This is a genomic window from Rhodococcus sp. P-2 (genome assembly GCF_016598535.1).
Classification (GTDB): Bacteria; Actinomycetota; Actinomycetes; order Mycobacteriales; family Mycobacteriaceae; genus Rhodococcus_F; species Rhodococcus_F baikonurensis.
The window spans coordinates 6,287,128-6,340,135 of record NZ_CP066779.1; the positions used below are offsets into that span (position 1 = coordinate 6,287,128).

The following is a 53,008-nucleotide window of genomic DNA, read 5'->3' on the forward strand; positions in this document are numbered from 1 at the left end:
TGATCATGGTGCTGGGCGCCGAGATCACCGGGGCCTCTGCGATCGTGAACGACTGGGTGCCGTCGATCCCGCAATGGGTCGTCGCCCTGGTCTTCGTGGTGTTCTTCGCCGTGGTGAACCTGGCGAAGGTCAGCAATTTCGGCGAGTTCGAGTTCTGGTTCGCAGCAATCAAAGTCACCGTCATCATCGCCTTCCTCGTCATCGGCGTCCTGCTGGTGTTCGGCATCCTCCCCGATACCGATCCGGTCGGTACGAGCAATCTGTTCGGGCAGGGCGGCTTCATGCCCAACGGGTTGTCCGGCATCGCCGCAGGGCTTCTCGTCGTGGCGTTCGCTTTCGGTGGGATCGAGATCGTCACCATCGCCGCCGCCGAATCCGAGAATCCGGAACGCTCCATCGCCGTCGCTGTCCGAAGCGTCGTGTGGCGCATCAGTGTCTTCTACATCGGCGCCATCTCGATCATGGTTCTGGTGCTGCCCTGGAACGATCCCGAACTCGAGAGCGGACCGTTCGTGGCCGTCTTGAACAAGGCGAACATTCCGGGCGTTGCCGGGTTCATGGAACTCGTCGTCGTGGTGGCCTTGCTTTCCGCGTTCAACGCCAACATCTACGGCACCTCACGGATGGCGTTCTCACTGTCGCGCCGCGGCGACGGACCCGCTTTCATGGCGAAACTGTCGAGCGCCGGAGTTCCGACCAATGCCGTTCTGCTGTCGGTGTTCTTCGGCTTCGTCAGCGTCCTGCTCAACTGGCTGCTCCCCGACGACCTGCTCGGCATCCTGCTCAACGCAGTCGGCGCTGCGCTGCTGGTCATCTGGATCTTCATCGTCGTCTCGCATCTGCGACTGCGTAAACAACTCGAAGCGTCGGGCAAGCTGACAGTTCGTATGTGGCTGTTCCCGTATCTGAGCTACGCGACACTCGCGATGCTCGGCGTCTTCGTCGTCCTCATGCTCTTCGACGCCGATGCCCGTGCACAGTTGATCTCGACCACAGTGTTGTTCCTCGTGATCGCGGCATTGGGTTTCCTGAACGCTCGCTGGCGTAAGCAGAATCAGCCCGCGTGATCTTCGCGCCTATGCATCTCGTCGGTTCACGACGAGGATGCTGAGACCGAAGACGACGAGCACGAAGAGGGCGAAGTAGATCAGGCTGCCCCAGGGTCCCCAGTGGAAGTCGACGCTACCGCCGGAACCGAGAAAGTTATTGGCGTTCATGAACGGCAGGAACGGCATGATCTTCTCGCCGATACTGCCGAACAGGTTGAACAGATTCTCGATGAGCAAGGGCCACAACAGTAGTAGCGCGATCGCACCGGCAGACTGCCGCAGCAACGCTCCCACTCCTACAGCTAGAACTACGCAGAAGAACGCGTAGATCGGCGTTCCGTAGACGATCCGCCAGTTCTCGTCGCCGGACAGAGTGAGGAATCTTCCCGCGTCACCTGACGTCGCCTTCGTGAGAGCGAAGGCGCCGAACGACAATACGAGAGTCAGTACAGCTCCGAACCCGCCGATGAGACCTGCTTTGGCGATCAGAACCGAGGCGCGGTTCGGAACTGCCTGGAATGTGGTTCGGATTGTCCCGAAGCGATACTCGCTGGTGATCGCGAGGGCAGCCATGATCATCAGTACCAACACACCGAAGCCGGTGACTCCACTGAGCGCCCCCGACACGGTCGGCATCATTACACCGTCCGGTCTGTTGAGCGACGACTTGGCGCTCAGTCCGAAAACGGTGGCGAGCCCCAACCCGAGCACGATAATGATGACCGTGCACCACAGCGGGGACTTGGTCGTGGTGATCTTGATACGTTCAGCACTGAGAACAGCCATTACAGTGCACCTCCCATAGCCTGCTGTGTGTTTGCGTGGTGGACTCCGGCACCCGGATCGACACCGGATGCGTGGTACTGGACATCGTCTCCGGTCAACTTCATGAACGCATCCTCGAGCGATCCCTGCTGGGAAGCCAACTCGTACAACACGATTCCCTGCGAACCAGCCAGACCACCGATCACATCAGTGGTCGAATCAACGACCACCAACACCGGCTCCGATCCTGAATGCTCCTCGCGGACAGTCAGTCCGTGGGCAGTCAATGCGGCATGGAGAGCGTCCAATTGTGGGCTGCGCACCCGCACCGTCGACTCCGACGAACGATCCACGAACTCCGCCACCGTCGAATCCGAGATCAACCGACCCCGACCGATCACCACCAACTGCTCCGCCGTCAACGCCATCTCCGACAGGAGGTGACTCGACACCAACACCGTGCGGCCCTCGGCCGCCAACCGCTGCATGAACTTACGAATCCAGACGATGCCCTCCGGATCGAGACCGTTGACCGGCTCGTCGAACAACAACACCTTCGGATCCCCCAACAACGCACCCGCCAACCCGAGACGCTGCGACATACCCAACGAGAACCCGCCGGCCTTCTTGCCCGCCACCTCGGACAACCCGACCAACCCGAGCACCTCGTCCACCCGAGACTTCGAGGACGTGGCGGTCGACGCAGTTGTAGGCGACGTTGAGTTTTCCGCCGACGAACCACTTGGCGACGGGGGCGTCGGTCCAGTCGAGGACGTCGGTCCATTTCTCGTGCCAGTGAAGGCGCTGCGCCTGATTCGCCCAGAAAGCGAGGCGGTCGGTATCTGCGGCAGCCTGCAACTCCGGTCCCGCGTTGGCGGACGCAGCGAACTCCGCGCTCGGCGGATAAGAATTGGGGAGTGAGTCGCAGACTCTCAATTCGGTCGTGTCTCCTTCTGTGCGCATGTTCATCGTGTCCGGGTGACGGTTCGATCGACGCCGAGCGCTCGACCCAGAACTGTCAACGCTTCCTGGAATTCCCGTTGACTGATCGCTGCGTCCTTCGCCAGTCCCGATCCGTGGAAAGTGCCGGGAAACAGGTGTACCTCTACGGATACTCCAGCATCGAGAAGCGCTTGAACGTACGCAATATTCTCGTCGCGTAGAGGATCGTATTGCATGACCGAAATGTAGGTCGGCGGCAAACCTGACAGCTCGGATGCTCGCGCGGGTGCTGCGTAGGCGGAGACGGCGTCAGTGCCGCGAACGCCGGCGCCGAGGTAGGCGTCCCAGCTCTGTTCGGCGGCCTGCCGATTCCAGAGCGGTGTGTCGGTGAATGCCAGCATGCTTTTCGTGACGAGCCTGTCGTCGATCTCGGGTACGCCGAGAAACTGGAATACGGGGACGGGGCCACCTCGGTCTCGTGTCAGCAGGGCAAGCGCTGCGCAGAGCCCGCCTCCTGCGCTATCACCTTGGATCACAATGTTTTCGGGGTCGATTCCCAGAACGTCAGCGTTTTTCGCTACCCACAGCAGTCCGGCGTAGCAGTCTTCCAGGCCTGATGGGAACGGATCCTCCGGTGCAAGTCGGTATTCGACAGACACCACGACGACACCGAGTTCTCGGGCCACGACGACATTGGCGTCGTCGCGCATCGAAGCAAAGCCCACAGTGAACCCGCCGCCGTGAATGTAGTACACAGCGCCGGTGCCCTTGCGCGTATGGGGAGTAATGACCCTCAGTGCGATGTCCGGAGAGTCCGGCGGGCCTGGCACACATTGGTCATGGATCCACACACCTGAGGTGTCGATTTCTCCACCGTGTGCCGAATGATCGGCGAGTTGCTCGCGAATCTCTGAAACGGACAACGCTGGTGAACTCTGATCTGGCAGCGCGGCGAGCATCGGAACAAGTTCAGGATCGAATTCGTAAGTCATGCAGGCAATCCTGCGTGAGTGGTGCGGACGGTGCACCCGCCGGATGTCGGAAAAGACAGACTTACCTCCGACAACTGTGCGTGTACACAACCTCGATCAAACGGTCACCAGCGTCGCAGTGATGGGAGACAGCGGCGGAGGAGAAATCGCGGCAGGCACCGCATTTCTTGCCCGCGATCTGAAATGCAGTTCTCGGAGACGACCTGGGTGGGGACTCGGTCTCGCCGGCGTGCGCCTCGGGGTCGGCTGACCGACTTCGCAGGGTTGCCCGGCACGGACATCGAAGTAGGAGAACTCGATATCGTCCGTGACGAGAGTGTCACGTTCGTTCAGTGCCGCGTCAAGGCCGGGGTTTCCTGTGAGCTGCATATTCTTCCTGGCGTCATGCACGGCCACGACAGAATGGCTATCGGCATCGGCATCGGCGTCGGCATCGGGGTCTCTCGGCGAACTCTCGTGACCCGTTGCAGAATCATCATTGACCTGTAGTTCACAACGGCCCCGCCGCCCGTCGGACAATTTGCCCCTATGTTCCTACACGCTGCCGATGACGCAGATCACAATCAAGGACATGATTGGTCCATGCCACAATTTCCTACGCTCGATCCAGAGCTTGCAGCTGCCGTCACCATGCTTCCCGAAGGTGACTTTTCCGATCTGGCCACGTCGCGGTCCACGTTGAACGGCATGGTCGACACGTTGTTGGCGGGCCTGTCATTCGACGGAGTTCGTTTGCAAGAGTTGACGGTACCCGGGTCCGGCGGCGATCCGGACATTGATCTTCGGCTCTTCACTCCGATGGATGCGGAAGGTCTCCTCCCGGTTCTGCTCTGGATTCACGGTGGTGGGTTCGCGGTGGGTACAGCCGAATCGTGTGATCCCTACTGCATCGACGTGGTACGAGCTCTCGGATTTGCCGTCGTGAGCGTCGACTATCGACTCGCTCCCGAAACTCCGTTCCCGGGCCCACTCGATGATTGTTATGCCGCACTGATCTATATCCATTCCCATGCAGATGAATTGGGAATCGATCGTGATCGCATCGCAGTCGGTGGACAGAGTGCCGGAGGAGGGCTGGCAGCAGGCACCACGCTCAAGGCGCGAGACGAAGGGGTTGTTCCAGTCGCATTTCAGTTGCTCGAAATCCCAGAGCTCGACGACAGGCTCAACACAGTTTCCATGACCGAATTCACCGACACGCCACTGTGGAATCGACCGAATGCGATCATGTCGTGGCGGTACTACCTTGGTGAGACCTACGCCGGCCCAGAGGATCCGGATGTTTCCATCTACGCCGCGCCCTCGCGGGCAGTTGATCTGACGAACCTACCGCCGACATATCTCTGCACCATGGAGCTCGATCCGCTCCGTGACGAGGGAATCGAGTACGCGCTCCGGCTGCTTCAAGCGGGGGTCAGCGTCGAACTCCATTCGTTCCCCGGCACGTTTCACGGATCGGGGATGGTTGCGACGGCCGAGGTCAGCAAGCGCTGCGTCACGGAATCACTCAACGCGTTGAAGAGGGGTCTTCGTGTTCTTGCTCCGACTTTGTAGCGAAAATCGATGCAGGGGTTGATGTACCGGCTTGCCGAATTGGATGCGGACTCGGCGGGCTTGGTACGAGTCATCGACTATTTCGACACCCTGGTTCGGCACGGGGCAGACATTGCGTCTTTGCTCCGCGCGAGTGCCACCCTTGCGGATTGTGTGGTCGGTATCGAGACATCCGGAAAATTCGGAAGCCGTGACACCCGTCGCTACGACCCGCGTGGACAGTGGTCGCCATGGCCTCAACGAACTCGAACCACCGCCAAGGAGATCGTGATCGGTGATGTCGTCGCCGGACGAGTCTGGATCGAACGTCTCGGTGATCGAGTTCCTCTCGACGAAATGCTGGTCGACCGAATGGCTCTCACTGCCGCATCGATTCTTCAGCCGCGCCGTCCCTTGACTGACGCCGAGCATTCTCGGAATCTGCTTCTGCCCATGGACGAGTTCGCGGTACTCACTGCGTGCACAGCGCTGCGGATCGATCCGTCGACGTGCGTGCGCGTGGTTGTCACCAAGTCAGGTGCTGACCCGCGTCTCTCCGTTTTCGCAGACGCGACGCCCGGCCGTGCGACCGGCGTCGAGATCGACGGGGACTCCTTGCGTCTCATCTTGGATCCCGGACCATCGAGGCCGATATCGTCCGACGGCAATACCGCTCGACTGACCTACGCGGGGATATCTTTGGCTTCGAAGGCATCGGAAGCGCATTTGGTGATCGGCACTGCGCGATTCGCCCGAGATCAGGCGTCGAAGTGCACTCCGGTGGTGAACGCCGACGATCTCGGAGCGCTGGTACTTCTTGCGCCTGGCCCCAAGGTCGAACACGTACGCGTCAAAGACATGACTAATGCCTTGGGCTTGCAGACATCCGAAACCGGCGTGCAACTGCTGGCGACGCTGAGAGTGTACCTACGATGCGGCACGTTGCGAGCAACCGCGGATTCGATGCATCTTCACCACAGCAGTGTTGCGCACCGACTGACGAAGTTGTCGGATCATTTCGGATTCGGTGTCGATGCACTCGAGAACCGCGCCCGCGCGACTGCCATGATCATGTTGTTGGAGAGTGCCTAGGCTCGGTCTGCGCGTTCCGATTGTTCCGAAAAGTTCGGAGGTTCCGGCGACGCCTCGATCAACGTCCGGCGGTTTGCCAGGTGTGGGTTTGTTGGGCGGCGATGTCGACCAGACGATCGAGTCCGAAGTTGAGGTCGAGTAGGTGGGTGTCGAACAGCGGTAGTTCGTTGATCGGTTGAGGAACGGTCATCTCGATTCGGTATCGGTGGAATCCGTTGGTGTCGACGCATTCTCCGCCTCCTCGCCCTTTGCTGGTGGTCCAGGACGAAGTGGAGGTGGGAAGTGGCTCGGGCAACGTCGTGTAGTCCATGAGGACCGAGATGATGCCGAAGGAGTAGGGCGCACTCGGAATGGTCACTCCCACGGGTTGCGGGTCACCACTCAAGAACGCTGGGTCTGTGCATGCGACTTGGAATCCGGGTCCGTTGGGTAGACCCATCCGGGTCGACAGGAGGTCGTACGAGCTGTTGCCGAACAATGACGGGAGTCCGATGAGTTCGGTGGAATAGGCGGTGATGCAACTGGTCTCACCCTGCTGAGTGCACAGTGGGATGTTCGCGAAGTCGCCGCCGGTGGTCTTCCCGGCTGCAGTGGTCACGTTTCCGCCCATGAGAAAGGCGCCGACCAGTTGTGTACGTAGTTGCGGGTTCGGATCGATCTGCTCTCGAATGAGTTTGCGTGCCATCATCGTTCCTTGGGAATGGCTGACGAAGATCACCCCGCGACCGTTGTTGTCGTTCTCCAGGTAGTCGTTCCAGGCGGCGAGCACGTCGCCGTACGCGAGTTCTAGTGGGCCGTCCAGACCGGCGAGCGCGGCGGGCAACCCGAGCAAGGGAACCTGTCGGTAGACGGGTGCGAACACCCTACAGACGTCGGAGAATCGGGCTGCTTGGAATCGCGCGATCGACTGCACTTCCGGTGATGCGGCAGGGTCGGCATTGAGCGCAACCTGGTTGCTGACTGTCGGATAGAGGTAGAAGCAGTCGACGGGCTTGTCGGTGGCACTGTCTGCCTTCGGTGGTTGGACTTCACCGGTCAGGAGATCGGTGGTGTCGGAGGGGAGATCGCACGGGTCGGAAGTGAGGTCGGGCGTGCAGAGCCACTGTGTGCCGGAGTTCGGTTCTGCGGTTGCCGGTGGCGTCGCGCTGACAGCAAAGGCCGGCGCCACGAGGATTGTTGCCAGAGCGATAAAGAGTGATCGACGTGCACGAACGTGGGATTTTCTGGTGCGCAAACAGTTCGACGTTGCTTGTCCGGTCTTCATGCATCCTCCGTCATGTTTGCTTCACACAGGTCGTCTACTGTGAGGTAGACCATACAAATGATTCGCACTGCTGACTATAGGTACTGCGAAGCAAATCGTGCGAGCTCGCGGGATCTCGCCGGGAGGAGCTGTGTCGATGGAACCGTTGGTGCCGGATTCGGTGGCCGTTCATCCGGGGTGTTTGCTGGTCAAGCTCGGTCAGGTGGCGTTTCGATTGACCGAGAATCGGTTGGCTCCATTGGGTATGCGGACCCGGCACTACACACTGCTCAAGGTCCTTGTCGCCGAGGGACCGCTGTCGCAGTCGGAGCTCGGTCGACGGAGCCGGATAGATCCGACGACTGTGGTGGCGGTCATCGACGATTTGGAAGCGAAGGAGTTCGCAACCCGGACGCGTGACGCTACTGATCGTCGGCGCAGCTTGGTGGTTGCCACCGATGCTGGGCGACTGGCAGCGGCAGAGGCTGACGCTCTGCTCGACGGACTGGGCGCAGAGATGTTCGCGGACTTGACCGACGATCAAACCCGGGACCTGGCGGGCATTCTCGGCGCGATCAATGCTGGTGCGGCTCTGTCACAGGCTGCGGAGAACCTTCGCGTCTGAGCGATGTGACAGTTCATGCTGGTGCGTCACCCCTCGCGGGTGATGCACGGTTGCGAAGCCGGTACCTTTCGCGGGGTTGCGGGTCAACTGCGTCCTTGCGCGAAAGTTGAAGCAGGAGAGCAGAGTTCGGGCGATGGTTGGGGTACGTGTCGCTGACTGACGAGCAGGTCGGCTTCGTTGCGTGCAGGATAGTCGACGCTAGGTAGGTGCAGTGTTGTCGCCCGACATTCAGGCAGCTGTCGCTGTCACCCCTCAGCGTCAGCGGCCCAGCGTCCGAGCGCGACGATTGCCCCGCGTAGGGCATGCCCACGGTCGGTGAGTGCGTACGCCCGTGTGTTGTGCCGCAGGGGCAGACGGGTCAGTACGCCGGCCGTTTCGAGCTCGCGTAGGCGGGTCGCGAGCATGTTGGTTGGCACTCCGAGATCGCGCTGCAGATCGCCATAGCGCTGCGGCCCGTCGAGCAGCCGCTCCACGATCAGCAGCGCCCACCGTGCTCCTACGACTTCGAGGGCCGCTGCGAGGTCGCTCACGCGGTCGTATCGGTGTCCGGCTTCATCCAGAACGGCGAGTAGTGGTAGCCGTCGGGGTCGTCGAACTGGCGCTGGTACATGAAGGGGTAGTCGTCTGTGTCGCCGATGCGCCCACCGGCGGCGCCGGCGCGGGCGACGAGTTCGTCGACCGCCTCGCGGCTGCCGAGGTCGAACGAGACCGTCACCTTCGACGGGGTGCGGGGTCCGCCGACCAGCTCCTCGACGCCGCCGACGCTGGCGTACATTTCGCGGCTGCCGAGCATGACGTACTGCTCGGGCGCGATCGCGAAGCACGACACATTGTGATCGGACATCTCGGTGTTGAGGGTCCAGCCCAGGGCGGTGTAAAAGGTGGTCGCGCGCTCGACGCTCTCGACCGGGCATGTGATGAACAGGCTCATGTGATCCACACTTGCAAAATGCAAGTACGCTGTCAAGGGTCAGGTTGTGCGCTCTGGCTGAGTCGAACTGTGGGGCGCTGGCGAGTGCCACGATCACGCCGAGAGCTGTCACCAGCGGCCATGCGCGTATCCACCATGTCCCTCGGTGATCGCGTCGCAGGGCGATGATCGTGGAGGTTGCCCAGATGCCAAGGGGGTAGTCGAGTTTCCCTGTAGACCGATGGATTGGTGAATACCAGACCTCTGGTGGCGGCACGATCGCGGCGTTCGGTCTCGAGTAACGGTGGCGATACATCACACGCCGCCGATGATCTGAAAACAGCGGGTGGGTAGGCGCAGGATGTCTCCCCGCGATCGTTAGGGGAGGCTCCAGAACTGAGTGGTCACGAGATAGAAGACGACTACCCAGAACAAGGTCACCGCGGCGACGATTGCCACTCCTTGCGCGTTGGTTTTTGCGACAGGAATCCCCGAAGGTGGACGCAGCCAGCGGTGCAGGAGTCGATTCACGTAGTACGGCATCGTGAAGAAACTCATGATGAAACTCGACAACAGGTTGCCGATCAACAATCCCAGCCAGAGTGGCAGCTTCAGCGGTGACAGCGCCAAAGTAAGCAAGACGACAGTCGGGTAGAGGCCGACCCAGACGGCGATCGAGGTTTTTGTCTCCGACGGTGGAGGGGCCTCGTTTCCGTTCTCGTCGAAGGCAAACCAACTGCCGAACGAATTGTCGACAGTGCGCAGTTCGAAGTCGTGGAACTTGCGGCCCTCGGCGAGGAGTTGTTGTCGCTCAGGAGAAGTCAGCCACGTGTCGAGATGGGCCGCATTGTCGAAGCGATACAGCAGCGTCCATTCGTCCTGCACGCCGTCGACGGGGCGGAACAGTTCGGTGCCGCGAAACCCTTCGAACGCGCTTTCCACCTCGCGAAGACGGTCTTGCCAGGCAAGGAACTCGTCGATGCTGTCGTCGCCGACTCGGTGCGTCACGACCACGGTCAGCAGCGGGTCCGGGGGCTTGATCCCGCCGCTCACCACTTGCTGTGTGGCCGGTCCGTCGAAGTACTGCCGGCCGTCCTCGAGGTAGTCCTGCCGTGTCGCGCTGTTGATCCACGCCTGAACATGAGCGATGGAGTCGAAGCGGTACACGATCACCCAATCAGGTTGGGTGGTCGTCGGAGCTGCGATTTCCGCCCCGAGGAAGCCGGCGTAGTCTGCGGCCGCACGGTTGAGGTCCTTCTGCCAGACCTCGAATTCCTTCTCCAGCCCAGGACGCACTCGCTGGCCGATGATGACCGTCGCGGCGCTGTCCGCCGACGTGTTCGCGGTCATCGGTTCAGCCCTGTGTAGATGCGCTCAGGTGTGAGCGGTAACGACCGGAATCGCGACCCGGTGGCGTCCTGCAGTGCGTTCGCGAGCGCAGGGGCAACCGGATTGATACAGCACTCTGCCATGCCTTTGGAGCGGAGTGGGCCGACGGAGTCGGATGACTCGACGAGGATCACTTCGGTGCGAGGGACATCCGCGTACGTCGGGATCCGGTAGTTACGCAGGTTCGGGTTCATCATCGCGCCGTGTTCGTCCACGTGAAAGTTCTCGGTGAGGGCAAAGCCGATGCCCTGGGCGACGCCCCCTTCGATCTGCCCCCGCACCTGCGCCGGATTGATGATCACTCCGGCGTCGGTTGCCTGGACACTGTAGAGGATGCGGATCTCACCGGTGACGCGGTGGACGGCGATCCGGAAGCCGTGAGTATTGGACACCACGCTGCGCGGAGATCCGTAAGCCTTCCGTGCCTCGGTGAAGCGGATCCCGCGCGGACGTGCAGCCTCGAGTATCTCCTGAAGAGTCACACGGTTACTGCCGCACACGATCTTGTCGTCGTCCATCGAGCACTGGTCAATCGACACACCGGTGTGGTGCGCGGCGAAGGCCAGTAATCGATCACGGAGCGCATTCGACGCGCGAAGTACCGCGTTCCCCGCTACAAACAGGCCTGCGCTGGCGAAAGCGCCTGTGTCGAAACCGGTTCGGTCGGTGTCCGACTGAATGATTCGTACGCGTGACGGTGTTGTGCCCAGCTGATTCGCGGCGATCTGTACGTGGGCGGTAGACGTTCCCTCGCCGAATTCGACTGTGCCGACGGCAAGTTCGTATACACAGTCTTCGCCGAGGGTGAGCCAGGCCTCGGAAATGTGTTCGGTGGGTGGCGCGGTCTCATGTAGTGAACTGGCAGTACCGGTCCCGATGAGCCACTCGTCTCCGAGCGAGGGAATCGGATTGCGCTTCAACGCGGCATCGATCAGATCGATGCATTGCCCCAGGCCGTCTTCGGTGAAGATCACGTCGTCGGGGCCGTCTTCGAGTGCGACGAGTGAATCGCCCGGTCGGACGATATTGCGTCGACGCAGTTCGAGCGGATCCATGTTCAGCGCGTTGGCCAATTCGGTCATCGCCGATTCCACGGCAAAGGCCGGTTGAGTCATCCCGTACCCACGCAGAGCGCCGCTCGGAACATTGTTGGTGTAGACGGAATACGCATCGAATTTCTTGTTCGCGCAGCGATAGAGCGAGACTGCCGCGCCGCCGGCAAAGAGTGTCTCTCCGCCGTGATTTCCGTATGCACCGGTGTTCGAGACGTTTCGGTAGTGAAAGGCGGTGAGAGTCCCGTCCGACTTCGCTCCGAGCTTGATCGTCAGTTTCATCGGATGACGCGGCGACGCGGTGGTGAACTCTTCTTCTCGGGTGAACTCGAGACAGACGGGACGGCCGGTATCCAGGGTGGCGAGCGCCACCAGATCTTCGCTGATCACTTCCTGTTTGCCGCCGAACCCGCCGCCCACGCGTCTGCAGAACACGCGCAGCTGATCCGGGCGGAGGTCGAAGAGATGGGCGAGTTTGACCTTGGCGATGGAGGGGGACTGTGAACTTGTGCGAACGTGAAGGCGTCCGTCTTCCATCCACGAGATCGAACCGTGCGTCTCGAGATGCGCATGCTGAACCCGCGGCGAGAAATAGGTGCCTTCGTGGATGACGTCGGCCTCGGCGAACCCGGCCTCGACGTCGCCCACATGACCGTGAAGTTCGAGCAGGATGTTGTGCTCGGGATCTCGAACAAAGGGATCGTCGGATCCGTGCAGGGCTGGAGCGCCGTCGGCCATCGCCTTTTCCGGATCGAACACCGAAGGCAGGATCTCGTAATCGACCTTCACCTTCCGACGGCCTTCTTCCGCAGCGACGACGGAATCGGCGAGGACGGCCACTACACGCTGACCCACGAACCGCACGACGTTGTCGAGGATGTACGTGTCGTCCGGATCAACAAGGTGGTCGGTATGAATTGCCGTTGTGAAGAGCTTGCGCGGCACGTCTTTCCAGGTGTAGACGCGGTGGACGCCAGGGACGGCGAGTGCCTCGCTGGTGTCGATGGAGGTGATGCGTGCATGGGCGTGAGGCGAGTGCAGGACCTTCAGGTGCAGCATGCCGTCGATCGCGGTGTCCATCGTGTACTCGGCGCGTCCGGTGACCACTTCGGTTGCCGCCGGCGCGCCTACGCTTGTTCCGACTGCTTGTCCGGGAAGGGCGACCTCGATTGCGCTGACACCGTTGACCGCGTCTTCGATGGATCGGTAACCGGTGCAGCGGCACAGGTTTCCCTTGAGTGCACGCGGCAAGTCTTCTTTCTGCGCGTCGGTGAGCGCGGCCGAGGTCATGATCATTCCGGCGGTGCAGAATCCACACTGGAAGCCAGGTGCGTCCCGGAACTGCTGCTGAATCGGGTGGAGATCTTCGGGCGTGCCGAGCCCCTCGATGGTGGTCACGTCGCGACCGTCGGCGCGAAACGCGGGTGTGATGCAACTGTGGATCGGTGCGCCGTCGAGCCATACGGTGCACGCCCCGCAGTCACCGCCGTCGCACCCCTTCTTCACTCCGTGGTGTCCGAGGTGCCGAAGAAATGTGCGCAAACACTGACCGGGGAACGGTTCCTCGTCGAACGTCCGTTCGTTCACCGTGTAGCTCATGACCGGCTCCCCGTCAGTTCGATTCGGAGCTCGTCGGCGTAGTGACGGGCCAGATGGAGGCGGTGGTCGGGGGTTCCGTTGGGATCGCTGAACCAGTTGTCGGCCGGGATGGCGTCGACGGCCCGTCGCAGCGACTCTTCGTCCGGCATCGTGTCGAACGTCAGCCGGATCGGATGGGTCGTTCCCGCGGTGATGGTCAAGTGAAAGTCGTGGAGGCCGGGAGTCTGCGTCGCGATCATGAAGATCGTTGACCGCCCGAGGTGAGTGAGACTGAATCGGCGGTGGGCGTGCTGTTTGGTGAGCGCGTGCACCGGGAACTCGATGCTCCGAAGAACTTCGCCCGGCTCCAGGACGTTCTGGTGGTCACCGGTCACGAAGTCGCACGCGTCGACGGTCCTCGCTGTACCGTCGGCAGCCCACAGTGTGAACGTCGCCTCGAGGGCAACCGCCAGTGTGATCATCGGCCCGGCGGGAAGTGACATACAGATGTTGCCACCTACCGTGGCCGCATTCCACACCTTGAACGAGGAGAGGAAGTATTCGCAACTGACGCGGATCAGTGGACTTGCGTGCCAATTATCCGGCGGCACAAACGCATACAGCTCGGCGACGGTGCACGTAGCTCCGACACTGAAGTGACTCGTGCCGACTTCCAGTGGTGCCCAGCCGAGTGCTGTGAGGTCGACGAGTCGACGTGTGTCGGGTTGTTCCGCTGAGAACAGCCAGGTTCCGCCGGCCAGCCAGGCATCGCCGGGGCGCCACACGTCCCCTGGGCGATCCGGTGGTCGGCGTATCACTTCGGTAATGGTGGTGATGTCCATGCGCCTGCTCCCCTCGGGGGATGTGTCGTCTAGGAGAGGGACATTACCGAGGTGGCGGGGCACATTCACACTTTTAGTGCATTTCGGGCAGTCGATCGGAACGGACATACGCATCTGCGGCATCGACCAGTCGGCCGGTGCATGCGCCGACCGATTCTGGGTACGACTCCTTGAGAGGCGCGATCAGCCTCTTGCTCTCGCGCTGTTGGATTCGGACGCGGCTTCGCACTCGGCGGCCGCGGAGACCGTGCGGGGCGGGGCATTGTGAAACCCTTCGAGGTCGAACGAACAGACTCTTCCGAGATGCGATTTCCGCTCTCGGCCGCGCAACGGGCAACGTGGTTCGCACAACAACTCGACCCCGAAGTCCCCATTCTGATAGCGCACTACGTCGAGTTGCGCGGCGAACTCGACGTCGAACTACTGGGTCGTGAAACGCGAGCAGTTGCCCACGAGTTTCAATCTCCGTTGCTGAAAGTAATCGAGGTCGACGGTCAACCGATGCAGTACGTGGACGAGACATTTGAGATCACCGTCCGTCTTGTCGACCTTCGTCGGTCCTCCGATCCTCTCGCGGATGCGGTCGAGTGGATGCGTCGAGATTGCCGGACGCAGCTCGACCTGGCAGTCGACGGAATCGTCGAGACCGCTGTGCTGCGCGTGGGCGACGCGCACTATCTGTGGTACAGCCGCATTCATCATGTCGCGCTCGACGGTTTCGGCGCCATGACCATGATGAACCGCATTGCGCATCGGTACTCGGCCTCGGCGGCGCGAGAAGATCCGCAGCCGAGTCGTGCCGCGACACTGCGCACGCTGTACGACATCGACGAGCGGTACAGAATGTCGGATCGATTCGCCGCAGACCGGGAGTACTGGGCTGAGCGCAATACCACCGTCGCCGGATCCAGCCTGGCGGAGGCTTCTGGGCCCGCGCAAACCGAGAGCCGACTCGAAAGCACACTGATGTCGGACCGGAGCTGTGCCCTTCTCTACGAATCCGAGAACCACGCTGCAACGGTCATCGCTGCGCTCGCGTTGTACCTCTCGCGGATGACGGCGAAAGAGACTGTCCAGATTCATGTTCCGATGTCCGGACGGACCACGGCGGTGTTGCGGGACTCGGGCGGCATGATGGTGAACGTCGCGCCGTTGCTCATCAGAGTCGCAGCCGTCGACACCGTCGGTGAACTCCTCGCCCAGGTTCAGCATGAGCTCATGGGTGCATTGCGACACCAGCGCTGCAGCCTCGACGACATCCGTCGGGACGCCGGCGTGACGAGCGGTCTGGATGGCGAAGCCTCGTATTCCGGGCCCATGGTCAACGTCATGATGTTTCGGCAGGAGGTGCAGTTGGGCGAGGCGGTTGGGGAGTATCACATCGTCACCTCCGGTCCGGTGGAAGACCTTCTGGTCAACCTGTATCCGAGCGGCGACAGACTGCGTGTCGACTTCCGGGCAAACCCGGTCCGCTACGAGGAGGCGGGTTTACGCGAGCACCACCGGAATTTTGTCGGCTTGCTGGAAGAGTTGATCGCGTCTGATTCCGGTGCCGAACTCGCAGAAATTCACAGCCCGACGGCCCGGGAGGGCGAGCGACGACAACGCGAAATCCGGCAGCTCGAATATTGGAGACTTCAGCTCACCGGGGCGCCCGAACTGTTGCAACTTCCCTTCGATCGAACTAGGCCTGCAACGCAATCGTTGGACAGTGGACAGGTTGAGGTCGTGATCTCCGCCGACACTCACACGCGGATTACAGAAATGGCACGTGATCTCGGGACGGACACTTGCGCGGTCCTGCACACAGGCTTTGCGCTTGTGGTGAGCCGATTGTCCGGTGCTTCGGACGTGGTAATCGGTACTCCCGCGGGATCCGACGCGAACATCGTCGCCGTCCGGAGTCATATCGATCTGGAGACGCCGTTCACGGCGCTCCTGGGCAGCGTCGTCGAGGTCCACAGTAATGCGCAGGCGCACAGAGAGATACGGCTCGAGCAGGTGGTGCAGTCGCTTGCGGTAGAAGATGTACCTGCGTATGCGCCGGTTGTACAGGTGACGTTCGAGTTGGTCGCCAGCGCTGACGAGCACCCTCCCGACATCGGCCGCTTCGATCTCGGAGTGTCTGCTGTCGAAACCTTCGACGAGGCGGATACACCGTCCGGAATTACGGTGACGCTCGCGTTTGCCACCGACCTGTTCGACGCCGAGACGATACGCGGCCTCGGTTTGCGATTCGCGCGCGTCCTGGAATCCGTCACAACAGATCCGGCAATGATCGTCGGCGACATCGACATCTTGTCCGACGACGAGCGATCCGCGATGAGGCCTGTCCGCGGTGACCTTCGCGCTTCGCCTCGCACCTTGGCCGAGTTGTTCGACGGTGCGGCACGCACAAACCCCGACGGCGTGGCTCTCGCGTTTCTCGAAGACGAGTTGACCTATCGCGACCTCGACGAGCGTTCCTCGAAGTTGGCCCGAGTCTTGATCGACCGCGGTATCGGTCCGGAAAGCAGTGTGGCGCTGGGTTTGACGCGGTCGATCGAATCGGTTGTCGCGATGTTGGCGGTGACCAAAGCCGGCGCGGCATTCGTGCCGGTGGATCCGACCTATCCGAGTGAACGTGTTCGCTTCATGCTGACCGATTCCGGCGCCGTACTGGGGTTGACGGTCGTTGCGAAACTTCATCGTTTGCCGGATTCGATTTCCTGGTTGGCGATCGACGACGCTGAGTTCCGTGGCCGACTTGCGCGGTTGTCGGTGCGCTCGGGCTCCGATGGCGATCGGGTGCACCCGATCCGGCCCGACAATCCCGCATACGTGATCTACACTTCGGGTTCGACCGGACTCCCCAAGGGGGTGACGGTCTCGCATCGTGGACTGGAAGCGCTTGCTGCCGAACAGCGTTCGAGGTTCGGCGCGACTCGGGAAGCGCGAACGCTGCATTTCTCGACCCCGAGTTTCGACGCCTCGATTTTCGAGTATCTTCTGGCTTTCGGTGCCGGAGCGACCATGGTGATTGCACCGAGCACGATCTACGGCGGTGACGAGCTGTCTCGCTTCCTTGAATCCCAGCGTGTCACGCACGGTTTCATCACTACTGCGGCGCTCGGAACAGCGTCGCCCGAGGGCCTTTCGGGCTTCGGTGATGTGGTGGTCGGTGGTGAGGCCTGTCCACCGGATCTTGTGCAGCGGTGGGCTCCCGGCCGACGGCTGTGCAACGCCTATGGGCCGACCGAGACCACCGTCATGTCGAACATCGGCGAGCCTATGGTGCCGTCGGAGAACATCACAGTGGGCGGTCCGCTCCGCGGATTCGACGAGGTCGTGCTCGATCAGCGATTGCACCCCGTCCCCGACGGTGTCGTTGGCGAGCTGTACATCTCGGGAGACGCGCTCGCACGCGGATACCACCGGAAGTATGCGTTGACGGCCGAACGATTCGTGGCCGACCCGTTCGGTCTCCCAGGCCGGCGGATGTATCGAACGGGCGACTTGGTGCGCCGGCGCCGCGGCCGTGCACTCGAGTACGTCGGTCGTAGCGACTTCCAGGTGAAAGTTCGCGGATTCCGTATCGAACTCGGGGAAATCGACAAAGTCGTGCAGTCGTGTCCGCAGGTCGAGAATGCAGTCACCGTGGCGCGTGCGGGTCCCTCCGGGACAACGATGATCACCACGTACGTCGTACCTGCCGGCGGAAGTGCGCTCTCGACGGCCGATCTGACGCAGTACGCCGCGAGTCGTGTGCCGTCGTACTTGGTTCCCGCGGCCTTTGTTCTTCTCGACGAGTTGCCGGTGACTCCATCGGGAAAGGTCGATCGCGCTGCCTTACCGGCACCTCTGTTCGATGCTCGGTCGGACAACTTTCGGCCGCCCGAGGGCGCCGAGGAACTGTTGCTGGCCGAGATTTTTGCCGACGTCCTAGGCGCCGAGACGGTGGGTGCGGGTGACGACTTCTTCGAGCTGGGTGGGAACTCACTCATTGCCACAAAGCTGATCGCACGAGTCAACGCCGCTGAAGCAGTCGATTTCGGGGTGCGGACTTTGTTCGAAGCACCGACGGTCGAATCATTGGCCCTCCAGGTGCGTGGCGCGAAGTCCTCCGGCGTTGATCCCTCGCGTTCGAAGCGTCCAATCCTGCAGGCACATTCGCACAGGGACAAGATTCCGGTGTCTCCGGCGCAACGACGCCTGTGGTTCGTCAATCAGTTCGACACGTCGTCCCCGGCCTACAACATTCCGATGGTGGTCCGACTGTCAGGGGGGTTGGATGTGGCTGCGCTGCAGCTCGCGATGGGTGATGTTTTCGATCGACACGAATCGCTTCGTACCGTCTACCCGGCGTCGGTCGACGGCCCACATCAGGTGGTAGTTCCTTCGGAACGCGTGACGTCGAAGATGGCGTGGGAAGTATCCGTGGACGAGGAAGTCTTGGACAGGCGCATCGCCGATCTGGCTCGCGAAGGGTTCGACGTGAGCGCGAACGTGCCCCTGCGCGGGTCTCTTTTCAGAATCACTCCGGCCGATCACGTCCTCGCGTTGGTGGTTCACCATATTTCAGCGGATGGAGCATCGCTCGAGCCGCTGGCCCGCGACCTGACCCGCGCCTACGCCGCGCGAGCAGCGAAGCGGACACCGGACTGGCCGCCTTTGCCTGTGCAGTACGCCGACTACAGCCAATGGCAGATCGAACTGCTCGGCAGTGACGACGATCCGGACAATCTCGAGGCGAAGCAGTTGGACTATTGGACGTCCACCCTGTCCGGTCTACCTGCCGTGATCGACCTTCCGCTGGATCGACCGAGGCCCGCGGCACGATCCATGCTCGGTGAATCGGCCCGATTCTCGGTGCCCGCAGACGTGCACAGTGACCTCCTCGAACTCGCTCGGAGCCACAACACGACCCCGTTCATGGTGATGCACGCAGTGCTGGCGATCCTGTTGGCACGGCTGAGCGCCTCGCCGGATGTCGCGATCGGCACTCCGGTAGGAGGGCGCACCGAGCGAGTCCTCGACGATCTGGTCGGGATGTTCGCCAACACGGTCGTCCTGCGAACCGTCGTTGATCCTGCCGCGACTTTCGAAGAGATCCTTTCACGAACTCGCGACGTTGATCTGGCAGCGTTCGGGCAAACCGAGGTGCCGTTCGAGCGCGTCGTCGATGCTGTTGCGCCGGAGCGTTCGTCGTCTCATTCCCCGCTCTTCCAGGTTCTGTTGGAATTCCAGAACACCGCAGATCCTCACCTCGAACTACCCGGACTCGGTGTCGATGTTGTTTCAGTCGACATCGGTGTCGCCAAATTCGACGTGCAATTGTCGCTCTCCGAGCAGCGTGGCAAGGACGGCAGCCCCTTGGGTTTCGACGCCGCTTTCACCTATGCCACCGATATCTTCGAGCGCACCACAGTTACCGAGTTCGGGGAGCGTTTCGTCCGCTTACTCCGGTCGTGTGTCTCGAATCCAACTGCCCCAGTAGGTGATACGGAGATTCTGGGCGCTTCCGAGCGTGGGTTGGTGGTGGGTGGTTGGGATGGTGTGGGGGTGGCTGTGGGGTTTGACGTTGGTGGATGTGTTGGATGGTCGGTTTGCTGGTGTGGGTGGTGGGGGGTGGTGGCTGCTGCTTTTGCGGTGGTTTTGGGGTGTGAGTCGCGGGTTGGTGTGGATGACGATTTCTTCGTGTTGGGTGGTAATTCGCTTAATGCGACTCGGCTCATCAGCCGCATCAACCAACATGCCGGTACCGCGTTGCCGCTTCGCGCGTTGTTCGATCATCCTTCAGTGGTGGAACTTGCTGCGGCACTGGATAATGCAGAGCGGGCCGCTCGGCCCGCCCTCCTTGCACGCACACGCCCGGAACGGATTCCGCTCTCGCTTGCGCAGAACCGGATGTGGTTCCTCAATCAGTACGACGTCACGTCCGCGGCGTACAACATTCCGTTGGTCATCCGCCTCTCGGGTGCCGTCGACGTTTCTGCGCTTCGCTGGGCGGTGGGTGACGTCCTGGCACGTCACGAGTCGCTGCGAACGATGTTCCCCGACAACGGTGACGGCCCAGTCCAGGTCATCTTGACGCCTGAGGAGGTGGAGTTCGACGTGAGCCCGATCGAGGTCGACCGTGGCGACCTCGATACGCGCATACTCGCTGTCCTCTCCGAAGGCTTCGACGTCACAGCTTCGGTACCGATTCGGGTCAAGCTGTTTCGTATAGAAGAATCCGAGCATGTGCTCGTGATGTCGGTGCATCACATCAGTGCGGACGGCGTATCCATGACGCCGTTGGCTCGGGACGTGATGATTGCCTACTCGGCGCGACTGACCGGCCAGGAGCCCTTCTGGTCGCCGCTGGAGATCCAGTATGCCGACTTTGCACTGTGGCAACGGGCGCTCCTCGGCGACGAGGCGGACCCGAACAGCATCGCATCGACTCAGATCGACTACTGGAAGACAGCGTTGGACGGGATCCCGGACGCACTCGAACTTCCGACCGATCGACCACGGCCGGCGGTGGCCACCCAGAACGGTGCGATGATCCGCTTCGACATCGCGCCCGACGTCATGGAACGCGTTCGTGCGATTGCCGATCACCACCATGCAAGTGTGTTCATGGTGGTCCACGCGGTGTACGCAGCGTTGCTGGCGAGATTGTCGGCCACCTCCGACATCGTCGTCGGCACGCCGGTGTCCGGTCGAGGTGAGGCGTCCGTCGATGATTTGATCGGAATGTTCGTCGGCACGGTCGTTCTGCGAACAGATGTCGATTCCGAGCAGACGTTCTCGTCGTTGATCGATCAGGTACGTGACCGAGACTTGAGTGCATTCGGCCACGTCGATGTGCCCTTCGAGAGGCTTGTCGACGTTCTCAACCCCGTTCGTTCACAGTCTCACTCGCCGCTGTTCCAGGTTGCGTTGGCCTACGAGTACGTCGAGGACACTGCCTTCGAGCTTCCCGATCTTCGGGTGTCGGCTCTCGAATTCGACGTCACTCCAGCACAATTCGATCTTGCATTGACGCTGTTCGAGAGTGCGGACGACGCCGGCGAAGCAACCGCCGATTCGGTAACGGTGCGTGGATCGCTCACCTACGCGACCGATCTGTTCGACCGTTCCACGGTCGAGTCGTTCGCCGAGAAATTCGTGATGCTGCTCGAGCAGTTGACCGAAGACCCGGCGAGCGTTCTCGGTGATGTCGACATTCTGAATCGGGACGAGCAGAACCTGCTGGCGCCGGTGCGAGGCTTGGCGGCAGCGCATCCGGCGACCCTTTCCGAGCTGATTCATGCTGCGGTGTCGTCGAATCCGACGGGGATCGCCTTCCTGTGGAATGACCGCGCCGTCACCTACGCCGAGGCCGACGAACTGTCGACCCGACTGGCACACGTCATCGCGGAACGCAATGCCGCACCGGAAACCTTTGTCGCTCTCGCTCTTCCTCGCTCACTCGAATCCGTTCTCGCAGTGTGGGCGGTGGCCAAGACCGGTGCCGCGTACTTGCCGGTCGACCCGAGCTATCCGGCCGATCGCATCGCGTACATCCTCGGCGACTCTCGGGCAAGGTTGGGTGTGACGATCGCCGAGCAGCGGCGGTTCCTGCCGGACGACGTCGAATGGTTGGTTCTCGAGGACATCGCCGACGAACTTGCGGTGGCCTCGCTGAGCCCGATCGACGCACCCGCACGGGTCGACAATCCGGCATACATGATCTACACCTCGGGCTCGACGGGTATGCCCAAGGGTGTGGTGGTCACGCATTCCGGCCTCGCCAATTTGGCGGCGGAGCGGCGCGAGCATTATCGAATCACGTCCGATGCCAGGTTCCTGCACACCGCTTCCCCCAGCTTCGACATGGCTGTCGGCGAAATGATCTCGGCTCTTTCTGCCGCGGCAACACTGGTGATCGCACCCGTGACCACGATCGGTGGTGACGACCTCGCGGAGTTGCTGGATATGCAACGAGTCACCCATGCTCTGATCACGCCGGCCGTCCTGAGCACGATCGACCCACGCGACCACGAGCATCTTCGGGTCCTCGGGGTCGGCGGTGAAGCGGTGTCCGCGGATCTGGTCGATCGCTGGCAGCCCGGCCGGACCATGCTCAACGGCTACGGACCGACCGAAGCGACCGACATCTCCACGGTCGCAGACCTCGTCGCGGGACAACCGGTCACGATCGGGACGCCAGTGCGTGGGTTCCGGGCCATGATCCTGGACACTCGGCTGCGGCCGGTGCCGATCGGCACACCGGGCGAACTGTATGTAGCGGGGCCCGCACTGGCCCGGGGCTACCACAGTCAACACCTGCTCACCGCAGCACGATTCGTCGCAGATCCCTTCGGCGAACCCGGGCAGCGCATGTACCGCACCGGCGACATCGCCGCCTGGACGAATGATCTCACCGTCGAGTACCACGGACGGATCGACAGTCAGGTCAAGATTCGAGGCCACCGTATCGAGCTCGGTGAAATCGAGACGACGGCAACGCGGTGCGATGAGATTGCGCAATCCGTGGTGCTGGTCGTCGAGACTGCACTGGGTAAGCGCCTGGCCATCTACCTTGTGCCGGAGGCAGGGCGCGTCATCGACCTCGAGGCCGTACGGCACCACCTCGAATCCACGCTGCCACGACCGATGGTGCCGCATGCATACGTGGTTCTCGACGCATTTCCGGTCACGGTGAACGGCAAGCTGGATCGCAAAGCCCTTCCGACTCCGACTTTCTCCGTACCGAAGACGCAGTATCGAGCACCTGGATCTGAGACGGAAGAAACCCTCGCGTCACTGTTCGCAGACCTGCTCGGTGTCGAGACCGTGAGCGTCGACGATTCGTTCTTCGGTCTCGGTGGCGACAGCATCGCATCCATTCAACTCGTCTCCCGAGCGAAGGCTCACGGGCTCGTGATGACACCGCGCGACGTCTTCGAGCAGAAGACCGTGGCGGCGTTGGCGCAGGTCGTCCTGCGCGCTGACGTGACCGCGCGGGAGGTACTTGCCGAGCTGCCGGGCAACGGTGTCGGCGAGTTGCCGCTGACGCCGGTGATGCGGATGGTCCTCGGCAGCACCGATCACTTCGATCGCTACTCACAGTCGATCGCACTGGATCTGCCGGTCGGTGTCGACGAACAGGGGATCGTCGACACGCTCGCCGCCGTCGTCGACCACCACGACATGCTTCGGTCGACGTTGCACAGCGACACCTTGCAGGTAGCCGAGCCCGGCAGCGTGGACGTCGCTGCTCGTCTGCGGAAAGTCGACTTCGATCCGACGGTTGTCGCCAGCGCGGAAGGCCTCACCGAATTGGCGAGGTCCGAAGTGGAACTGGCTCGGCGAGAACTCGATCCGCGTGGCGGTGTGATGTTCGCGTGCGTATGGCTCGCGCCGACGGGTGAGCCGGAAGCGGCGACGGGTCGACTGCTCGTCGTCATGCACCATCTGGTCGTCGACGGCGTGTCATGGCGAATCCTGGTGCCGGACTTCATGACCGCGTGGGCACAGATATCCAATGGTGCGCTGGCGCAACTGGCCCCCGTCGGTACGTCCATGCGGCGGTGGGCACATGCGTTGCAGGACAGCGTGGCTGCTGCGACGGCAGAACTGCCGGTGTGGCGTTCAATTGTCGACGGCGAGGATCCTGACCTGGGATCGGCGAGCTTCGATCCCTCCGTCGACTTGGTCGACACCGTCCGCGACATCGAGGTACGCGTCGATGCTTCGACGACTCGTGCACTGCTGACCGAACTTCCGGCCGCATTCCGTGGCGGCGTCAACGACGGTTTGCTGACGGCTCTGGCGCTCGCTGTCACTCGTTGGCGTCGCGAACGAGGCGTGCACACCACATCGACACTGATCCAGATGGAAGGTCACGGGCGAGAAGAGCACACCGCACCCGGTGCCGATCTCTCGCGGACCGTCGGTTGGTTCACCAGTGTCTACCCCGTGCGTCTCGAACTCGGTGCACTCGACATCGACGACGCCATGAGCGATGGCGCCGCAGCGGGTCGCGCCGTCAAATCGATCAAGGAACAACTGCTGGCCGTGCCCGGTCGTGGCATCGGCTACGGCGTTCTGCGATACCTGACCGGCAGCGACCACTGTGAAACGCTGCAGGACGCAACGCCACAGATCAGTTTCAACTACCTCGGTCGTGTCTCTGCCGGAAGCGTTCCCGACGAGTTCGCAGAACTCGGCTGGACTCCGTCTGCGGATGTCGGTGACATCGAAGGACCCGGAAACCCGGACATGCCCGCCGCGGCAGTTCTCGATATCAATGCCATCGTCACCGACACGTCGGACGAGTCGACGGGTGGCGCCTCGTTGTCCGCGACGTTCTCCTACGCCGGACGTCTCCTGACGGAGGCGGATGTCCGGGACTTGGCGGAGTACTGGACGATCGCGCTGCGGAGTCTGGTCTCGCACGTCGGCGACGGAGCCGGGGGAGGCCTGACGCCGTCCGACGTTCCGTTGGTGACGGCCTCGCAAGAGGACATCGACGCCTGGGAAGAGCGATACCCGGTGGTCAGGGACATTTGGCCTTTGTCGCCTTTGCAGCACGGGCTTGCCTTCCATTCGCTGCTCGCAGGGAACACTGCCGACGTCTATCAGACCCAGATGGTTCTGGAGCTGACAGGAACGGTGGATCCGGTGCGAATGAACCGGGCCGTGACTTCACTGCTGAACCGTCACGACAACCTTCGGACCGCCTACGTCACGGATCTTTCGGGCGAACTCGCGCAGATCGTTCTCGGTGAGACCGATATTCCGTGGCGTGTGGTCGACCTCGGTGCGGTGCCGGAGAGCGAGCGCGAGGTTGCTTACGTTCGAGCCCTCGAGCGCGATCGATCCGAGCGTTTCGATTTGGCAACACCGCCGTTGCTGCGATTCACGCTCATCACGCAAGGTCCAGGGCGGCACGCGCTCGCAGTGACGCTCCATCACATTCTGCTCGACGGTTGGTCGATGCCGTTGCTGATGAAGGACCTGATGGTCCTGTACGCAACGCACGGAGACGAATCTGTGCTTCCGCGCGCAGCGTCGTATCGTAATTACCTGGCCTGGTTGAGTTCTCGTGACACTGCGGAATCCGAGCTGGCATGGGCCGAGGCGCTGTCCGGGCTCGAACAGCCGACATTGTTCGCCGGGCAGAGGACTGTGGGTTCGAGTGCCGGCACCGTCGAGTCGGTCGTCACCCAGGTGGAGACCGAACTTGCCCAGCAGCTCGGTGCCTTCAGCGCCGACAACGGCGTCACGCTGAACACGATGATGCAGGCCGGTTGGGGAATACTGCTGGCGCGCCAACTGGGTCGAACGGATGTCGTGTTCGGAGCAACGGTGTCGGGTCGTCCCCCCGAGCTCGATCAGGTCGAGTCGATGATCGGCCTGTTCATCAACACACTTCCTGTCCGGGTCACGCTCGACCCCGCGGAGTCATTGCGCTCATTGCTGTCGCGCCTGCAGGTCGAACAAGCCGGACTTCTCGAACACCACCATCTCGGGCTGACGGACATCGTCAAGAGTGTCGGAAACGCCGCTGACTTCGACACGTTGACCGTCTTCGAGTCGTATCCCGTCGATGCTGAGGGGATCGCTGCAACGACCTCGATCGACGGGATGACCGTTACCGCCATCACCGGCGAGGACGCGACTCACTATCCGTTGACACTTACCGTCGTCGCTGACAACGGCATTGAGTTCACGCTCAAGTATCAGTCGGACGTTTTCGACGCGCCGACGATTCGGGTCGTGCGAGAGAGGATGCTTCGGATCCTGCGCGCACTCGTGGAGTTGCCGGACACCGCCGTCGGAAACCTGGACGTCCTGGGGGCCGACGAACGGCGCCTTCTCGTCCCGGTGTCGGGTCTGCCTGCGGCGCCCCAGTCGACCTGGGCCGATCTCGTCGATTCTGCCGTCGCGCGGAACCCCGAGGGGATCGCGATCTGGGCCGACGGTCGTGCGTGGACGTATCGAGAAGCGGACGCCTGGTCCAACCGCCTGGCCCGAATTCTGCTCGATCAGGGTGTCGGTCCGGAAACCTTTGTAGCCGTGGCGCTCCGACGGTCGGCAGCGTCCGTAATGTCGGTGTGGGCGGTGACGAAGACCGGCGCCGCCTACTTGCCCGTCGATCCCGACTATCCGGTTGAGCGAATCGAACACATGATCACGGACTCCGGCGCTGTCATCGGCATCAGCCGGCGTGGGAATCACCTTCCCGATTCGGTGCGTTGGCTCGATCTGGACGCACTGGAAACCGCGATCGACGATCTCCCCGACACGAGGATCGTAGGAGCCGCCCGTGTCGACAATCCCGCCTACATGATCTACACGTCCGGATCCACGGGCAAGCCGAAGGGTGTCGTGGTCACCCACGGCGGTCTTGCGAACCTTGCAGCCGAGCGACGTGAGCACTATCGAGTCGACTCGTCCTCACGATTCCTGCACAACACCTCGCCGAGCTTCGACATGTCGGTCGGCGAGATGATGTCGGCGCTATCCGCGGCGGCGACTTTGGTCGTCACACCACCTACCATTCTGGGCGGAGAAGAGCTGTCCCGGTTCATGATCGGACGTCGGGTCACTCACGCACTGATCACTCCGGCGATGTTGACGTCGATGGAACCGGAAGGGCTCGAAGAGCTTCGAGTTCTCGGTGTCGGCGGGGAAGCCGTATCTGCCGAACTGGTCAACCGTTGGCAGCCCGGTCGAACCATGCTCAACGGGTACGGCCCTACCGAGGCAACCGACATCTCCACCGTCGGTGATCTCGTCGCGGGGAATCCGGTCACGATCGGGTCGCCCGTGCGCGGTTTCGACACTCTGATCCTCGACGCGCGACTCCTCCCGGTGCCGATCGGGACGCCGGGCGAACTGTACGTGTCCGGGCCGGCTCTCGCGCGGGGATACCACGACCAGTCCGTGCTCACGGCAACCCGATTTGTTGCCAACCCACACGGCCGGCCCGGTGATCGTCTGTATCGCACGGGCGACATCGCTGCGTGGACACCAGAACTCACCATCGAGTACCAGGGGAGAACCGACAGTCAAGTCAAGATTCGTGGGCATCGCATCGAACTCGGTGAGATCGACGCGGCACTGCACGCTCACCCGGACGTAGATGTGGCCATGACCCTCGGCAAGCGGACACCGTCCGGGGACACAGCACTGGTGGCGTACGTCGTGCCCGCACAAGGAACCGCACCGGAGGTGGGCCAGGTCATCGCGTTCGTCTCGGAGTTCCTGCCACGTCACATGATCCCGAGTGCTGTCGTCTTCATCGACAAGGTGCCGACGACACCGACAGGAAAGGTCGACGAGAAGGCATTGCCGACCCCTGAATTCGCGTCGACGATCGTGTATCGAGAGCCGAGCACGCCTACGGAAATCGCTGTTGCGACTGCCTTCTCGGAGGTCCTCGAGATCGCTGACGTCGGCGCTGACGACAACTTTTTCGAACTGGGTGGCAATTCACTGTCGGCGATGCGGGTGGTGACCAAGTTGCGGGCCTCCCTCGCTCGCGAGATCCCGCTGCAGTGGTTGATGACCGAGCCGACTCCGGCGTCGATAGCGAGTCGTGTGGACTCCGGACAAGAATCTGCCGGCGCACTGGACGTCGTGTTCCCGATTCGGACGACCGGTGATCGGCCGCCTGTGTTCTTCGTTCACCCGATCGTCGGTCTGGCCTGGAGTTACGCGGGATTGACGCCCTACATCGATTCGGCAACTCCGATGTACGGAATCCAGACTCCAGCAGTCTCGTCCGCGGATCCGCTACCGACTTCCATCGAACTCACTGCTGCCAGGTACCTCGAGGAAGTTCGGCTAATCCAGCCTGAAGGTCCATACCACCTGGCCGGTTGGTCGCTGGGCGGGGTGATCGCACACGCGATGGCAGTGCAATTGCAGACGGCGGGCGAGTCGGTCGATTCGTTGGTGATGCTGGACAGCTTCGCCTATTCCGCTGAAGACACGGAAGGATCGGACGCTGGTGACGACGCGGATATGGGTCTCGAGTTCGCACAAGCCATGGGTGAGCTGACTTCGGAAGATGTCGGCAGGCTTGTCTTCGCGGCCCAGCACAACGACTCGTTGATGCAGACCTACCGGCCGGGGATCTTCGATGGAGACATTCTGTACTTCACTGCAGCGCTGGATGATCCGTGGCTGAACCGTGGCGCCGATTCATGGCGCGCGTACGTGAGCGGGGATATCGTGAATCACCCCGTCGAGTGCACTCACTGGAACATCACCTCACCGACGGCTCTCGAAACCGTTGGACCATTGATGGCGCACAACTTGGAGAGGATTCGTCGGATGTCCTGAGTCTGGTGGGCCTGCTCCCGAGACGCCACCTGTGTCAGGGATGGGTGCTTTCCCAGGCGAAACCATCGGGATCCGCGAAGGGTTCGGAAGCACCGGTGATGGTGAGCCGGTGCGATCCGGTGCCTTCCGGAGACAGCCCGGCATCCTTTGCCAAGGCGCGGCGACCGTACAGTGCCAGTGTCACATTGCCCGGTGCACTGGTGAATTCGACGTACTTGCGACCGAAGCTCTTGGACACCTCTAGTCCGTGGTCTAGGTAGTACTGCTTGCTGGCCTTGACGTCTTCGGCGCCGAGCAGCAGCACGAGGCTGTCGATCGTTCGGGTGGCTGGTCCGTTGTTCTTCTTCGACGACGTGGCGATCTTCCAGATCGAACCGTCCGGAGCCTGAACAACTCCGCCGTAGCCCCAGAGGGATTTCTTGACCGGCTTCAAATCGGTGGCGCCGGCCGCGAGCGCCGCGTCGACGAAGGCGTCGACGATGTTCGGTTGGGCGACGACGAGCGAAAGGGTGTACCCACGAAACCCTGTTGTCGGTTCGTTAGATTCCCGTAGCTGGATTCGATCTCCGACGCCGAGGGCGTTGTAGAAGGCTTCGGCTGCCGCGAGTTCGGGAACATGGAGGATCACGGACTGTGCGGTGGTCATCTGTGTGCTCCCTGCTGATGTGTGGATTGACGACGTGTGGTCGGAAGTGGACTTCTGTGGTGTGTTCATGTGTTTCAACGTAATTGCGGGTCCCTTGGCTGTGCTTCTCGATTTCTGATCGGTTTGCTGAGACTGCTTGCAAGGTGCAGCGCTCGAGCTGGCACTAAGTGGGCAATTTGTCGTGAATGTACTGTTCAGCCGATGTTTTCTCGATAGGCTGATGAGCGCTGATCGGACGTATCTCACGCCACCATGGAACGGGGAAACCAGTGATCGCACTGCGAGGAAAGTCGTTAGCCGCAGTAGTAGTGGTGTCCATGACGATGGCGTTGGCCGCGTGTACGTCCGGTGAATCGGCGCCCGAGGTCGGCGCCAATTACGGCTCGGACGGTGCCCCGGACGACTATCGGGAGCCGGTGAAACTGAGCAGTCGAGATGGTGTCCTCGAAGTGCGGTTGTCCGCCCATCAGGGAGTGATTCCGCTCGATACGGCGTCCGCGCCGGTGTCGAATTTTCTGCTCTTCGGGTACGAGGTCATCCGCGGTACGGCGTCGGACGGATCGACCTCGGCGAGTGACGTCTATCCGGCGCCGACTCTCCGCGTCGATCCCGGAGAGCGTTTGATCATTCACTACGACAACGATCTGCAGGACCTCGCGATCGAGGACTTCTACGATCCGGCATTCACACCGGCAGGCGGGGATGTTCCGATCTATCCACCGGCGCTGACGTCGGCTCCTTTGAATCTGCACACGCACGGAGTTCACGTGAGTCCGGACGGCAATGCGGACAACGTGTTGCTCAACATCCCCGCCGGTCAGGGAAACGTGTACGACTACGCGATTCCGGGGACGATGCCGAACGGACTTTACTGGTACCACAGCCACCGGCACACCCTCACGGCCCAGCAGACCTACATGGGTCTGGCCGGGCTGCTGGAAATCGGCCGGCCGGACGGCAATTTGCCTGTCGTGACGGCCAACGACATTCCGATTCGCGACATGGCACTGCAGTACAACTTCGTGTTCGACCGCAAAGGTAAGGGGCGACAGCTCAACGATGCCAACTGGCCCCAATTCGTCAGCACCTTGACGCCGCCCACCGGCACGGAATTGGCGGACGGGACATACCGTCCGATCTTGGCGCCGGTCAATTTCTCGGATACCACGCAGGGAGCGCAGTATTTCACCAACTGGTACACCGGACCGCTGTCGCCGGCCAATCATCGCGGACAGAATCAATTCGTACCGGGCAACCTTCAGAGCTTCGTGGGTGAGTCGACGAGCGTCCCGGCCGATCTCTCCCTGCCGGACAACCAACGCGACGTGCAGTACACGGTGAACGGTCAATTTCAGCCGTCCCTGAAATTGAAGCCGGGGCAGACCGAGATCTGGGTGCTCGCCAACATCAGCGACTTCGCCTACATGCCGGTCACCCTGACGGAAACCGCAACCGGCGCTCATCCGAAGTTCGCAATCGTGGGGCAGGACGGGAATCCGTTCGACGAGGTCCAGCCACCTGTGGACGGCGACGGAACCCGGCTGGTGATTCCGCCGGCCTCGCGATACGCGATCGCAGTGACGATGCCGGCGTCCGGCGATCTGGTGCTGGAGATGCCACCGCTCGAGGGTGCAAAACCGGTGAGTAATCCGGGCATTCTCTACACCAACAACGGTACCGACAATCCGCCCGCCGAACTCGGATCCGTCACTGTCGACCCTTCGGTGATCAGCTACGCGGACGGATTCTTCACGTTCCCGACGCAGCAGCTGATCCGCGCCACACCAGACGAGGGCGAAGGAACGACGATTCCTTTCGCGTTCGGACAGAAGCTCGACACCTACACCTCCTTCGTGGATACCGCAGCGATGACACCCGACGTGACCCGCAACCTCACAGTCTCGGGCGGCTTCAGCAACGACAAGGCAAGCAACAGTGATCCGAAGGCCTTCACCTACGAGTTCGCCGACAACACCTTCCCCAACATTCCGTTGATTCAACCGCGTTTGAATTCCGTCGAGGAATGGAAGATCACGAACCTCAACAACGACGAACATCCGATGCATATTCACGTCAACGACTTCCAGGTGACGGAAGTCGTCGATCCCGTCGCCGGCACCACGACGGGCATTCAGCCCTGGGGAATCGACAACGTGAACGTGCCTGCGCCAGTGACAGACGAGAACGAGAATGCGCTGGAACCAGCATCGGTGACGTTGCGGACGAAGTTCACCGAGTACACCGGAACCTTTGTAATCCATTGCCACCGACTCAATCACGAGGACAACGGTTTGATGGCTACCGTCAACGTGATTCCCGAGGTATCGACATATGCCGTCGCGATACCTGGTTCGGCCGGCGTGCCCGCCAAGGTGCAGATATTCGATGCCGACGGCGACAAACTGATCACTGCTGTGACGCCCTTCCCGTCGTTCGAAGGCACCCCGAGTGTTGCGATGGCGGACGTGAACGGAGACATGGTGCTTGATCTGGTCGCTGGAACAGGTGCAGGCTCGGCTCCGGAAGTAGTGGCGTACAACGCAGTCGGAGGCGTGCCGTTCACCGACGAGCTGGCCAGGTTTGCACCCTTCGATTCGGGTTTCCGCGGTGGAGTGAGTGTCGGCGGCGTCGACATCGACGGAAATGCTCTGGCGGACAACATCATCGTCGCATCGGGCCCCGGAATGGAGTCGCTGGTCAAGATCTACTCCACCGACCTTCCGCCGGACAAGAAGTCTGCGCCCGCAGAATTCGGCTCCTTCGCTCCATATCCGGGTTCGAGTAGTGGCGTCACTTTTGCAACCGGGATGGTGGACAGTCACTCAGGTCGGGCGAGCATCGTGACAGCGCCAGGCGCGGGCGAGGAACCGCTGGTCAAGACATTCCGCTACGACCTGTACGAACCGACGGCGGCGGCAAAGGGTGGCTCCGACGAACACGCAGGTCATGCGGATGGGCCGGCGATGACGTCACAGTTCTTGGCCTTCGATCAGGGCTATCACGACGGAGTATCGCTTTCGACGGGGTGGGTGGCCGGCGCCGAGGGCGGAGCGAAATCGATAGTGGCGGGCATGCTCGGAGGGGACGGTTCCGTCCGTGTCTTCTCGAGTGGATCGAGGCTCGACGGCGCGCCCGAGATGTACCTCGAGAGCCCGGATCACCATTCGACGGACGTAGCGTTTCGGGAAGTTGCCTCCTTCGATCCCTTCGCCGGTTCAGGGTCGGGCGTCGAAGTGGCGACGACGAGTACGACTACCGGCGCGGATCTCCTTGTGAGTGGGAGCAACGGAACGGGTGCCGAAGTTCGGAAACTGACGCTGGGTCGCTCCGATCCGGCCGCGACCACTTTGACACCGACACTTGTGGGGACGCTCCCGCCCTATCCCGTCGGTGGGGGAGCGCTGCCGCTCGGGGGTCGATGACCGACCAGAGTCGTGTGGGTTGTCGAATTTCGTTGTAGTACGGCACTTTCAGCGCGAGCTACCTCAAGGCTTCCCGGGGAATGAGTGGTACCGGACTTTCATGCCGAGATCGATCCGTCAAGAGCGCAATGTCGGCCATTCGGAGCACATCGCCGACAATCGACGGATGCTCAATGTGTGTGCCCCACGCAGAATGTTCTCTATGGCATAGGAATTCGAGAGATCCGCCACGGCCACTGACACACCTTGCCTTGGAGACTGAATTGCGGTGCCAAGCAAGAATCGAACACTTCTGATGAAAGGACCATCATATGGGCCAGGAACGCTTTGCCGGGAAAGTTGCCATTGTCACCGGAGCAGGTCGCGGCATCGGGCGAGACACTGCACTTCTGCTGGCGCGAGAGGGTGCCAAGGTCGTCGTCAATGATCTGGGTGGTGGACCGGACGGGGCAGGAAATAACACGTCGGTGGCTCAGGCGGTTGTCGACGAGATCCTCGCGGCCGGTGGCGAAGCAGTTGCAGAAACGTCCAGCGTTGACTGCATGGCAGGAGGGAACGCTGTGGTCGAGGCGGCTCTGGACACCTTCGGACGAATTGACATCTTGGTCAACAATGCCGGAATCATTCGCCCAACTCGAATCGACCAGATGAGTGAGGAAGATTTCGATCTTGTCCTGGCGGTCAATCTCAAGGGGTACTTCGCGACCGTGCGCCACGCAGCGCCGCACTTGATGGAGCGGGGCGGATCGATCGTGAACCTGTCGTCTCCGTCTGGGATCGGGCACTACGGTATGGGCAACTACTCCGCCGCCAAAGAAGGCGTCGTCGGATTCTCTCGTATAGTGGCGCGTGATCTTGGTGAGTTCGGGGTGCGCAGCAATGTAGTTCGACCGATTACCGCGAACAGCAACATGGCGACGCCGGAGAATCTCGCCAGCCTGAGCTATGCAGTCGACGCATTGGGTATACCTCCATTGGCCAATGCTTGGATGGAGGGCGGCGGGGATCCCTTCGCAGCTGATCCTCATTCAGCCCACGCTGCAGCTGCCATCACCTGGCTCTGCACGGAAGGTGCGTACCCGATCAACGGCCGTGAGCTCTTCATCGCGGGTTGTCACATCGCGTTCTACCAGGAACCGGAGCTGATTCGCTCACGATTCCACAAGGCCGGCTGGGATCTGGATTCACTCTGCGGAGTCACGACTACGAGTGCCCTTACGTGGGATCAGAGAAACCTGTTCGACGGTTCGCGCCGCGGCGTCGGCAGTTCGGCGGACATGTTGGAAGCTCCATCGAGGTAAGAGATTCACTTCATTCTCCATGGCGAGCGCTGAATATCAGGGGCCTCGCGGAGGGGGATCCCCAGTAGCAGAGTGCTTTTCGAATCAACCGGCGTTTGTGTGAGGGCTCCGCCCCTGTGTGCCTTTCTGGTAGGGGGACTACCAGAAAGGCACACAGGGGCGGCAGGCCTTATTTGCCGCGGATTGCGTCGAATACCTTGGGGTCGAACAGGGTTGAGGTGTCTCCGAGGTCTCGGCCTTCGGCGACGTCGCGCAGGAGGCGGCGCATGATTTTGCCGGATCGGGTTTTGGGCAGTTCCGGCACGATGGTGATTTGACGTGGTTTGGCGATGGGGCTGATGTCGGTGGAGACCTGTGCCTTGAGTTCGGCGATGAGGACGTCGCCGGTGTTTTCGACGCCTTCGCGCAGGATCACGAACGCGACGATGCCCTGTCCGGTGGTCTCGTCGGCGGCGCCGACGACGGCGGCTTCTGCGACGCCGTGGTGGTTGACCAGTGCTGATTCCACCTCCGAGGTGGAGATGCGGTGGCCGGAGACGTTCATGACGTCGTCGACGCGGCCGAGGACCCAGAGTGCGCCGTCGTCGTCGTATTTGGCGCCGTCACCGGCGAAGTACCAGCCTTCTTCGGCGTAGCGGGACCAGTAGGTGTCGCGGTAGCGGTCCATGTCGCCCCAGATGCCGCGCAGCATCGCCGGCCACGGTTCGTCGAGGACGAGGTAGCCGTTGCCGCCGGGGCCGAGGGGTTTGGCGTCGTCGTCGACGATCTTCGCGGAGATGCCGGGCAGGGGTGCCATGGCGGATCCGGGTTTGGTGGCGGTGATACCGGGGAGTGGGGAGATCATGATCGCTCCGGTTTCGGTCTGCCACCAGGTGTCGACGATGGGTGCTTTGTTGCCGCCGATGACCTCGCGGAACCAGCGCCACGCTTCGGGGTTGATGGGCTCGCCGACGGAGCCGAGGAGGCGGATCGAGGTCAGGTCGTGGGCGTCGGGGATCTCGCGGCCCCACTTCATGAAGGTGCGCACGAGGGTGGGTGCGGTGTAGTAGATGGAGACGCCGTACTTCTCGAGTTACGGCGGTCATAGCGAAGGGGAAACGCCCGGTCCCATTCCGAACCCGGAAGCTAAGCCCTTCAGCGCCGATGGTACTGCACTCGACAGGGTGTGGGAGAGTAGGACACCGCCGAACACAACGTAAGAGAAGCCCCCCAACCAGTCATGGTTGGGGGGCTTTCTCATACCCAAAACACCCCCGACCCGAAACCGCCCACACCCCCGACCGCGAGCGAACGGTACCTTCATCGCCTCAGATCGACCGAACGTACCGTTCACACCACCAGGGGCAGGCCACTGCCGGCACCGTCGCGGCCGGCGCACCACCCCGCCCGACGTCGAGCGAACGGTACCTTCATCGCCTCAGATCGACCGAACGTACCGTTCACTCGATCCTGAAAAGCGTGCGCCCACCGCAAGTCTCGTCAGTCGAACCTCAATCGCGCCACCAACCTGCCACGGAACCCGTCGAGCGTGGCTAGGCTCGGAAGAGGCGACCCGTGTGATCGGGTCCACCTCACCTGTGCACGCGTGATGACTACGGAGGCTTCGATGACCGATATTCTCGACCGCACCAAAATCTATGTTGATGGCGCCTGGATCGAATCCACTGGCAGCGGTCGGATCGACGTTCTCAATCCGGCTACCGAAGAGCTGATAGGAACTGTCGCCGAAGGCACTGTCGAAGATGTCGACGCGGCCGCGAAGGCAGCGCGAAAGGCGTTCCCCACGTGGTCTGCACTATCCGGCGGCGAGCGCGCCGAATATCTTTCCAAGGCTGCGGCGATAATTGCCGAACGCACCGATGATCTTGCGGCGCTCGTTTCGCAGGATATGGGAATGCCGATCGGATTCGCGAAGCCCGTACAAATCGGAATGCCGCTCGCGAACTTGAATGCATTTGCCGAATTGGCTCGCACTTATGATTTCGACGCTCACGAGGTTGGGAATTCGCTGATTGTTCGCGAACCTGCGGGTGTTGTCGGCGCCATCACTCCTTGGAACTTCCCGCTCCACCAGGTTGTCTTGAAGGTTGGTGGAGCACTTGCCGCGGGCTGCACTGTGGTGCTCAAGCCCACCGAGGTTGCGCCACTCATCACGTACGCTCTCGCTGACATCTTCGACGAAATTGGTTTGCCTCCAGGTGTATTCAACCTGGTGAGCGGCTACGGCCCGGTAGTGGGTGAAGCCATCGCCGGCCATCCCGAAGTCGACATGGTCTCCTTCACCGGTTCGACTCGGGCCGGCAAGCGAGTGGCCATCGTTGCCGCGGACACCATCAAGAAGGTGTCGCTCGAGCTGGGCGGCAAGTCGGCGAACGTCATTCTCGACGACGCCGATCTCGAAAAGGCTGTCACGGATGGCGTCGCAAAGTGCTTCATCAATTCGGGCCAGACCTGTTCGGCGCTGACGCGTATGTTGGTCCCCGCGGAGAAGGTGGATGAGGCAGCGGCAATCGCTGCTGCGGTAGCCGCTCATTTCCCGGTAGGTGATCCGACTCAGCCGACTTCGGTGCTTGGTCCTCTGGTGAACGCGAATCAGCTGGGACGCGTTCGCGGATACATCGAGAAGGGCGTGTCGGAAGGAGCCACCGCGGTTGTCGACGGACGCGAAACCGGTCTGGCCAGTGGATATTTCGTCGGTCCGACAGTGTTCGCGAACGTGACCGAAGACATGACCATTGCGCGCGAGGAGATCTTCGGACCGGTCCTCTCGATCATGGGCTACAAAGACGAGGCCGACGCAGTGCGGATTGCCAACGGTACCGAGTACGGACTGGCCGGTGGCGTTTGGTCAGGTGACCCCGATCGCGCGGATCGCGTCGCACGGCAACTGCGGGCCGGGCAGGTCGAGGTGAACGGCGGAGCATTCAACACGAATGCTCCGTTCGGTGGGTACAAGCAGTCGGGCGTAGGACGCGAGGCGGGCACGTTCGGGCTCGAAGAGTTCCTCGAGATCAAGGCGATTCAGCGATAGCTTTGTTCGAGAATGGCGATGCTCCCGTACCAAGTACGGGAGCATCGCCATTTTTGTGCCCGGATCAGGACTTGGCGGCATCCAAATGCTGAGCCGAGATGTTCGCCAGGTGTGTCAGGTCCGAGGCCACGGTCACGAACGTGTAGCCCTCCCCGAGTCGTTGTGCCGCAACCTGACCGGAGGGTGTGTGGATTCCCGCGGCCACTCCGCTGAGGGCGGCAGCTTCGTGCACCCGGGTAAGCGCTGCTTCGAATTCCTCGGAGACATCCGGATCGTTGGAGTGCTTACCGCCGACGGCGATTCGTAGGTCGGACGGCCCGACGTACACGCCGTCCAATCCGGGCACTGCGCAGATATCTTCGACATTCGCCAGACCCTGTGGAGTCTCGATCATCGCAAAAACAACGGTGTCGCGGTTCGCGTCGGCGGGAACGGGGCCGATACGGAGTTGCGAGCGCATGGGCCCGTAGGAGCGGATGCCGAACGGCGGATACTTGGCGGCTGCCACGGCGGCCGCAGCCTCTTCGGCGTTGTTGATCAGTGGAACTATGACGCCTACGGCGCCTGCGTCGAGTGCACGGCCGATGGGCGTCGGATTGTTTGCCTCGACGCGCACCATCCCGACGGTGGACGGTGACGAGTCGATTGCGGTGAGGCCGGCGACCATCCCCGAATAGCCGATCAAACCGTGCTGCATGTCGAGGGCGATGTAGTCCCAGCCGATGTGTGCGATCCACTCCGTCGAGATCGGGCTGTCGATGACGGACCAGTATCCGAGAATGCGTTCGCGTCCTCGGATACGTGCGGCGAATTCCTGTGCTGACATAGTGAAGAACTCTTCCTGATGAAGGTCGGGTGTTTCAGCGGTTGTAGTTGGGCATGGGGCCTCGTAGGGCGGCACCGACGAGATCACACTCTTCGACGGTCGAGGCGTCGAGTGGGCCTCGCCCGATGGCCGCGATATTGGATTCGACGTGGGCGACTTTGGATCCTCCGAGGAGCAGCGATCCGGTCGCGGGCTTGCTGACCAGCCAGCGCAACGCAAGCTCGGTCAGGGAGATACTCGACTGCTCCGCGATCGTCGTCAGTTGTGCAATGGCGTCGAATATCTGTGTGTTCCAGTACCGTTCCTTGTACATCGATGCAAGACGGGAGTCGCCGAATCGGCCGTCGGAGGGACTTTCCTCGAAGGTGTGGCGCCCAGTGAGCAGGCCCCCACCGAGTGGGTTGTAGACCATGGTGGTCAGTCCGGCCACGTCCGCGAATTCGGCGTATTCTTCTTCGATGCGACGGGCGAGCAAGTTGTAGAGCTGTTGTGCGACGATCGGTCGCGGCGCACCGACTGTGTCTGCGGTGTAGTTGATTTCGCTGATCTGCCACGCTGCGAAGTTGGATACGCCGAGTGTGCGGATCTTGCCCTCGGCAACCAGTTCCGCGACGGTCGTGAGAGTCTCGGTCAGCGTGACGGTTCGGTCCGGCTGATGGAGATAGAACAGGTCGACGTAGTCCGTGTCGAGTCTGCGCAGGCTTCCTTCGATGCTTGCCCGGAGCCCCTTTGCCGAGAGTGGGCTGTTGTCACCGGCATCGGGATGCGGCATTCCCGCCTTAGTGGCGAGAGTGATGGAATCGCGTCGGCCCTGGAGGAGCTTTGCGAGCATGCGCTCGGACTCGCCGCCCGCATAGCCGTTGGCCGTGTCGATGTGAGAGATACCGGCGTCGAGTGCGACGTCGAGCATCGCGCCCGCGCCCGCAGCATCGACGGTGTCCCCGAAAGTCATGGTGCCCAGCACCATTTTCGGAAGCTCGAGTGGGGCGGTCATCAGGCAACTCCTCGTGGTTCGATCTGCTTGGCCAGCAAGTTTTTGGACAGTGTGGCTACTACGTGGCGTGGTTTGATCCCCACCATCGTTGTGGGGTCGAGGGCCGCACCACGTAGTGCGCGTGTGTACGGCTCGCGGGGGCTGGCGAGAACTGCTTCTGTGGAACCGGATTCGACGATGGTTCCCTTCGACATTACGACTACGGTCTCGCTGATCTCTCGGACGACGCCCAAGTTGTGTGAGATGAAAACGTACGTCAGACCGGTATCGGCTTGAATTTCACGTAGGAGCTCGAGTACCTGTGCTTGGACCGAAACATCCAGGGCACTCGTGGCTTCGTCGCACACCAGCAGTTCGGGTCCGCTGGCCAGTGCGCGGGCAATTCCGATTCGCTGACGTTGGCCTCCTGAGAACTCCGCCGGACGCCGGTGTAGTGCCGAGCTGGGCAGGCCAACGCGACCGACGAGTTCTGCTGCTGCCTTGGAGCGTTCCGCCTTGCTTCGGACACCCTTGAGTCGCAGTGGTTCTCCGATGATGTCCTCGGCAGTCAGGTGGGGGTCCAGTGATCCGTACGGATCTTGGAACACCATCTGAACGCGGGAGCGGAAGGGGCGCAGCGACTTCTCCGTCATCTGCGCGATGTCGGTGCCGTCGACGAGAATGCGTCCACTGGTCGGTGTGAGGAGTCGGACGATCGATCGAGCGATGGTCGACTTGCCGCATCCGGATTCGCCGACGATGGCCAGGGTCTTGCCTTTTTCCACCGAGAAGCTCACAGCATCCACTGCCCGGAAAACTCCGTCGGGAACCGGATACTCGACAACGAGGTCTTCGACGGCGAGAAGTGGCGTTTCGTGGGGGTTCATGCCGAGGCTCCGATCTGTGTTGAACGGGCGGGGTCGCCGTCCCAAGGCCCCAGGTGCGGTATGGCGTCGAGAAGCTTTTGTGTGTAGGCGCTTTGCGGTGAGTCGACGAGAACGTCGGCGCTGCCGGTCTCGACGAAACGGCCGTCCTTCATCACGTAGATGTGATCGGATACGAGTCGGGCGACTCCGAGGTCGTGGGTGATGACCAGCATTCCGATCCCGGTGCGCTCCTGCAACTCGAGCAACAGATCCAGAATCCCGGCCTGAACGGTGACGTCCAATGCGCTGGTCGGTTCATCGGCCACGATCAGTTCGGGGCCGGCAGCAAGCGCGCCGGCGATCAGGACGCGCTGCAACATTCCGCCCGACAGTTGATGCGGGTATTTGTCGAGTTGCTGATCCGGATACGGAATGCGCACCTGCTCGAGCAGTTCCACTGCCCGCTCGATTTGTAGGTTCTTCGCGGTTACACCGCTGTGGCGCACTGCTTCTCGAAGTTGGCTGCCGATGGTGTGGACGGGACTCAGGGCCGTCATCGGGTCCTGGGGGATGAGAGCGATGTGTTTCCCACGAATATCGTTCAGCATCTTCGTGTTTCCGAGAATGTCCTGGCCTTTGAACACGGCTTTCCCGGAAAGAACGGCAAGATCGTCCGGAAGCAGTCCGAGGATTCCCATGGCTGTCGTCGACTTTCCGGAGCCGGATTCACCGATGATGGTGACGGTTTCACCGGCGTCGATGCAGAAGGACACCCCGTCGACGGCTCGGATGACGCCATTTGCCGTGACAAGTTCGATCTGGAGGTCGTCGACCCGTAGTAGATTGCCCATGTCTCACGCCTTTGCTTTCTGGGCGTTGCCACGCCCGAACAGGTTTGCGCCCAGTCGTTTCGATCCTGCAGGTCGATCGCGTAGACCGTCGCCGAGTAGGTTCACTCCGACCACCAGCAGCACGATCATCAGGCCAGTCAGGGTCACGATCCACCATGAGGTGGTGATGTAGTCCTGGCCGTCGGCGATGATTCGTCCCCAGGTAGCGAATGGACGTTGTGGTCCGGCGCCGAGGTAGCTCAACGAGCTTTCCAGCAGTACGGCCTGCGCGAGCAGCAGCAGGACGACGAGCGATGCCTGCTTGACGATGTTCGGAATGACGTGACGAAGCAGGATGGACATACGGGTAAGTCCGAGGACTCGAGCTGCAGCTACGTAAGGCTTTTCGCGTTCGACGAGTACCAATGAGCGAGTCAACCGCGCGACTTCGGGCCACTGCGCGATCGCGATGACAAACGTGATGACGGGAATGGACGGTCCGAACAGCGCAACAACGAGAAGCAGCATCATCAGCAGAGGCAGAGAAAGCTGTGCCTCGAGAAGGCGGGAGATCACGGTGTCGACCCAGCCACCGAAGTACCCCGCGGCGGATCCGGCGACGATACCGATGAGCCCGGAGACGACTACGGCGAGAATACCGATCGTCAGAGACACCTGGCCGCCGTGCAGGATCCGTGAGAGGAGATCTCGTCCCAACTGATCGGTGCCGAACAGATGACCGTCGGTGAGAGGCGGTAGCCGTCGACTGCTCAGGTTGGTCTGGTTCGGATCTGCGAGGGGGAGTAGTCCCGCCAATGCAACGGGAAGAATCACCAGGAGCGCGCAGATCGAGCCGGCCCAGATCTTGACTCGGCTGTCTCGCTTACGGCGCGTGGCTCCGGCGCGTGCGAAGTCTGCCTCGGTGACCGCGCTGGCGCGTGGAGTTGTGGGAGGTTCCAAGACGGTAGTCATCAGTTGGCGCCCTTTCCGAGTCGCACGCGTGGATCCAGGAGGGGGTAGAGGAGGTCCACTGCCAGTTGCACGAGCACTGCGAGAACCGCAGTGACAAGTACGGTGGCCTGGATGAGCGGGTAGTCGCGAGTCTCGAGTGCGCGGACCACCAGCGAGCCGACACCAGGCCAGGCGAACACGACCTCGACCACCACGACGCCGTTCAGCATTCCGGCGAATCTGGTGCCCAGCGCGGTGACGATGGGAATTGCCGAGTTACGCATCGCATATCGCCAGGTGAGTTCGCGTTCGGATACTCCGCGAGAGCGTGCGACAGTGATGTAGGGAGAAGCGAAGGCCGAGACCATTTCGCGTCGGACCATTCGGGAGATCAGCGCGATCTGAAGGATGGCGATAGTGACGGTAGGCAGGATCAACGACGGCCACGTGGTGAAACCGGCTGCGGGGAGCACCGGGATCAGGACCGCGAAAATCGTCACCAGCATCAGACCGCTCCAGAACTCCGGCATGGACTGCCCGCCGACGGCCACGACGTTTGCACCGAGTTCGCGTCGTGTGTCCGCGTGACGAGCCATCCACACGCCCAACGGAATCGAGAGCACGGCGGTCAGCAGGATGGAGCTGACGGCCAGGGTGATCGTGTACGGGAGTCGGCCGAGGACAACATCCATGGCCGGCGCCTGGAACGAGTACGAGGTGCCGAGATTCAGATGGACCAGGTCCCACAGGTAGATCAGGTATTGGGAGAACACTGACTTGTCCAAGCCCATGTCAGCGCGGATCTTGGCGAGATCTTCTGTACTCGCCAGCGGCCCGGCCAAAGCGTAGGCAGGATCGCCGGGTGCCATGCGGATCAGGACGAACACCGTTGTGAGCGTGAGGAAGATCGTCAGTGCACTCTGCGCCAAGCGTTTGAGCACGTATTTGAGTGTCGGGTTCATCTTCGTGCGACGACGCGAGGAAACTTCGCGTGCGGTTTGCGGTTTCGGAGCAGTGAGAGTCATCGCCTCAGGCCTCCAATCGGACGGCGCCGAGGTCGTAGGAGTTGATCGGGGTCAGTGAAACATTTTGTACACGAGTGCGTTTCGCAAGGAGTGCATTGGGTACGAAGCTCCACAGACAAGGCCAGGTGTTCCAGATGTCCTGCTGCGCGGCGTCGAGTAGAGCGGCGCGCTTGGTCGGGTCCGGTTCGCTGGACGCGGCTTGGATCTTCGCGGTGATCTCGGGAAAGACGTACCCGTGATAGGTGTCGCGAGTTGCTTCCTTCTCCGCTGTGCCGGCGTACATGCCCTGCAACGTGGTCAGTGCAAGTCCGGTCTGGTTGCCGTAGCCGTTGCCCAGCACATCCCAGTCCCCGGTCTTGCCCTGGCGCCAGGACGAGATGTCACCGCCCGGTTCGAACTGCTGGAGTTTGACGCGCACTCTCACTGCCTTCATCATCTCGAGTACCGATTCCATCACCGAGACGTCGTTGGTGAACTCTCCGGTTTCCCAGATGAAGGTGAGTTCGAGGTCGTCGGCGCCTTCGGCCGCGAGCATTTGTCGCGCTTTTCGTGGATCATATTGGTAAGTACCGGTTTTCACGGCCCCATCCAAGGTCGACGGTGCGGGACCGGTGGCCGGGACCGCGGATCCGATCAGCACGTCCCGAGCGAGCGATTCACCGTCGATGGCGTACGTGAGGGCTTCGCGAACGCGCGGATTGGACAGTGGGTGATCGGCGGGCTTGCGGAAGTTGAAGAACAGTTGGTTGATGCGCGTGCTCGGCACGGTGTCGACCTGGACTCCAGGGAGGTCCGCGAGTTGTTCTGCGGAGTCCGGGCTGATCGAGTCGATGACGTCGACCTCGCCGCTCCGAAGCGCGACGACGCGGCCGGCCTCTTCGGGAATGAAGCGGACCTGAACACGACGAACGCCCGGGGCAGGGCCCCAGTAGTTGTCATTGGCAACAAGTGTGTAATCGCCGGTGCCCCGGTTCGATTCGCTGACGACGAACGGCCCCGACCCGATTCCGCTCTGCAGTTCGTTGGGTTCGTTGGCAGCGGCCGGGGTGATCAAGATGTTGGACATGAGCGAGTCCAGAACCGGCACCGGGGAATTCGTCCGAAGGATGAAGGTGCGATCGTCGATGGGGACGACCGTCGGCCACTCGGGGAACTGCGGTGCGACAAAGGATCCGCTGACCTGCTGGTACATCTGCATTGCCGTCGTGACGTCGTCGATCAGCACAGGTGTGCCGTCGGAGTAACGGATGCCCTCGCGGAGTCGAACCGTCCACTCGGTCGGTCCGGTCGATTCGAACCTGTCGGCAAGAACGAGTTGCGGTGTCAGATTGTCGCCGATCCGGGTGAGACCTTGTCTGACGCCTCGCTGAGCCGTGACTGCAGCGTCGAATTGATTGAGTTTGTTGTCGAGGCTGACGAGCGAACGGTTGAGCCCGAGCACCAGTGTGTCCTGTGTCGGCTTCCCGGTAGGGCCGGCGCACGCGGCTGTCGTGCCCAGAAGCGTTGCGCCACCGATCAGCCCGGTGAACTGCAGAAAGGACCGCCGGGAGAGCTGTGGTGTTCGCAAACGAGTATTGGTCATCGGTGACCTTTCGATCCTGACGGGGCAGCGTGGGGGCGACGCTCCGAGCGGACTGTTGGTGAACAATCGCATCGGGCTCTCGCTTGTAACTCAGCTCACAATGGCACTGTTGCGCACTTCGCGCAAGTCCCGTAACTTCAATTGCGTACTTCGCGCATCGGTTGCGATGCTGTGCGTACTCGATTCAGACCGAAAGGGGGTCGAGGAATTCGATGAAACCACTGGTAATCATCGCTGACGATCTTTCCGGAGCCGCGGAGTCGGCCGCAGGATTTCTGCTCCGCAGTTCGGGCATATCGCTTCGACTCGGTCCGGGTGCACCCGACGGATCAGGAGTGACGGTTTTCGATCTGCACTCACGGCGGTCCGACCCTGCCGAAGCCTCTCGTGACGTGAGATCAGTTCTGCAATCGTCCGACGGCTCCGAGATCGTCAAGAAGATCGATTCTCTGCTCAGGGGCAACATAGCGGCGGAGGTTGGAGAACTCTCCCGCGACGGATCCGCGGTCATTGTCGCAGCCGGATTGCCCAGGCAAGGGCGCACGGTGCAAGACGGCGTGGTGTTGGTCGATGGGGTTGCGTTGCACTCCACGGACCTGTGGCGCGCGGAGTCGACGCCGGCGCCTCGGTCGATTGCAGAGGCGCTCGGACCGTCGGCAATCACTTCTGGCGTATCGCTGGACGGCATTCGTTCCGGGCGTTTGAATCAGGTTCTTGCGTCGATCGCAGAAGCCGGGTCGGTGGCGATCTGCGACGTCGAGACCGACAGTGATCTGGAACTGATTGTGGCTGCAGCACAGGATGTTCGGGGATCTCGATTGGTAGGAACATCGGCGCTCGCAACGGCAGTGGCACGACGACGCACAATGCAGTCACCCGCCGCATGGCCATATCTTCGTGATTCTCGATCTACGTTGGTGGTTGTGGGGACGGCGGATGCGTCTGCCGGAGACCAAGTGGCATTGCTTCGGGATTCAGGTGCGCACCATATCGAAGTGAACAGTGCTGAACTCCTGGAACATTCGGTCGATCCGCTTCCGATTCTGAACGCACTGGATCGCGGAAACGTTGTCGTTTCGGTAAGTGGACCTGTCGTGCCTGCAGAATCCGTCCACCTCGTTTCGGCTCTCGCCGATCTGATCGCTGCCGTCGATGCAGGGTTCTCCCACGGCGAGAATCCGATCGACTTGGTTCTCACCGGTGGTGAAACCGCACGCAGCGTTCTCGACCGCCTCCGGATCGACACTCTGTCACCGATTTACGAAATTGAACACGGCGCCGTACTTTCCGTCGATCGCACCGGACGGTACATCGTCACGCGGCCAGGCAGTTTCGGGAATGCGCACAGTCTCTTCTCCATAACGAAGTTTCTTGCGCACCCCACCCCGGTCGCCGCTCCGGACAGTCCACCTTCAGTGACTCCTTCAGACAACGAGGTCAATCCCATGTCAATCGAATCCACTCCACTGCCGCTGATCGCTGTCACGATGGGCGACGGCGCCGGCGTCGGACCGGAAGTGATCGTCCCCGCACTCCTCGACGACGAAACGAGAAAGCGTTGCCGCCCGGTCGTTGTCGGCGACGCGAAGCGTTTGCGATTGGCTGCCACGGTGCTCGGAATCGACGTCGACGTGGTCGCGATCGAGGAGATCAAGGATGCTGAATTCATCGATGGACGGATCAACGTCATCGACCTGGACTTGCTACCCGAGGATCTCGCCTGGGGTGAACTGTCGGCAGTCGCGGGAGATGCGGCCTATCAATATATCCGCGTCGCAAGCGAACTCGCCGTACGCGGTGAAGTCCAGTCGATCTGCACGGCGCCGCTGAACAAGGAAGCGCTGCATGCGGCAGGACACATCTATCCTGGACACACGGAATTGCTTGCGCACCTGACCGGTACCGAGGAGGTGTCGATGATGTTGTCGACCCCCAAGCTCAAGGTGATTCACGTGACCACTCACATCGGACTGCTCGATGCAGTTGCCAGGATCGAGCCCGGCCTGGTCGAGAGGACCATTCGTCGCGGTCACGAAGCTTTGGTGCGCACGGGTAATCCGTCTCCGAAAATCGGCGTGTGCGGGATCAACCCGCATGCAGGGGAGAACGGGCTTTTCGGGTACGGAGAGGAGGAGCAGAAGATCATCCCCGCCGTCGAACTCTTGAAGGCAGAAGGAATCGACGTCCACGGTCCGCTGCCGGCGGACACGGCATTCTTCCTCGCTGGACGTGGGGACTACGACTTGATCGTTGCGATGTACCACGATCAGGGGCACGGCCCGGTCAAGGTTCTCGGGATCGAGGCCGGCGTCAACATCACCGTCGGGTTGCCTGTGATCCGTACCTCCGTCGATCACGGAACCGCTTTCGATATTGCAGGTAAGGGCATCGCCGAGGCCGGTAGTATGGTCGAAGCGCTGCGGCAGGCGGCCGAATTGGCAACCAGCACATTCGTTTCCAAGTAAGCACCAGGGTTTGTAGGGGGGAGGAGCGATGGCCATTCGGGAGTCGGAGGCGAGGCGGTCGGAGATTGCGAGGCTCGCTCGCACCAGCGGTCTGGCCAGTGTCGAGGATCTGTCTGCCCAATTCGGCGTGACCGCATCCACGATCCGTCGCGACCTGAGTCAGTTGACTGCACAGGGTCTGATCGCGCGTACCTATGGCGGGGCAATTGCCATCAATCCCCATCCGGAATCGTCTCTGCGTCAGCGGGCGATGGAGGGATTCGACGCTAAACGGAGGATTGCAGAGTGGGCTGCCGAACAGGTCCGGCCCGGAGAAACCGTGCTCCTTGATGCAGGCACCACTGTCGGGGCGATGGGGGAGTTCTTACGTCACGTGACGAATTTGACGGTGATCGCTGCAGGGCTGACAGCGCTCGAGGCGTTAGCCGACGCTGATGGTGTTCGAGTCGAATGTCTCGGCGGGACGCTGAGACAGCTCAGTCAAGGATTCGTCGGGCCACTGGCGGAAGCGTCGCTGCAGCGGGTGTCGTTTGACAAGGCGTTCCTCGGTGCCGACGCAGTTACCGCTGACCTGGGTATTTGTGAAGCTGAGCTCGATCAGACCCGGCTCAAGGAAATGATGATCGAACGTGCCGGCGAGGTCTACATACTCGCGCACTCCGCCAAGCTTGGTGAACGTCCTTTCCATGCGTGGGCACCGATACCGCCCGGGGCGGTGCTGGTTACCGATGCTGCAGTAGCCGCAAAGCAAGTCGCATTGTTCGAGGATGCAGGTATCCAAGTTCAAGTGGTGTGAGGTCCCGCTGCGTGCGGATCCGGCCACGGTGTCCGGCGTCACACGATGTCCGAATTGACGAAATCCGGGTGAAGCGGCCGATCTTGCTGGGGAAATGCTTACTTCCGAGTCTCTGACCTGTGGATTTGTCAAAGACTTCAGCGGGCGCGTAACTTATTCCAAGTCAGAGCGACACGGACACCGACTCCCGCCTTCACGGCGAGTGACACGAGGTTGTACGAAGTGCCTGACCAAATTTCGAAGTAGTTTCCATCGTGTATGGTTGTGCTTCACCTCCAGTTCTTTCCCGAATGTTCAGCGGTTTGCGCCGATGATCATGATGGGATAGGCTGGAAAAGTTGCCCCGGAGCGGCGGCCATAGGGTCGTGGTGATGGTGTGTGCGTGTTCTTTGAGAACTCAACAGTGTGTCGATGAATGTCAGTGCCAAAATTATTTTGGTAGTTACGGCGGTCATAGCGAAGGGGAAACGCCCGGTCCCATTCCGAACCCGGAAGCTAAGCCCTTCAGCGCCGATGGTACTGCACTCGACAGGGTGTGGGAGAGTAGGACACCGCCGAACACAACGTAAGAGAAGCCCCCCAACCAGTCATGGTTGGGGGGCTTTCTCATACCCAAAACACCCCCGACCGCGAGCGAACGGTACATCCGTCGCCTCAGATCGACCCAACGCACCGTTCACACGATCAGGGGCGGGCGAGCGACTGAGGTTGGCGGGCGCTTTGCCCGGATCAGTCGATGCCGTCGGCGGTGGCAGTTGCATACTTCGGCCGGCCAGTGGGCAGATACCGCTGGATCGTCACGCCCTTTGGTGTGGCTCGCGATTCGGCCAGCTCGAGTGCGATATCCGGTCCGGTATCGGGAAAGAGTCGTGTGCCCTGGCCTACGACCACCGGAACGATCAGCAGGATCACCTCGTCGACGAGATCGTTCGCGAGAAGCCAACGGCACAAGTTGCCGCTCCCGTGCACCTGGAGCTCACCGCCGGGTACGGCTTTCAGTTCGCCGATCGCTGTGGCGGTGTCACCTGTAAGGGCGGTCGTGTTCTTCCATTGGGGATCGATGAGCGTCCTCGACGCAAGATACTTGGGCCGCGAATTCAACGCGCTTGCAATGGGGTTGACATCCGGATTCTCGAACGTGCCCCAGTATCCGGCGAATATCTCATAGGTGTGTCGGCCGAACAGGAAGGCGTCAGCTCGCTGGTAGACCTGGACGAGATAATTCATCGCTTCGGTGTCCACCAATGGCGCGGACCATCCGCCTCGCTCGAATCCACCACGGCGGTCTTCGTCCGGCCCACCGAGTCCTTGCATCACTCCGTCGAGAGTGACGATGGTAAAGGTCGTCAGTTTCATAGTCGTACCCATCTCCCAGGCGTCGTCGGATTTCCGCTGTGCCGATATAGACCGTCGGGAAGAGGGAAAGTCATCGAGCGAACGTGGCGTTCATCGCCTTGGATCGACTGAACGTGCCGTTCGCTCAGGGGGGGAGGTGAGATCAGGGCTGAACAGGCACGGACTCTGAGGGGACGGTCTCGGACTCCAAAGCGTCGCACGGAATCGCGAGCTCGGTCTGTTCGAGGCGGCCGCGAAGGGTGATGTTCTCGGTGATCGACCACTGGGCAGCTTCGGCGCTGTCCGCGGCGGCCACCGCCCGTCCGGACGCGGCGACGTTACCCGGAACCGTCTTTGCGACCTCGGACAGTCGTGCTGCCTCGTTGACGGGATCACCGATGACGGTGTACTCGAATCTTTCTCGCGCACCGACGTTGCCGGCTACGGCAATACCTGCAGCGACGCCGATTCCCGCGCTCACTTCCGGAACTTCGGCACGCAGGCGCTGCTGGATCTTGCGGGCGGCGGCAAGAGCGCTGCCGGCGTGATCGTCGAGTGTCGTCGGCGCTCCGAAAATCGCCAGCGCTGCGTCGCCCTCGAACTTGTTGACGAATCCGCCGTGTGCATCGACCTCGTCGACGATGACGTCGAAGAATCGGTTGAGTAGAGCGACCACCGCGGTAGGGGAGTTGGTGGCCGCGATGGTGGTCGAACCGATGACGTCGACGAAAAGAACGGCAACGTCGCGTTCTTCACCGCCGAGTTCGGGGTTGCGGCGAACCGCGTTTGCGGCAACCTCGTGTCCGACGTGGCGCCCGAAGAGGTCGCGAATTCTCTCGCGCTCGCGTAGTCCCTCGGCCATGCGGTTGAAGCCGGTCTGCAGCAGTCCCAGTTCGGTCCCGTCGTACACGACGACGGACGCGGTGAGGTCGCCACGGGTGACTTGTTCCATGCCTCGTCGTACGGACCGAATGGGGGCCGCGGCCGATCGAATGTTGATGTACGTCAGCCCGAGTCCGACACACAGGGTGATCCCGCCGATGACGAGGATGGCGATTGCGAGGGCTTGCCACGAAGCAGGTCGGATGAAGCTGAAGACCGCTACGAGCATCAAGCCAGTGACGGGGACTCCGCTTCCGAGCAGCCAGACGAGGATTGTCCGGCCGGTCAGTCCGAGAACGGCAGCCTTGCGGGGTGCTCCGGATTCGAGTGCACGCGCAGCAATAGGGCGAAGTGCGAACTCGCTGAGCAGGTAGCAGAACGCGCAGGTGGTGATACCGCTGAAGGCCACGGTGAACAGAACTTTCGGAATGGTGTCGGGGTCGACGATTCCGTACATGGTCGTGAAGGTGATGAGCGCGGCCGTCCACAGGACAGCTTGCACTCGGGTCAGTCGCCACGGCCCGCGCAGCGCCGCGCGTTGATTCTGCTCGGTTGGCCGGTGATCCTCGGTGGCCCACCGGAGATCCCGCATGAGGCGTTTGGTGCCCCAGAGAAGTCCGATCAGAAAGACACACCCGATGAAGACGGGCACGGCGATAAAGTTGATCCACGCGAATTCGGGGTGGATGATCTCGGGTCCGGGAACCACGAATCCGACGAGCACTATCGCCAGCACCGCTCCGATCAGGTTGGTGACCAGGAGAGGGGCGGTCAGTAGTGCCTGGACGCGGATTCGGCGCCGTCTGGGGCTTTCGTCGGTGGATCCGAGCAGCCACGACCCCAGGGGCGCACTCGGGACACGGCTTCGCTGCATAGTGTGTCGAGAGTAGTCGTATTGATCGCTTAGGGTGGTCCGGTGCGCCTAGTTATTGCTCGTTGCCGTGTCGATTATGTGGGACGCCTGACCTCCCACCTCCCTACCGCTAGACGACTGCTGTTGGTCAAGGCCGACGGCTCCGTCAGCATTCATGCCGACGATCGGGCGTACAAGCCGCTGAACTGGATGAGTCCGCCGTGCTGGTTGGTCGAGACCACCGGAGACAGCGACGACATCCTGTGGGTCGTCACCAACAAAGCGGGCGAGGAGCTTCGGATCACTCTCGAGGAGGTCGAGCACGATTCGTCGTATGAACTCGGCCTCGATCCGGGATTGATCAAGGACGGTGTCGAAGCGCACCTTCAAGAACTTCTGGCGGAGCATGTCGAGACGCTCGGCCCCGGCTACACGTTGGTGCGACGCGAGTACATGACGGCCATCGGGCCGGTCGACCTTCTGGTCCGCGACGCGGACGGTGCATCGGTGGCGGTGGAGATCAAGCGCCGCGGCGAGATCGACGGCGTCGAGCAGTTGACGCGCTATCTGGAATTGCTCAACCGCGATCCGCTGCTCGCGCCGGTCACGGGAGTTTTTGCAGCGCAACAGATCAAGCCGCAGGCGAAGACTTTGGCCAACGACCGTGGGATCCGTTGCCTGGTCCTTGACTACGAGGCACTCCGCGGGACCGAAAGCACCGAGTTCCGACTTTTCTGACGCTGTTTAGACTCGAACCATGCCGCGCCGTAAACCTTCGCCGAAGCAAACCCGTCGAACGGATACTCGGCGTGCTCGGGATTCGAGTGCGGAGTCGCAGGCACCCAGTGGTGTGTTGTTCGGCGGGGCGCTGGTCCGGGAGGAACCCGGGCCGGGCGGTGAAATGTACATGGTGAGGCCGATACCCGGTTCCAATGCGACGAAGTTCTACCGGTGTCCCGGTTGTGATCACGACATCAGGCCCGGCGTCGCCCATGTGGTGACGTGGCCTTCGGAACCGGGTGGCGCGAACGAACGTCGACACTGGCACACCGGATGCTGGTCAGGCCGCGGAACTCGCAGCCTGACCAGACGGTGGTCCTGAGCGTCGATCAGTTCCTGGACTGGGCTCGCTGCTCGACGGCGCGGGTGTCGATCTCGGCGGTGTTGGTCTCGTCCGAGTCCTCGAGTACGTCGTCTTCGTCGATACGTGGTTCTGAGTCGACCGGATCTGCGTCGGCTTTCTTGTCTTCGATCTCGAGATCTTCCTCGGCTTCGACGATGACCGGAGCGGGCGGTGAATCGAGGAGTTCGCTCTCCCGATTGACCGATGCGAGCATGGCCGGAACCGAATCGAGTTGTCCGCGAATACCCAAGAGCTGAGCCAGGATTCGGCCACGGAGAACACGCAGTTCTTCAGTCAGTTCTTTTGCGTGTGCGATCTTGCGCTCGGACTGATCGGTGGCGGCCTGCAGCCTGCGCTGAGCCTCGTGCGACGCATCGGCGAGTCGACGCTCGGCCTCTGCCTTGCTCGACGACTCCAGTTCGTTGACGGCGGCGACGACCTTGGCGCGGCGCTCCGACATCGAGATGTCGAAGTCTTCGCGGATCTGAGTGCGCTTGGCCTCGGACTCGGCAGCCAGTCGATCCCGCTCGGCTTGTGCGGCTTCGACGATGCGCGCGGCTTCGGTACGGGCCTGTGCCATGGTCTGCTCGTGCATGGTTTCCATCGCGTTGCGACGGTCCTCGAGTTCGGCGATCAGCGACTCGTAGTGCCCACGTAGGCGGGCGCCGTCCTGTTCGGCGATGGAGGTCATCTCGGCTGCGTCGGCCTCGGCCTTCGCGCGCACCTCGGAGGCCTCGTCGGAGGCAAGGCGCAGCATGCGGCTGATGCGATCGCTCATGCCCTCCGCAGTGGTGGGCGGTACCGACAGGCGGTCGACGTCCTTGCGGAGGTCGTCGATGTCGTCGCGTGCATCGTCAAGCTGCTTGGCAAGGTCACGGGCCTGCGCAGCGGCAGCATCACGATCGGCTGCGGTAACTCGCAGCTCCGCGTCGAATCGCTCGAAGTAGTTACGCACCTCGTCGCGGTCGTATCCCTTCCGTGCGATCTGGAACGGAAGTTGGATCGAACCGCGGTCCTGCTCGTATGCCATGGCGACAATCTACCTGGCATACGAGCTGGAGTCGGGTCTGCTAGTGGCTCGCGTCGGGTTCGACCAGTTCCACCAGGACGCCCCCGGCGTCCTTCGGGTGAATGAAGTTGATGCGCGAGTTGGCCGTACCGCGTCGGGGAGCGTCGTACAGCAACCGAACACCGCGCTCGCGAAGCTCGGCGGAGATGGCGTCGATGTCGGTGACCCGGTAGGCGAGCTGCTGCAGTCCAGGGCCGCTTCGGTCGATGAACTTGGCGATGGTCGAGTTCTCGTCCAGAGGCGCGAGCAGCTGAACGGCAGTGGATCCGGCGGGGGAGCCGACGACGGAGAGCATGGCCTCACGCACGCCCTGCGATTCGTTGATTTCCTCGTGGGTCGACACCATGCCCAGGTGCTGCGTGTACCACGCGATCGCCACGTCGAGATCGGGCACCGCGATTCCGACGTGATCGATCGCGACGACGAGGTCGGACGACAAAGGTGCGAGTGCAGAACTGGGGGAGGTCTGTGTCATACCTTTCACGGTAGCGCTACCGTTTGAGGAGTACACGTCGGGATGTGACTTGGCTCTTAGGCCGCACGGAACCGACGACTATGTCTCTTTTGCAGCCGGAGGAAATCGTGACCAGTTCTGTGATTGTTGCGGGAGCTCGTACCCCGATGGGTCGACTCCTCGGATCGTTGAAAGACCTCTCCGGGTCCGACCTCGGCGGCATCGCCATCAAAGGCGCCCTCGACAAGTCCGGAGTCGC

The 53,008-nt window shown here is 61.7% G+C and carries 33 protein-coding genes, 2 rRNA genes and 3 pseudogenes (1 of these 38 cut by a window edge); 15 read left to right on the top strand and 23 right to left on the bottom strand.

Annotated features, from left to right (window positions below; translation table 11 throughout):
- On the top strand, window positions 1-1,067 hold the 3' portion of the coding sequence (locus tag I7X09_RS29145) for an amino acid permease (RefSeq protein WP_200314905.1). 316 nt of this gene lie to the left of the window's left edge; only the last 1,067 of its 1,383 coding nucleotides appear in the window; the start codon falls outside the window, past its left edge; its stop codon occupies window positions 1,065-1,067.
- A 9-nt stretch (window positions 1,068-1,076) separates the two neighbouring features.
- On the opposite strand, the gene I7X09_RS29150 is transcribed toward I7X09_RS29145, so the two are convergent.
- The 4 genes and pseudogenes from I7X09_RS29150 to I7X09_RS29165 form a co-directional block, all read right to left on the bottom strand.
- Entirely contained in the window at window positions 1,077-1,835 is a 759-nt protein-coding gene (locus I7X09_RS29150) for an ABC transporter permease (RefSeq protein ID WP_200314907.1), read from the bottom strand.
- Window positions 1,835-2,500: pseudogene (locus tag I7X09_RS29155) on the bottom strand (AAA family ATPase); the annotation flags it as partial. The pseudogene I7X09_RS29155 and the gene I7X09_RS29150, both read right to left, overlap by 1 nt.
- Window positions 2,475-2,777 (bottom strand): annotated as a pseudogene (locus I7X09_RS29160) (acetyl-coenzyme A synthetase N-terminal domain-containing protein); the annotation flags it as partial. The pseudogenes I7X09_RS29155 and I7X09_RS29160, both read right to left, overlap by 26 nt.
- 2 nt (window positions 2,778-2,779) lie before the next feature.
- Complete coding sequence (locus I7X09_RS29165) at window positions 2,780-3,748, bottom strand: alpha/beta hydrolase (protein ID WP_200314909.1); 969 nt, start codon at window positions 3,746-3,748, stop codon at window positions 2,780-2,782.
- A gap of 30 nt (window positions 3,749-3,778) precedes the next feature.
- Here I7X09_RS29165 and I7X09_RS29810 point away from each other — a divergent pair, with 30 nt between their 5' ends.
- The 3 genes from I7X09_RS29810 to I7X09_RS29180 all read left to right on the top strand — a co-directional run bounded on the left by I7X09_RS29810 (window position 3,779) and on the right by I7X09_RS29180 (window position 6,373).
- Window positions 3,779-4,237, top strand: a complete 459-nt coding sequence (locus I7X09_RS29810) for an alpha/beta hydrolase (protein WP_200314911.1) — start codon at window positions 3,779-3,781, stop codon at window positions 4,235-4,237.
- A gap of 93 nt (window positions 4,238-4,330) precedes the next feature.
- Window positions 4,331-5,302: an alpha/beta hydrolase gene (locus tag I7X09_RS29175; protein WP_166814018.1), complete on the top strand. Its 972-nt coding sequence runs from the start codon at window positions 4,331-4,333 to the stop codon at window positions 5,300-5,302.
- Window positions 5,303-5,311: 9 nt separating this feature from the next.
- Window positions 5,312-6,373, top strand: a complete 1,062-nt coding sequence (locus tag I7X09_RS29180; protein ID WP_234036752.1) for a helix-turn-helix domain-containing protein — start codon at window positions 5,312-5,314, stop codon at window positions 6,371-6,373.
- A 58-nt stretch (window positions 6,374-6,431) separates the two neighbouring features.
- Here I7X09_RS29180 and I7X09_RS29185 read toward each other — a convergent pair whose 3' ends face one another.
- Window positions 6,432-7,637: a DUF3089 domain-containing protein gene (locus tag I7X09_RS29185; RefSeq protein ID WP_200314913.1), complete on the bottom strand. Its 1,206-nt coding sequence runs from the start codon at window positions 7,635-7,637 to the stop codon at window positions 6,432-6,434.
- 136 nt (window positions 7,638-7,773) lie between these two features.
- On the opposite strand from I7X09_RS29185, the gene I7X09_RS29190 reads away from it, so the two are divergent.
- Window positions 7,774-8,241: a MarR family winged helix-turn-helix transcriptional regulator gene (locus I7X09_RS29190; protein WP_166814014.1), complete on the top strand. Its 468-nt coding sequence runs from the start codon at window positions 7,774-7,776 to the stop codon at window positions 8,239-8,241.
- A gap of 245 nt (window positions 8,242-8,486) precedes the next feature.
- Here the strand turns inward: I7X09_RS29190 and I7X09_RS29195 are convergent, their stop codons facing one another.
- The 5 genes from I7X09_RS29195 to I7X09_RS29215 form a co-directional block, all read right to left on the bottom strand.
- Window positions 8,487-8,771 (bottom strand): winged helix-turn-helix transcriptional regulator, encoded by a 285-nt coding sequence (locus I7X09_RS29195; RefSeq protein ID WP_166814012.1) that lies wholly within the window; start codon window positions 8,769-8,771, stop codon window positions 8,487-8,489.
- The gene (locus I7X09_RS29200) at window positions 8,768-9,172 is read right to left on the bottom strand and encodes a VOC family protein (RefSeq protein ID WP_166814010.1); all 405 of its coding nucleotides are present in this window, start codon (window positions 9,170-9,172) and stop codon (window positions 8,768-8,770) included. Before I7X09_RS29200 ends, I7X09_RS29195 begins: the two co-directional genes overlap by 4 nt.
- Window positions 9,173-9,529: 357 nt before the next feature.
- Entirely contained in the window at window positions 9,530-10,501 is a 972-nt protein-coding gene (locus tag I7X09_RS29205; RefSeq protein WP_020969775.1) for an antibiotic biosynthesis monooxygenase, read from the bottom strand.
- Window positions 10,498-13,191 (bottom strand): molybdopterin-dependent oxidoreductase, encoded by a 2,694-nt coding sequence (locus I7X09_RS29210; protein ID WP_200314915.1) that lies wholly within the window; start codon window positions 13,189-13,191, stop codon window positions 10,498-10,500. The genes I7X09_RS29205 and I7X09_RS29210 overlap by 4 nt, the downstream gene beginning before the upstream one ends.
- Window positions 13,188-14,012: an FAD binding domain-containing protein gene (locus I7X09_RS29215; RefSeq protein WP_200314917.1), complete on the bottom strand. Its 825-nt coding sequence runs from the start codon at window positions 14,010-14,012 to the stop codon at window positions 13,188-13,190. The genes I7X09_RS29210 and I7X09_RS29215 overlap by 4 nt, the downstream gene beginning before the upstream one ends.
- A gap of 303 nt (window positions 14,013-14,315) precedes the next feature.
- Here I7X09_RS29215 and I7X09_RS29220 point away from each other — a divergent pair, with 303 nt between their 5' ends.
- Entirely contained in the window at window positions 14,316-28,319 is a 14,004-nt protein-coding gene (locus I7X09_RS29220; protein WP_200314919.1) for a non-ribosomal peptide synthetase, read from the top strand.
- A gap of 34 nt (window positions 28,320-28,353) precedes the next feature.
- On the opposite strand, the gene I7X09_RS29225 is transcribed toward I7X09_RS29220, so the two are convergent.
- Window positions 28,354-28,965 (bottom strand): glyoxalase, encoded by a 612-nt coding sequence (locus I7X09_RS29225; RefSeq protein ID WP_124569676.1) that lies wholly within the window; start codon window positions 28,963-28,965, stop codon window positions 28,354-28,356.
- A gap of 317 nt (window positions 28,966-29,282) precedes the next feature.
- Between I7X09_RS29225 and I7X09_RS29230 the strand changes: the two genes are divergently transcribed.
- Together I7X09_RS29230 and I7X09_RS29235 are read left to right on the top strand one after the other, a co-directional pair.
- Complete coding sequence (locus I7X09_RS29230; RefSeq protein ID WP_234036986.1) at window positions 29,283-32,387, top strand: multicopper oxidase family protein; 3,105 nt, start codon at window positions 29,283-29,285, stop codon at window positions 32,385-32,387.
- A gap of 311 nt (window positions 32,388-32,698) precedes the next feature.
- Window positions 32,699-33,688 (top strand): SDR family NAD(P)-dependent oxidoreductase, encoded by a 990-nt coding sequence (locus tag I7X09_RS29235; RefSeq protein WP_200314929.1) that lies wholly within the window; start codon window positions 32,699-32,701, stop codon window positions 33,686-33,688.
- Window positions 33,689-33,857: 169 nt separating this feature from the next.
- On the opposite strand, the pseudogene I7X09_RS29240 reads toward I7X09_RS29235, so the two are convergent.
- A pseudogene (locus I7X09_RS29240) lies at window positions 33,858-34,760 on the bottom strand (AMP-binding enzyme); the annotation flags it as partial.
- Window position 34,761: 1 nt separating this feature from the next.
- Here I7X09_RS29240 and rrf (I7X09_RS29245) point away from each other — a divergent pair.
- Together rrf (I7X09_RS29245) and I7X09_RS29250 are read left to right on the top strand one after the other, a co-directional pair.
- A 5S ribosomal RNA gene (gene rrf / locus I7X09_RS29245) occupies window positions 34,762-34,878 on the top strand.
- Window positions 34,879-35,294: 416 nt separating this feature from the next.
- The gene (locus tag I7X09_RS29250; RefSeq protein WP_124570075.1) at window positions 35,295-36,719 is read left to right on the top strand and encodes an aldehyde dehydrogenase family protein; all 1,425 of its coding nucleotides are present in this window, start codon (window positions 35,295-35,297) and stop codon (window positions 36,717-36,719) included.
- Between the two features lie 64 nt (window positions 36,720-36,783).
- Here the strand turns inward: I7X09_RS29250 and I7X09_RS29255 are convergent, their stop codons facing one another.
- The 7 genes from I7X09_RS29255 to I7X09_RS29285 are packed head-to-tail and all read right to left on the bottom strand — an operon-like array spanning window position 36,784 to window position 43,772.
- Window positions 36,784-37,545 carry an HpcH/HpaI aldolase family protein gene (locus I7X09_RS29255; RefSeq protein WP_200314931.1) on the bottom strand — a complete coding sequence of 254 codons (762 nt, stop codon included), beginning with the start codon at window positions 37,543-37,545 and terminating at the stop codon, window positions 36,784-36,786.
- A 34-nt stretch (window positions 37,546-37,579) separates the two neighbouring features.
- On the bottom strand, window positions 37,580-38,539 hold the full coding sequence (locus I7X09_RS29260) for an aldo/keto reductase (RefSeq protein ID WP_200314933.1): 960 nt from the start codon (window positions 38,537-38,539) through the stop codon (window positions 37,580-37,582).
- The gene (locus tag I7X09_RS29265; protein ID WP_200314935.1) at window positions 38,539-39,405 is read right to left on the bottom strand and encodes an ATP-binding cassette domain-containing protein; all 867 of its coding nucleotides are present in this window, start codon (window positions 39,403-39,405) and stop codon (window positions 38,539-38,541) included. The genes I7X09_RS29260 and I7X09_RS29265 overlap by 1 nt, the downstream gene beginning before the upstream one ends.
- Window positions 39,402-40,235 carry an ABC transporter ATP-binding protein gene (locus I7X09_RS29270; protein WP_200314937.1) on the bottom strand — a complete coding sequence of 278 codons (834 nt, stop codon included), beginning with the start codon at window positions 40,233-40,235 and terminating at the stop codon, window positions 39,402-39,404. The genes I7X09_RS29265 and I7X09_RS29270 overlap by 4 nt, the downstream gene beginning before the upstream one ends.
- 3 nt (window positions 40,236-40,238) lie before the next feature.
- Window positions 40,239-41,186, bottom strand: coding sequence for an ABC transporter permease (locus I7X09_RS29275; RefSeq protein WP_200314939.1), 948 nt, complete (start codon window positions 41,184-41,186; stop codon window positions 40,239-40,241).
- The gene (locus I7X09_RS29280) at window positions 41,186-42,190 is read right to left on the bottom strand and encodes an ABC transporter permease (protein WP_200314941.1); all 1,005 of its coding nucleotides are present in this window, start codon (window positions 42,188-42,190) and stop codon (window positions 41,186-41,188) included. Before I7X09_RS29280 ends, I7X09_RS29275 begins: the two co-directional genes overlap by 1 nt.
- Window positions 42,191-42,194: 4 nt before the next feature.
- Window positions 42,195-43,772 carry an ABC transporter substrate-binding protein gene (locus tag I7X09_RS29285; RefSeq protein WP_200314943.1) on the bottom strand — a complete coding sequence of 526 codons (1,578 nt, stop codon included), beginning with the start codon at window positions 43,770-43,772 and terminating at the stop codon, window positions 42,195-42,197.
- Window positions 43,773-43,984: 212 nt separating this feature from the next.
- On the opposite strand from I7X09_RS29285, the gene pdxA reads away from it, so the two are divergent.
- The 3 genes from pdxA (at window position 43,985) to rrf (I7X09_RS29300) (ending at window position 47,593) form a co-directional block, all read left to right on the top strand.
- Window positions 43,985-46,237, top strand: a complete 2,253-nt coding sequence (gene pdxA / locus I7X09_RS29290; protein WP_200314945.1) for a 4-hydroxythreonine-4-phosphate dehydrogenase PdxA — start codon at window positions 43,985-43,987, stop codon at window positions 46,235-46,237.
- A gap of 28 nt (window positions 46,238-46,265) precedes the next feature.
- On the top strand, window positions 46,266-47,033 hold the full coding sequence (locus I7X09_RS29295; RefSeq protein ID WP_200314947.1) for a DeoR/GlpR family DNA-binding transcription regulator: 768 nt from the start codon (window positions 46,266-46,268) through the stop codon (window positions 47,031-47,033).
- 443 nt (window positions 47,034-47,476) lie between these two features.
- Window positions 47,477-47,593 (top strand): 5S ribosomal RNA (gene rrf / locus I7X09_RS29300).
- Window positions 47,594-47,762: 169 nt separating this feature from the next.
- Here rrf (I7X09_RS29300) and I7X09_RS29305 read toward each other — a convergent pair.
- Together I7X09_RS29305 and I7X09_RS29310 are read right to left on the bottom strand one after the other, a co-directional pair.
- Window positions 47,763-48,389: a dihydrofolate reductase family protein gene (locus tag I7X09_RS29305; protein ID WP_200314949.1), complete on the bottom strand. Its 627-nt coding sequence runs from the start codon at window positions 48,387-48,389 to the stop codon at window positions 47,763-47,765.
- A 142-nt stretch (window positions 48,390-48,531) separates the two neighbouring features.
- Window positions 48,532-50,124 (bottom strand): adenylate/guanylate cyclase domain-containing protein, encoded by a 1,593-nt coding sequence (locus I7X09_RS29310; RefSeq protein WP_200314951.1) that lies wholly within the window; start codon window positions 50,122-50,124, stop codon window positions 48,532-48,534.
- A 42-nt stretch (window positions 50,125-50,166) separates the two neighbouring features.
- Between I7X09_RS29310 and nucS the strand changes: the two genes are divergently transcribed.
- Together nucS and I7X09_RS29570 are read left to right on the top strand one after the other, a co-directional pair.
- Complete coding sequence (gene nucS, locus I7X09_RS29315) at window positions 50,167-50,841, top strand: endonuclease NucS (RefSeq protein WP_003945160.1); 675 nt, start codon at window positions 50,167-50,169, stop codon at window positions 50,839-50,841.
- Between the two features lie 19 nt (window positions 50,842-50,860).
- Window positions 50,861-51,205, top strand: coding sequence for an ATP/GTP-binding protein (locus tag I7X09_RS29570; protein WP_124569864.1), 345 nt, complete (start codon window positions 50,861-50,863; stop codon window positions 51,203-51,205).
- Window positions 51,206-51,212: 7 nt separating this feature from the next.
- Here the strand turns inward: I7X09_RS29570 and I7X09_RS29320 are convergent, their stop codons facing one another.
- Both I7X09_RS29320 and mce read right to left on the bottom strand, forming a co-directional pair.
- A complete protein-coding gene (locus tag I7X09_RS29320; RefSeq protein WP_095973766.1) occupies window positions 51,213-52,256 on the bottom strand; it encodes a hypothetical protein in 1,044 nt (347 codons plus the stop codon).
- Between the two features lie 40 nt (window positions 52,257-52,296).
- Complete coding sequence (gene mce, locus I7X09_RS29325) at window positions 52,297-52,770, bottom strand: methylmalonyl-CoA epimerase (protein ID WP_070385161.1); 474 nt, start codon at window positions 52,768-52,770, stop codon at window positions 52,297-52,299.
- Between the last annotated feature and the right edge of the window lie 238 nt (window positions 52,771-53,008).

What these genes read in the sequence shown, in the direction of transcription:
- I7X09_RS29150 (WP_200314907.1), bottom strand. Translation starts at nt 1,835, where the DNA reads ATGGCTGTTCTCAGTGCTGAACGTATCAAGATCACCACGACCAAGTCC.
- I7X09_RS29165 (WP_200314909.1), bottom strand. Translation starts at nt 3,748, where the DNA reads ATGACTTACGAATTCGATCCTGAACTTGTTCCGATGCTCGCCGCGCTG.
- I7X09_RS29175 (WP_166814018.1), top strand. Translation starts at nt 4,331, where the DNA reads ATGCCACAATTTCCTACGCTCGATCCAGAGCTTGCAGCTGCCGTCACC.
- I7X09_RS29180 (WP_234036752.1), top strand. Translation starts at nt 5,312, where the DNA reads ATGCAGGGGTTGATGTACCGGCTTGCCGAATTGGATGCGGACTCGGCG.
- I7X09_RS29185 (WP_200314913.1), bottom strand. Translation starts at nt 7,637, where the DNA reads ATGAAGACCGGACAAGCAACGTCGAACTGTTTGCGCACCAGAAAATCC.
- I7X09_RS29190 (WP_166814014.1), top strand. Translation starts at nt 7,774, where the DNA reads ATGGAACCGTTGGTGCCGGATTCGGTGGCCGTTCATCCGGGGTGTTTG.
- I7X09_RS29200 (WP_166814010.1), bottom strand. Translation starts at nt 9,172, where the DNA reads ATGAGCCTGTTCATCACATGCCCGGTCGAGAGCGTCGAGCGCGCGACC.
- I7X09_RS29205 (WP_020969775.1), bottom strand. Translation starts at nt 10,501, where the DNA reads ATGACCGCGAACACGTCGGCGGACAGCGCCGCGACGGTCATCATCGGC.
- I7X09_RS29210 (WP_200314915.1), bottom strand. Translation starts at nt 13,191, where the DNA reads ATGAGCTACACGGTGAACGAACGGACGTTCGACGAGGAACCGTTCCCC.
- I7X09_RS29215 (WP_200314917.1), bottom strand. Translation starts at nt 14,012, where the DNA reads ATGGACATCACCACCATTACCGAAGTGATACGCCGACCACCGGATCGC.
- I7X09_RS29220 (WP_200314919.1), top strand. Translation starts at nt 14,316, where the DNA reads ATGCGATTTCCGCTCTCGGCCGCGCAACGGGCAACGTGGTTCGCACAA.
- I7X09_RS29225 (WP_124569676.1), bottom strand. Translation starts at nt 28,965, where the DNA reads ATGACCACCGCACAGTCCGTGATCCTCCATGTTCCCGAACTCGCGGCA.
- I7X09_RS29230 (WP_234036986.1), top strand. Translation starts at nt 29,283, where the DNA reads ATGACGATGGCGTTGGCCGCGTGTACGTCCGGTGAATCGGCGCCCGAG.
- I7X09_RS29235 (WP_200314929.1), top strand. Translation starts at nt 32,699, where the DNA reads ATGGGCCAGGAACGCTTTGCCGGGAAAGTTGCCATTGTCACCGGAGCA.
- I7X09_RS29250 (WP_124570075.1), top strand. Translation starts at nt 35,295, where the DNA reads ATGACCGATATTCTCGACCGCACCAAAATCTATGTTGATGGCGCCTGG.
- I7X09_RS29255 (WP_200314931.1), bottom strand. Translation starts at nt 37,545, where the DNA reads ATGTCAGCACAGGAATTCGCCGCACGTATCCGAGGACGCGAACGCATT.
- I7X09_RS29260 (WP_200314933.1), bottom strand. Translation starts at nt 38,539, where the DNA reads ATGACCGCCCCACTCGAGCTTCCGAAAATGGTGCTGGGCACCATGACT.
- I7X09_RS29265 (WP_200314935.1), bottom strand. Translation starts at nt 39,405, where the DNA reads ATGAACCCCCACGAAACGCCACTTCTCGCCGTCGAAGACCTCGTTGTC.
- I7X09_RS29270 (WP_200314937.1), bottom strand. Translation starts at nt 40,235, where the DNA reads ATGGGCAATCTACTACGGGTCGACGACCTCCAGATCGAACTTGTCACG.
- I7X09_RS29275 (WP_200314939.1), bottom strand. Translation starts at nt 41,186, where the DNA reads ATGACTACCGTCTTGGAACCTCCCACAACTCCACGCGCCAGCGCGGTC.
- I7X09_RS29280 (WP_200314941.1), bottom strand. Translation starts at nt 42,190, where the DNA reads ATGACTCTCACTGCTCCGAAACCGCAAACCGCACGCGAAGTTTCCTCG.
- I7X09_RS29285 (WP_200314943.1), bottom strand. Translation starts at nt 43,772, where the DNA reads ATGACCAATACTCGTTTGCGAACACCACAGCTCTCCCGGCGGTCCTTT.
- pdxA (WP_200314945.1), top strand. Translation starts at nt 43,985, where the DNA reads ATGAAACCACTGGTAATCATCGCTGACGATCTTTCCGGAGCCGCGGAG.
- I7X09_RS29295 (WP_200314947.1), top strand. Translation starts at nt 46,266, where the DNA reads ATGGCCATTCGGGAGTCGGAGGCGAGGCGGTCGGAGATTGCGAGGCTC.
- I7X09_RS29305 (WP_200314949.1), bottom strand. Translation starts at nt 48,389, where the DNA reads ATGAAACTGACGACCTTTACCATCGTCACTCTCGACGGAGTGATGCAA.
- I7X09_RS29310 (WP_200314951.1), bottom strand. Translation starts at nt 50,124, where the DNA reads ATGCAGCGAAGCCGTGTCCCGAGTGCGCCCCTGGGGTCGTGGCTGCTC.
- I7X09_RS29570 (WP_124569864.1), top strand. Translation starts at nt 50,861, where the DNA reads ATGCCGCGCCGTAAACCTTCGCCGAAGCAAACCCGTCGAACGGATACT.
- I7X09_RS29320 (WP_095973766.1), bottom strand. Translation starts at nt 52,256, where the DNA reads ATGGCATACGAGCAGGACCGCGGTTCGATCCAACTTCCGTTCCAGATC.
- mce (WP_070385161.1), bottom strand. Translation starts at nt 52,770, where the DNA reads ATGACACAGACCTCCCCCAGTTCTGCACTCGCACCTTTGTCGTCCGAC.